The following is a 56,035-nucleotide window of genomic DNA, read 5'->3' on the forward strand; positions in this document are numbered from 1 at the left end:
GCCGTGTGCTCCAGCGTGTCGCTCTCGGAAAGATCGACGCAATTGACGCCGCGATAGATCGCGCCCTCCTCGGTGACGGTCGAGATCTCCGTGTCCATCACCGGCAGGTCGGCGTCGAAGCTGCGCAGCCCGCGCGGCTCCGGCGACGGCACGCGGCGCTCCTTCAGCGCCCGGACATCCTCGGCGCGGTAGCGGTTCTTGCGCGAATCCGGCGTCGGCTCGGAGCGGATCAGGCCGCGGCTGACATAGGCGTAGAGGGTGGCCGGGGAGATTGCGAGCTCGGCGGCCGCCTCCCGGGCGGAGAGGTACAGCCCATCGGAATTTTTCATATTGATTTACGTAATCAAGATTGATCAATCTGTCGAGAGGGTCAACCTTGCTCCCGTGAAAAGGAGACAGGCCATGAACATCCACCTCACCAAGAGCCAGATCGGGCTGGACGGCGTCCCCGCGGCTGAGACCGTGCTGAGCCATGTCGACGGCGAGCGCGGCGAGCTGATCATCGCCGGCGAACATGTCGGCCGGCTGGCTGGCCGGTCGAGCTTCGAGGGCGTCACCGCGCGGCTCTGGAACGGCGCGAGCAGGACCGGCTTGAGCGAAGCCAATGTGCGGGCGAGCCTCGGCGCGGCGCGCGAGCGCGCCTTTGCGCGGCTGCCCGACCTCCTGCCCGCGACGCGCGGCATGGGCATCGTCGACGGGTTCCGAGCGGCGGTCGCCGGGCTTCGCGCCGAGAACGGGCTCGAACACGAGGCGACGATCGTCGGCGCCTTTCCGGTGATCGCAGGTGCGCTGGTCCGGCGCGCCAGAGGGCTCGACCCAATCGCACCCGACCCGAATGCGAGCCATGCCGCCGACACGCTGCGGATGCTGCGCGGCGCCTCGCCGGAGCCGCGCGAGGTCACGGCACTGGATGCCTATTTCGTCACGGTCTGCGATCACGGCATGAACGCCTCGACCTTCACCACGCGTGTGGTGGCCTCGACCCAGGCCGACCTGTTCGCCGCTGTCACCGCCGGTTATTGCGCACTGACCGGCCCCCTGCATGGCGGCGCGCCGGAGCCGGTGCTGGAAATGCTCGATGCGATCGGCTGCAGCGAGCGCATCCGGCCATGGGTGGATGCGGCGCTGGCGCGCGGCGAACGGCTGATGGGCTTTGGCCATCGCGTCTACCGCGTGCGCGATCCGCGCGCCGACGTGCTCAAGGCCGCAATCGAGCGGCTTTCGGCTGACGGCGCCGACCTGCCCTTTGCCGGCGAGGTCGAGGCCTATATCCGCAGCGCGCTGCGCAAGAAGAATCCGGATCGGCCGCTGGAGACCAATGTCGAGTTCTTCACCGCGATCCTGCTCGATGCGCTGGCGATTCCGCGCCAGGCCTTCACGCCGATCTTTGCCGTCGCGCGGGCCGCCGGCTGGACCGCGCATGCGCGCGAGCAGCAGCGCACGGGACGGCTGATCCGGCCGAGCTCGTCCTATGTCGGGGCGATGCCGAAGGCGTGAGGCGCGACGACAGCGCGGCATAATGTCGTCCCGGCGAAGGCCGGGACCTATGCCGCGTGATCTATCGATAGTGGGAGGTGAGAGTACCGCGGCAAGACTTCTTCACTACCAGTCTTCTTCACTGCCAGTCTTCGCCAAACTACTCCCTGACACTATAGATCCCGGATCTGCGCGCCGCTTCGCTGCGCTTGTCCAGGACGACACCGGGTGTGGGGCGCGAAGACCTTACGCCTCCCGCACCACCGTTTTCAGATAATTGTACGCCTTGATGATCTCGATCAGGCGATCCTCGGTCGAGCGGTCGCCGCCATTGGCGTCGGGGTGGTGCTGCTTCACCAGCGCCTTGTACTTGGTCTTGACGTCGGCGAGCGTGGCGCTGGGGCCGAGGCCCATGACCTGGAGCGCCTTGCGCTCGGCGTTCATCACCTTGCGGGTCTCGGCCTTGGGCGCAGCTTCCGGACCCTTCCGCCAGCTGGCGCGGCCGTTGATCTCGCTGAACATGCTGAACGGATCGGACGCCATGTCGATCTCGGCTTCCGATCCCTTCTTGCCGCCATTGGCGCCCATCTTCCAGGTCGGGCGGTGGCCGGTCAGCGCATCCTTCTGGTAGCGCGCGACCGCGTCGGCATTCATGCCGGAGAAGAAATTGTAGTTCTGGTTGTACTCGCGCACATGGTCGAGGCAGAAGTGCCAGTATTCGCGCTGGTTCTCGCGGCCCTTCGGAGCGCGGTGCGCGCCCTTGTTGGCGCAGCCCGCCCACTCGCAATTGACCACGGTGTCGCGCGGCTTCACGTCCGGCTGCTTGCCCCGCGGCTTCACGCGGATGGAGTCGAAGAACTTCGATGAATCGATCGGCATGGCTGACTTTGACTACGCAATGCGAAAACCTTCAAGTCTTGACATTGCAATTCGCTGAGCACCCGGTCGCGGCGACCTTGCACGTCCGGGTATTGACGGGGTGCGATCGCGCACCTTAATGGCACACATGGCTATGAAGGACACTATCGGCAACAAGTTGCGGCAAGCTTTCACGCCCGAAAGCCTGCAAGTCGACGACGAGTCACATTTGCATGAGGGCCACGCCGGCCATCGGCCGGGCGGCGAGACGCACTTCCGTGTGTATATCGTGTCTGCCGCCTTCAAAGGGAAGAGCCGGGTCGAGCGCCACCGCATGATAAATTCGGCGCTGGCCGCGGAACTCTCCGGCGGCGTGCACGCGCTGGCAATCCGGGCGCAGGCGCCGGGGGAAGGGTGATGATCTTCACCCTCCCCTGGAGGGGGAGGGTCGGCACGCAATCGAGCGAAGCGAGATGCGTGACGGGGTGGGGTGATCTCTCACCACGGGCGGTATGCAATGTGGAGAGATCACCCCACCCCGCTCGCGCTGCGCGCGATCGACCCTCCCCCTCCAGGGGAGGGTAAGAGAAAATCAAAACGACGTCCCGGCCCTTCTCGGCTTGGCCTCTTCCAGCTCGGCCTCGCGCGGCACCGGTGAAATACGGAGCGCGGTGATGCGGTTGCGCTCGCGGCGGAGGACGCGAAAGCGGAAGCCGTGGAAGGTGAAGCTCTGGCCGCGGTCGGGAATCGAGCGCGCCTCGTGGATGACGAGGCCGGCGACCGTGGTCGCCTCTTCATCGGGCAGACGCCAGTCCAGGGCGCGATTGAGGTCGCGGATCGGCACCGAGCCGTCGACCACGACGGAGCCGTCGGGCTGGCGGCGCACGCCGGCGACCACCACGTCGTGCTCGTCGGAGATGTCGCCGACGATCTCCTCCAGAATGTCCTCCAGCGTCACGAGGCCTTCGACCTCGCCATACTCGTCGACGACCAGCGCGAAATGGGTCTTGCGACGGCGGAACGCCTTGAGCTGCTGGGATATCGGCCGCATTTCCGGCACGAACCAGGGCGGCAGCATGATGGTGGTGACGTCGATGCGAGAGGTATCTCCCTCCGACGCCCGGATGGCCCGCAACAGATCCTTGGCGTGAAGAATGCCGATGATGTTCTCCGACTTGTCGCGCCACAGCGGAATGCGGGTGTATTCGGTGGCCAGCACCTCCCGCACCAGCTCCTCCGGCGGCAGGTCGGCATTGATCATCACCATGGCGGTGCGGTGGACCATCACGTCGGACACCGTCAGCTCGCCGAGCCGGAAGACATTGTGAATGTACTCGGCCTCGCCGCTCTCGATCTTGCCGTGCACGGCCGATTCCTCGACCAGGCCCTCGATCTCGGTATCCGTCAGGATGTCGTGCTGCGAAAACTCCTGGACCCCGATCAGACGCAGGATCGCGCTCGACGCAGTGTTGAGACACCAGCTCAGCGGATAGAACACGAGGTAGGAGGCATGAAGCGGATACGCGATCCACTGCGACACCGGCATCGGCTCCCTGATCGCGAGCGTCTTCGGCACCTGCTCGCCGATGATGATGTGCAACGAGGAGAAGACCAGGAAACCCGCCACGAACGAGGTGAAGTGCAGCGTGGCCTCCGACAGACCGAGCGGTTGGAGGACCGGACTCAGCAGCGCAGACACGGTCGGCTCGCCGATCCAGCCAAGACCGAGGGAAGCCATGGTGATGCCGAGCTGGCAGCAGGCGAGGTAGGATTCGATATTCCCCATCATCGTCTGCAGCAGGCGAGCGCCGAAGCGATTTTGCTCGACCATGGCCTTGACGCGAAAGCCGCGGCTTTTCACCAGCGCGAATTCCGCAGCCACGTAAAACGCGTTGGCGGCGAGCAGGAGGACCGCAAGCAGAAGATTGATCGAGATCGAACTCATGTTTGCCTCGCGGCCGCCCCGGCATTCCCCGCCATTTCGCGGGCAGCCGATCCGAACGGTCCCGCCATCACTGCGACAGTTTCGACTGCAGGAAGTCGCGCACCGGCGCCGGCTCGACGTCCTTCGCGATCACGGCGCGTCCCACGGCCTCCAGCAGGATGAAGGTGAGCTTGCCGCGCTTGACCTTCTTGTCCTGGGCCATCAGCGCCATCAGCGCATCGGCATCCGCAAGCCCTTCCTGGGCAAAGCCCGCGATGTCCTGCAGGCGCGTGGGCAGACCCGCATCGATCAGGTGACGCTCGACGCGCAGCGCATCGGCCGCGCCGATCATGCCGAGCTCGGCCGAGAACTGCGCCGCCAGCGTCATGCCGATGGCGACGCCCTCGCCGTGGAACAGGCGATCGGAGAAGCCGGTCGCCGCTTCCAGCGCATGGCCGAAGGTATGGCCGAGATTGAGCAGCGCGCGCTCGCCGGTCTCGCGCTCGTCGCGCGAGACGATTCCGGCCTTGGCGCGGCAGGAGGTCGCGATCGCGTGCTCGCGGGCCGAGCCGCCCTTGAAGATGTCGGAATGGTTCTTCTCCAGCCAGCTGAAGAAGGCCTCGTCGCCGAGCACGCCGTATTTGGCGACCTCGGCATAGCCGGCGCGGAACTGGCGCGGCGACAGCGTGTCGAGCACGGCGGTGTCGGCGATGACAAGCACCGGCTGGTGGAAGGCGCCGAGCAGATTCTTGCCCTGCGGCGAGTTGATGCCGGTCTTGCCGCCGACGGAGGAATCGACCTGCGCCAGAAGCGAGGTCGGCACCTGCACGAAGTCGACGCCGCGGCGCAGGATCGCCGCGGCAAAGCCGGCGAGATCGCCGACCACGCCGCCGCCGAGCGCGATGACGAGATCGTTGCGCTCGATCCTGGCGGCGATCAGGGCTTCGCTGACCTTTTCGAGGCCGGCATAGGTTTTCGAGATCTCGCCTTCCTCGACGACGATGCGCGAGGTCGGAATGCCGCTTGCTGCGAGCGAGGCCTCCGCGGGCTCGAGCCAATGTTTCGCGACGGTCCGGTCGGTGACGACAGCCGCGCGCACGCCCGGCCGCAACGCGGCGACCCGTTCGCCGAGCGAGGACAGCACGCCGCGGCCGATGACGATGTCATAGGCGCGATTCTCCAGCTCGACGTCGACCTTGACGGGTTCGGAATGTTTCAACGGCGCAGTCATCGCAGGGCACTCGCAACGTCGGCAGGTGGTTGGGCGGCCTGTCCGCCGCAGAGATGGGCGTGCAGCGCCTCGATGCATTCCTCGACGATTCTGTCGTGCGGCACGTCGCGCGAGGCGATCGTGAGGTCGGCATTGGCATAGACCGGCTCGCGCTCGGTAAGGAGGCGCGTCACCGTCCCTTCCGGATCGGCGGTCTGGAGCAACGGACGGTCGGCGCGGCGGCGCACGCGGCGCATGATGACGTCGTGGTCCGCTCTCAGCCAGATCGAGACTGCCTTCGCCGCGATGCGCGCGCGCGTCTCCTCGCGCATGAAGGCGCCGCCGCCAGTCGCCAGCACCACGGGACCACCATCGAGCAGGCGGGCGATCACACGGGCCTCGCCATCCCGGAAATGCGGCTCGCCATGGCGCTCGAAGATTTCCGGTATGGTCATGCCCGCCGCCGCCTCGATCTCGGTATCGGCATCGACGAAGGGCAGCTTGAGGCGGGCCGCCATGCGCCGCCCGACGGTGGATTTGCCCACCCCCATCATGCCGACGAGCACGATCGAGCGCGCACCGAGCGCCGACAGGATGTCGGCCTCAGGCGAAGCAGGAAGCGGCAATGCGGCGTCGGACATTGTTTCGCTCGATTGGATCTCGCTCGATCTGCCGCCGGAGGCGGCTGCCTGGCCACCTATACGATCCCATGGGGGCCCTCGCCAGAGGACTCTTGCCACGAAACGGCGAACATGTTGGATGATTTCATTGACTAATTTGGCCCAGAACCCGCCCCGAGACGAGACGCCAGAACGATGCCCAGCCTGTTCCGCTTCCTGACGGTCGTCGCCGTGATCGCCGGCATCGTCTATGGCGTGGTTTTCGCGCTGGCGAATTTCGTCGATCCAAAGCCGCGGGAAATGACCGTGACGATCCCGCCGGATAAATTTCTCAAGAAATAGGAGCTAGCCTCCTGGGCATGCCTACCCAGCCCTCAGACGCCAGGCTCACCGGCCTGTTCCTCGACATGCTCGCGGCGGAACAGGGCGCCGGGCCCAATACGCTCGACGCCTATCGCCGCGACCTCACCGATGTCTCGGAGTTCCTGGGCCGCGCCGGCCACAGTCTTGCGGATGCGCCGACGCAAGTCCTGCGCGACTATCTCGCCGATCTCGACAGCCGCGGCTTCAAATCCACCAGCGTCGCGCGGCGGTTGTCGGCGATGCGACACCTCTACCGCTTCCTCCTCAATGAGCGGATCCGGACCGACGATCCCGCCGCGATCCTGTCCGGCCCCAAGCGCGGCCGCGGCCTGCCGAAGGTGCTGTCGATCGCCGACGTCGACCGCATGCTCCGCCGCGCCAGGGAATTGAGCGAGGCGGCGGATGCCTTGCCGTCGAAACGGCTGCGGAGCTTGCGGCTCTATTGCCTGCTCGAGGTGCTCTACGCCACCGGCCTGCGCGTCTCCGAGCTGGTGGCGCTGCCGCGCTCGGCGGCCAAGCGCGACGCCCGCATGATCGTGGTGCGCGGCAAGGGCAACAAGGAACGGCTGGTGCCGCTCAACGATGCCTCGCGCCAGGCGATGGCGGACTACCTCGCCGCGACGGAGGCCGCGAAGACCGAGAAGAAGAAAGACAGCCTCGCCGCCTCGAAATGGCTGTTTCCGTCCTTCGGCGAGAGCGGACATCTGACGCGGCAGCATTTCGCCCGCGACTTGAAAGAGCTCGCAATTGCCTCCGGCCTCCAGGCCCGGCTGGTCTCCCCGCACGTGCTGCGCCACGCCTTTGCCAGCCACCTGCTGCACAATGGTGCCGATCTGCGCATCGTGCAGACCCTGCTCGGCCACACCGACATCTCGACCACGCAGATCTACACCCATGTGGTCGAGGAGCGGCTGAAGAGCCTGGTGCGCGACCTGCACCCGCTGGCGGAGAAGTAGAAGACTGTCGTCCCTGCGAACGCATTGCAAAAGCAGGGCCGACAGCAACCCATGAAACCGCCTTGACTTCGGCCGCATCTCCGCGGAAAGAGCCGGGGCCTCACGACTGATTTGGCTGGCGCCACACCAGCGCACAAGCCAAATCATTGAAGACGCTACACTTCTTTCCGCGGCCCTAACCTCGCTTCGCTCCGAGGCCCCGTCCTCCTATATTGAGTTGATGCAAGACCAGATGCGCAGCTATCTCGACTTCGAAAAGCCCGTCGCCGAGCTCGACTCCAAGGTCGACGAATTGCGGGCGCTCGCTGCCTCCGGCACCGACATCAGCGATGAGATCGGGCGGATCGAGGACAAGGCGGCGCAGGCGCTGGCCGACCTCTATCAGAACCTGACGCCGTGGCAGAAGACGCTGGTGGCGCGGCATCCGCAGCGGCCGCATTTCAACGACTTCATCAAGGGCCTGATCACCGAGTTCACCCCGCTCGCCGGCGACCGCAAGTTCGGCGAGGACGAGGCGCTGGTCGCCGGCTTCGGCCGCTTCCGCGGCGAGCCAATCTGCGTGATGGGCCAGGAGAAGGGCGATTCCACCGAGAGCCGGATCCGGCACAATTTCGGCATGGCGCGGCCCGAAGGCTATCGCAAATGCGTGCGGCTGATGGAGATGGCGGAGCGGTTCGGCCTGCCGGTGCTGTCGCTCGCCGATTCCGCGGGCGCCTATCCCGGCATCGGCGCCGAGGAGCGCGGACAGGCCGAGGCGATCGCGCGCTCGACCGACGCGTGCCTGGCGCTGACCGTGCCGAACGTCGCCATCGTCACCGGCGAGGGCATGTCGGGCGGCGCCATCGCCATCACCACCGCCAACAAGGTGTTGATGCTGGAGCACGCGATCTACAGCGTGATCTCGCCGGAGGCGGCCTCCTCCATCCTCTGGCGCGACGGCACCAAGGCGCAGGAAGCCGCCAACAACATGAAGATCACCGCCCAGGACATGCTCCGCTTCGGGGTGATCGATCAGATCCTGAAGGAGCCGGTCGGCGGCGCCCACCGCGACCCCGCCGCCATGATCGCCACCACGGGCGAGGCCATCGCCAAGGCCTTCGACGAGCTCCAGGGCCTCGATGGGGATGCCATCCGCAAGCAGCGGCGGCAGAAATTCCTCGATATCGGCCGGAAACTGGGCTGATTCGGGCGGTTTCCGTGTCCCGGACGCGCTGCAGCGTGAAACGCTGCTGCGCAGAGCCGGGATCTCCCAGCCTGGGCCCCGGCTCTGCGTCGCATCGCTGACGCGCTGCGCCGCCTCCGGGGCACGAGACCACCCCCGGTAACCCCGCGTTAACCCTTTTTTTGCCCAAATCGGCGATCTCAGTGGCGGTTCGGCCACAAGGCCCAAGTTACGGCCCAGTTCCGGGTTACGGCCTGTTTAAGTCTCTGTTGACCACACCTCTGGGCCAACGCCCTCGTGATCCCCGCTCGGGTTGCGACCGCATGACCCAGAGGTTAGAATTTTAATCAATGGCTTCAGGGCACAAGCGCTGGGGCGTGAGCTGAAAAAGCCCGTCCATCGGGTCCGGTTCGCCGGTCGGATCATGCTCCGGAAGAATTGGGGTTCGCGCTTCATAGCCCGGCACGGTGTGGGGTCCATCTTGATTTCTCGTTCGCTTGCTCGCGCGCTCTTGGCTTCGGTTGCGCTGATGACGGCCAGCGTTCTGCTCGCCGGCTGCGACACCGACCAGGTCTCGCTCGCGAGCAATGCCAAGGCCAATCAGCCGGTGCCGCCGAAGCTGATCGCCGCGATGGCCGAGAAGAACATGGACCTGCAATCCCCGATCCTGGTCCGCCTGTTCAAGCAGGAGGCCGAGCTCGAGGTCTGGAAGCAGACCCGCTCGGGCCAGTTCGCGCTGCTCAAGACCTACCCGATCTGCCGCTGGTCGGGCGATCTCGGCCCGAAGGTGCGCGAAGGCGACCGTCAGGCGCCGGAGGGATTCTACTCGATCAACCCGGGCCAGATGAATCCGCAATCGGCCTACTACCTCTCCTTCAACACCGGCTATCCGAACGCGTTCGACAAGGCGCTGGGCCGCACCGGCTCGCAGCTGATGGTGCACGGCGACTGCTCCTCGCGCGGCTGCTACGCGATGACGGACGAGCAGATCGCGGAGATCTATTCGCTCGGGCGCGAATCCTTCTTCGGCGGCCAGAAGGCGTTCCAACTGCAGGCCTATCCGTTCAGGATGACGCCGGTGAACATGGCCAAGCACCGCAACAATCCGAACATGCCGTTCTGGAAGATGATCAAGGAAGGCAATGATCATTTCGAAGTGACGCGTCAGGAGCCGAAGGTCGATTTCTGCGAGAAGAAGTACGTCTTCGACGCGGCGAAGCCGGCCGATGCCAAGCGCGACCCGGTGTTCGACGCCTCCGCCAAGTGTCCGGCCTATGTGATCCCCGAGGAGATCGCCAGCGCCGTCCGCGAGAAGGAAACGCGCGACCAGGCCGAATACGCCAGGCTCGTCGCCAAGGGCACGCCGGTGGCGCGCATGAACACCGGCATCGACGGCGGCATGAACAAGGTGTTCGCCGCGAAGATTCCGGAAGGCTCGACCGGCCTGTCCGAAAGCGCCGAAGGCACCACGCTGCAGATGCTGGCGATGGCCAAGGCGCCCGGCACGATCCCCGGCCACGTCAATCCGCCCAAGCCGAATCTCGACGCGGTGGCAGCCGCGCCGGCGCCGCAGGAAGAACCGGTGGTCGCCGTGCCCGCGACCAGCACCCGCGTCGCCTCGGCCCAGCCGGCCGAGAGATCCCAGGACAAATCTGGCGAAAAATCCGGCGGCTTCTTCTCCAATCTCGGCCGCAAGATGGGCCTCGGCACCGCCGACACCACGGCGACCACCCCGCCGCCGCAGGCGACTGCGTCCGTGGCGCCGGCCCACACGACCCCGACGCCCCCGACCGCAGCGTCGCGGCTCAAGGCCGCCGTGACGCGGTTCGTGCCGGGGCACGACAAGTCCAGAGATGCGACAAAGGATGCCGCGAAGGAGGCGCCGAAGCCGGCTGTTGCGGCCAGGCCCGCCGAGCCGGCCAAACCCGACACCCGCCTCGCCCAGACGCGCCCGGCGCTGAAGCCGTCGGTGAGCGATGGCGCAGGTGAAGCGACCCAGATCATGGGCGCCGCGCCGGTGATCTCGTCGAACTCGTTCGACAGCCGCTTCGGGGCGATGAAGTAAGCGCGGCGATGCCGCGCCGTCCGGAGTAAACCAAACTCAGCGTGCTGATTGCCCTTCCCTGCGGATGGGCCCATCGCGGCAATGGCCGCGTGCGATCCGCCAGCTTGCCGGGAGGCTTGATCTCGCAGAGCAGGACGCAGCACATCGCGACTTGGGAAAGGCAGGGATCTGCCGGATTGCGGCGCCCGGTTACCCAACTATAATTATGCTGTTGGCTCTTTCGCGCTGCACATGAGTGGATTTGGGCATCTCGATCATCTGATTGACCGCATCTACGAGGCCGGGCTCATCCCGTCGTTGTGGCCCGAGGTGCTCGATGAAATCGGTAACGCTGTCGGCGGCAACGGCGGACTGCTTTTCGCGGTACGCGACGGCTATGTCAGCGGGATCAATTCCGTCAATCACGACCAGACAATGTCCCGTTTCCTGCAAGAGGGATGGAGTGAGCGCGATCCGCTGCTGCCGCGTGCCGCCGCTCTCAACCACGCCGGCTTCCTCAATGATGGAGACCTTGTCTCGGAGGAGGAGATCGCGACCAATGACGTGTACCGCAATTTCTACCGCAGGCACGGAATCGGCTACAGGGCCGGGACCATCATTCCAATTCCGAGCGGCGATTCGATTGCGATCGTCATGCCGCGACACCAGGACAACGGACCGGTGCCGCGCGAGGTCGTCTCGTTTCTCGATGGCCTGAGGCCTCATCTGGCTCGGGCGTCGCTGACTGCGAACCGCCTTGGCTTCGAGCGTGCGCGCGCGCAAGCCGAAGCATTGCAGGCCATTGGGCTGCCCGGAGCGATCTTGCGCGAACGAGGCAGGTTGCTCGCGGCGAACGGCCTGTTCGAAGCGCTGATGCCGATGCTATTCCAAGATCGCGCAGAGCGGTTGACCCTGGCCGATGGCACAGCGGATCAATTGTTCTTGGCGGCGTTGGGGACCTCGTTCGTCGGCAACAGCCCGGCCGTCAAGTCCATCGCCATCGCAGCGGCGATGGATCGCGTACCGATGGTCCTGCATGTCGTGCCGGTGCGCGGATCGGCACGCGATATCTTCACGCTGGCCACCTTCATGCTCATCGTAACGCCTGTTGATCGCGGCGCGGTCCCGAGTGCGGAAGTCCTGCAAGGGCTGTTCGACCTGACGCCGGCAGAGGCCCAGGTCGCACGTGGCGTTGCACAGGCCGGATCGATCGATGCGCTCGCAGCCAAAATCGGCGTGACGCGAGAGACGGTGCGCACGCAGCTCAAAGCCGTGCTTTCGAAGACCGGCCTTTCCCGTCAGCAGGAGCTCGTCAGCTTGCTCGCTGGCAAGGCATTGCGCGGCGGTTAGACCGTTTATCCATCTGCAGCCACATCCCTCATCGCTCTCGGCCCGACGGCCTGGATTCGACTTTTTGGCAAACACTCTTTCACCCGAATGGGTGAAGACAGGGGTCGGACCCCCGGGTTCAGCTTGTCCGGCTGGATGCAGGGCGAGAAGCGGTGACAATGGTCGATCCGGAGTTTCCAACATTCGAAGTGAATTTGGTGCCGCGCAGGCGAAAAAGATGGGCCTGGAGCATCTGCAATAGCCATGGAGCGGTCGTGGCGCAGGGGCGGGAATCGAGTCGATCTGCCGCCAGGTACCAGGCCGAAAGAGCGCTTTTCCTGCTGCTTCTGACCGCGCCCTATCGGTCGCGACTTCCGGCATAACAAGCTCTCATTGAGGTTGCTCCTGGACTTGACTTGAGCACCAAGCGTGGCCGCCCGGAGGAGCGTCCGACGGGCTTCTGCTACCGTAAAGACGTAGTCGGATGAGGCCCGCTATGGGCCAAAAGGCGACATCATTCGATTACCTCGTCCGCGCGAGCCAGCAATGCAGGGGGTATATCGATTCCAAGCGTCTTTGCGGTCTTGAGATTGATGAATAGTTCATAGTTCGTTGGTTGCTCGACCGGCAGATCGGCCGGCTTAGCGCCTTTGAGGATTTTGTCGACGTAACCAGCACATAGCCGGTTCAAGTCAATAATATCCGCGCCATAGGACACGAGCGCGCCAAGTTGAACAAATTCCTTTCCGATTGCAAATAGTGGCAACCGAAGCTCTGCGGCGAGCTCAACGATGCGCCCGCGTGCAACAAAGAACATCGGGCTAGGAAATAAGAAAACTGCATGCTCTCCTGCAATCGTGGAAAACGCCTGGTTCAGCTCGTCGGGACTTTGGACAGCAACAAGTTGCAATCGCAGGTTCAAGCGTTTTGCTGCTGACTCCGCCTCGTTGATCATGTTTTGCGTTGTAACTTTGCTGTACGCAGCGGGGTGCCAAAGCGCTGCTACCTGAGAAGCCATAGGCAGAGCTTCCTTCAGTTGCGCGAGCCGCTTGGGAACGAGCTGCGGGCCGATGAAGGTTAATCCCGTAATGTTACCTCCCGGTCGCGCGAGACTGGCTACCAGCCCGTCTTCGACTGGGTCTCCCATGACTGGTACAATAATGGGAATCGATTTAGTCGATTGCTGCACCGCGCGCGCGGCAAGCGAATTCTGTGCGATTATAAGAGCAGGATTGAGACCGACGAGATCACTTGCCAATGTTGGGAGCCGTTCGACCTTTGAATCGGCGGCCCGAAACTCAACGATCACGTTCTTTCCATCGACATAACCGTATTCGCCTAGTCCTTTATAAAAGGCGGCCATAGAAGTGCGGGTCTGCTCGACCGAACCAGTAGTTAAGAACCCGATTCGAGGAACCCTTGGCTGTTGTGCCCAAACAAGTGGCGACCAAGTCGCCGCGAGACCGGCGAGTGCGAGAAATTTGCGCCGCTGCATGACAGCTCCTCTCATTGAGGTTCAGCTACAATACCGACAACGCGACCCCCGACCAACGGCTAATTGCCCAACACTCACGGACTTTCCGAAATGGGTCACAAGCCGACATAGCCAATTATAAACACACGCGATGGTGCGTCCCCAAAAGCACCGGACAATGCGACACTTTAACATCCCAATTCTGATTTTTGAAATTTCTCTTTACCCGAACCGCGACACACCCTATACTCCCGTGCCATCTCATCCCGCCGGAAGGGGCGGGTCGCGATCGTCACGGTTCGTGGGGTGAGTTGCGGTGGACGCGGGCGGTATGGCGCCAAGTGCGGTCGCAGGGCGGGGCTTCCCCGTGAGCGATCAGCGAGCGCGGTACGACAGGCCGGCCGCGTACGGCAAAATCGTGTGGTCCTGGCGCCCGCAGGCTGGCGCCAAGCCTTGTGGTGATGCGGCGGCCCGACCGGGTGCGCGCATCAGCGATCGGCAAGGCGACGGGGGCAAGAGTGCATCGCTCCCCGGGGAGAGCGCGACATAAGCCGTCAAACCATCGCGCAGGGAAGGCCGGTTATCGGGCTGCACCTGTGTCTCCCCTGTGAGCGTTGACTAACGCATCATTGCACAGGGGCTCGTGGGTGCCAGCCGGTACCCGGCCTTCCCTGCGCCCTTCCGATTTGAAGGGGGCCAGAAGCGAAGCAAAACCCGGGCGCTTGGCGCCGCGGGATCGCGATGGCTTGTGGGCTGTTTGACAGTTGAATCGAGGAAGAGAGCATGCAGCGCGTAGCCCGGATGAGCGCAGCGACATCCGGGACTGTCGCCAGCGACCCGCATGTCGCTGCGCTCATGCGGGCTACGGCAGCTCCTGTTAAGGCGCCAGATACCGCATCAGCTCCGGATTGCCCTTGACCTCGCCTGCCTCGCCTTGCAGCGCGACGCGGCCGCGGTCGAGCACGTAGGCGTAGTCGGCGACGCGGAGCGCGAGGTCGAGGTGCTGCTCGACGATGATGACGGCGATCTCCTTCGCAAGCACGATCAGGCGCTCGGTGATCTCCTCGATGACGCCGATCCAGACGCCCTCGGTCGGCTCGTCCAGCAGCAGCAGCTTCGGGTCGCCCAGCATGGCGCGGCCGATGGCGAGCATCTTGCGCTCGCCGCCGGAGAGCGTGCCGGCGGGCTGGTCGAGGCGCTGGCCGAGCTTCGGGAAGATGGTCAGCACGCGGTCGACGGCGGAGGCATCCTTGGCTGCGAGCGAGCCGACCGCGAGATTGTCGCGCACCGACAGGCGGGCGAACACCGAATGCTCCTGCGGCACGTAACCGATGCCGGCGCGCACGCGCTCCTGGGTGGCGCGGCGGCTGATGTCGCGGCCGTCGAAGGCGATCTCGCCCTTCCACGCCGGCAACTCGCCGACGATGGTCTTCATCAGCGTGGTCTTGCCGGCGCCATTGCGGCCGAGCACGGCGACGCCGCCGCGCCAGGGAATGCCGAGGCTGACGTCGAACAGGACCTGGCTGCGGCCATAGCCGGCGTCGAGATGCTTGATGTCCAGGAATTCAGGCACGGCGCAGATAGATCTCCTGGACGGATGTGTTGGCCTGGATCTCGGACACCGTGCCCGACGCCAGCACCTTGCCCTGGTCGAGCACGGTGAGGCGATCGCAGATGTCGCGGATGAAATCGAGATCGTGCTCGACAATGACGAGCGAGCAATGCTGCTTGATCGGCTGCAGCAGTTCGCCGGTGACGCGGCGCTCCTCCAGGCTCATGCCGCCGGTGGGCTCGTCCAGCAGCAGAAGCTTCGGCTTGCCGGCGAGCGCCATCGCGATCTCCAGCCATTGCTGCTGGCCGTGCGACAGCGCCGCCGCGGCATCGAAGGCGCGGTCGGCGAGGCGGAACTGCGTCAGCATGGTCATGACCTGGTCGTGCAGGAGACCGCGCGTGCGCGAGAACACGAGGTCGAGCAGCGAGCACTGCGCCTGCAGCGCGAGCAGGATGTTGTCGTAGAGCGTCAGCGTCGGCAGCACGCTGGTGATCTGGAATTTCAGGCTCATTCCGGCGCGCGCCCGCTCGGTCGGCGTGAATGCGGTGATGTCGGTGTTGACGAACGACACCTTGCCTTGCGTCGGCACTTCGGCGCCGGCGATGCATTTCATCAGCGTGCTCTTGCCGGAGCCGTTCGGGCCGATCAGGCCGTGAAACTCGTTCGCGCCGACGGCGAGCGCGGCGCCGTCGAGCGCGGTGAGCTTGCCGAAGACCTTCGTGATGCCGGCGGCCTCAAGGAGCATTGCGCTTCTCCTTTCCGGTCCTGTCGGGGCTGGCACCGAAGCTGCCGACCCGCTCGCGCTCGCCGAGCACGAAGCTGATCAGGCCGAGCGGCCGGAACAGGATCACGAGCAGCAGCAACAGGCCCAGAATGATCGGCCAGACCTCACGGTAATTGTCCGACAGCCAGAAGCTGACGCCCTCGACGATGACCGCTCCGATGACGGCGCCGATCAGCGTGCCGGAGCCGCCGAACAGCACGTAGAGCACGACCTGGGTCGAGACCACGACGCCGACCATGTTGGGCCAGACGAAGCCTTCGTGGAAGGCGTAGAGGCTGCCGGCGAGCCCGGCGACGGCGCCGCCGATCGTGAAGATGATGGCCTTCAGATGCTGTGCCTTGTAGCCGAAGAAGGCGATACGCTGCTCGTTCTCGCGCAGGCCCGCGAGCGCGAGGCCGAATTGCGAACGCACCAGGAAGCGGCAGAGCAGGTAGACCACGACGAGGATGCCGAGCACGAGATAATAGAAGGCCGGACCTTCCGTGAACTCGTAGCCGCCGAGCGACATCGGCGCGATGGAAGGGATGCCGTTCTGGCCGCCGAGATAGTACCAGCCGCGCGCGAGGCGATCGGCGGCGTAGGAACCCGTGAGCGTGCCCAGCGACACGAAGATCACGCTGGAGGGGTGCCGTCCCAGCAGCAGGAAGCCGCCGAGCAGGAGCGCGAAGGCGAGGCCGATCAGCGTGCCGGCGGGCAGCACCAGGAAGATGTTGGTGACATCGAGATCGCGCGCGAGCAGCGCCACGCCATAGCCGGCCGAACCGAAGAACAGGGCCTGGCCGAAGCTCATGATGCCGGCATAGCCCCAGACCAGGTCGAACGACAGCGCGAACAGCGCGAGGATGATCACGCGCGTCGCGAACACGGTGAGGTAATCCTGCAGCACCAGCGGCGCGAGCAACGCCGCGACCAGCACGACGCCCTCGACGATCGGCAGGATTTTTCGTCCCGCCTTGACGCGGTCCTTGGCCTGTTCCGCCGCTGCGCCTTCAGCCATCGCACCGTCCGCTTCGTCGCCCATGTCGGTGACGATGGCCTCTCTTACCACACTCATCGGCTTCAGCATTCCGCCTCAGCATTCCTTGGGATCGACGAGGCCGTTGCTGCGGGCGACGATCTCGTAGTTCCCGCCCTTGGCGACGGCGGTGTACATCTTCATCTTGCAGTGCCGCTTGCCCGGCACCATCTCGGCGGGTCCGCCGGGACCTTCCGCGATCTTGGCATGGTCGAGCGCGGCCGCGACCGACTCGCGATCTATCTTGCCGGCTTCCTTCACCGCGGCTTCCCACAGCTTCAGGCCGCGATAGGTGCCGGTGGCGGCGCTGCCGGCGGCGAACAGGAAGTTGCCCGGGAAATCCTTCTCGTACGCGGCCTGGATCTTCGCGTCGAACGGGTTTTCCTTGGTCAGCACCTTGAAATAGTCGAGGCAGCTTGCGAGGCCCTCGATCTCGGCGGCCTGGTTGATGTTGAGCGTGTTCTCGTCGTAATAGACGCAGGCGAGCCGTCCGCCGTTCTTGAGGAAGCCGGCTTCATAGAGCTGCTTGAAGAACGGCCCGACGCCCGGCGGGATGACGGTGTTGAAGACGACGTCGACCTTGTTCGAGATGATGCGGTTGACGGTCGCGGAGAAGTCGACCTGGTCGAGCGGATAGTATTCCTCGAACACGACCTCGCCGCCATTGGATTCGATCACCTTGCGCGCATAGACGTTGAGCGTGTGCGGCCAGACATAGTTGGCGCTCGGCAGCGCGAACTTCTTGCCGCCGTTCTTGATCAGCCAGGGGATGAACTCGTCGCACTGCTGCGCCGGCGTCGGGCCGGTGCAGAACAGGTAGGGCGTGCACTCCTTGCCCTCGTAGAGCTGCGGATAGATGTAGAGCGTCTTGCCGCGCGCCACGATCGGGTCCTTGATCGCGTTGCGCATCGACGAGGTGATGCCGCCCAGCACCATGTCGACCTTGTCGCGCTGGATCAGCTTTCGCACGTTGCCGACGGCGACGGATTCGTTGGAGGCGGTGTCCTCGATGTAGAGCTCGAGCGGACGGCCCAGCAGGCCGCCGGCCGCGTTGATTTCCTTGATCACCATTTTCGCCACGTTGGCGTCGGCGTTGCCGGCATAGGCGATCGGGCCGGTGAGGTCGGTGGCGATGCCGACCTTGATCGGGCCTTCGGCCGCATTGGCCCAGGGCGCCGGGATCACCCAGCTGCCGACGCCGGTTGCGACCGCGCCGGACGCAAAGGCGAAATTGGAGAGGAAGCGGCGGCGTGAGAGCCGAGTGCGATCGAACATGACTAAACCCCTTTTCCAGCGATGAGGCCCTGCGGGCGGAATTTGATGAAGACGATGGCGAGCACGAAGACGAGGACGTCGGCGACGACGGGCGCCATCACCCAGGGCAGCGCGGCGCTGAGCGTGCCGATAACGCCGGCGCCGGCGACCGGCCCGATGAATGAGCCGACGCCGCCGACCATGACCGCGACGAAGCCCTGGATCAGGAAGCGCAGCCCGAGATCGGCGTAGAGGCTGAACACCGGCACGATCAGCGCGCCGGCGAGGCCGGCGAGCGCGGAGCCGAACGCGAAGGTGGCGCCGTACATCAAGGGCGTGGAGATGCCGGAGGCGCGCGCCAGCGACGGGTTCTCCAGCGTGGCGCGCATGCGCAGGCCGAAGCTGGTGCGCGAGAGCAGCAGGTAGCAGCCGGCCATCACCAGCAGCGTGACGACGATGATGGTGAAGCGCCAGGCCGAGATGTGGATGGAGCCGATGTCGATCGAGCCGCCGATCGGCTCCGGCACGGTGAGATAGAAGCCGCCGATCAGGCCACGCACGGATTCGCGGATGATCAGGCCGAGCGCATAGGTGCCGAGCATGGCGACGATCGGCGCGGCGTAGAAGCGGCGGATGATCAGCGCCTCCAGCACGAAGCCGAGCGCGCCGACCACGAAGGGCGCCGCGACCATGCCGGCCCAGATCGGCAGGCCCTTGGCATGAGCGAGATAGGTGATGTAGGCACCGAGCAGGACGAACTCGCCCTGCGCGAAGTTGAAGATGCCCATCATGCTGGCAATGATCCCGAGCCCCAGCACGATCAGGACGATGATCGCGCCGAAGCTCAGGATCTCGAACGCCGCGACGAACGCGTTAGCCATGCGTTGGATTCTTGTTTGGACGCGTTTTCTTGACGCGAACCGGTATCCACTTCGCTCGAAAACGCTCTTGTCTTCCGTCGACCTGCATCAGTGCTCCGCTCACATCTTCTTCCAGTCGCCGATCTGCTCGAAGGCATGGGCGGCACGGTAGATCGTGGTTTCCTCGAACATGCGGCCGACCAGCATCAGTCCGACCGGCAGGCCGTCGACCATGCCGCAAGGCAGCGACATCGCGGGATGATGGGTGATGTCGAACGGCGCAGTGTTCGAGATCATCTCGAGCGCGCGGGCGACGTATTCCTCGCGGCTGGCGGTGGGCTCCGGCAGCTTCGTCGCCTTCATCGGCGTGGTCGGCATCAGCAGCAGATCGTAATCCCCAAACGCCTTGTCGTAGGCGGCGGTCAGCCGGCGGGAGATGTTGAGCGCCTTGCCGTAGAAGCGTGGACCGAAATTGTTGTTGATGTAGGTGCCGAGCATCATGAACAATTTCGTGGTCTCGGACAGCGAGTCGGCCTGCCGGCGCCAGCCGCGATGAAAATCCATCAGCGAGGTCGAATAGAGATCGCCGCGGCTGAGGCCGTAGCCGTCGCCGAACATCATGGTCTGGGTCAGGCCTTCGGTGCCGATCGGGGTCCAGATCGCGCCGCCCAGGAGGTGCATCGGAATCGAGACGGTCTCTACGGTGGCGCCGAGATCCTTGAAGCGCTTTGCGGCCTCGCGCACGCTTTCATTCACCGCAGCCTCTGCGACCGGCTGCTCGAAGCCTTCCTTGAGGATGCCGATCTTCATGCCCTTGACGCCCTGGCCGAGCGCCTTGGTGTATTCCTCGACTTTGGGCGACTTGATGCGCGGATCGTAGCCGTCGTCGCCGGCGATCACTTCGAGCAGCAGCGCGTTGTCGGCGACCGTTGCGGTCATCGGACCGGTATGGTCGACATAGATCTCGATCGGCATGATCCCGGTATAGGGCACGAGGCCCCAGGTCGGCTTCATGCCGTAGATGCCGCAGAACGATGACGGCATACGGATCGAGCCGCCCTGGTCGCCGCCGATCGCCATGTCGACCTCGCCGAGCGCGACCACGACGCCCGAGCCTGACGACGAGCCGCCGGCCGAGTAGCCCATCTTGTGCGGATTGTGCACCGGCCCGTAGGAGCCGGTGTGGCTGCCGCCGGACAGGCAGAAGTGCTCGCAATGGGTCTTGCCGGCGATCTCTGCGCCGGCATCCAGCATGCGCGTGACGATGGTGGCGTCGAAATCGGGCACATAGCCTTCCAGCGTCGACGAGCCGTTGGTCATGGGCACGCCGGCCAGCATGATGTTGTCCTTCAGCGCAACGGTCTTTCCCTTCAGCTTGCCGCTGGCGGCGCCCTTCACGGTCGACTTGCGATACCAGGCATTGCGCGGGTTCTCCTCGGCCGAGGGCCGATGGCCCGGCGTGCGCGGATATTTCACCTCCGGCACCTCGTCCGGCATCGCCGCAACGAGGTTGTAGGCCTCGATCGAGCCCTGCATCAGGCCGCGGAACGAGGCGACGTCATCGTCGGTCAGCGAGAGACCGCACTGCTCGGCGACGCTGCGAAGTTGGGCTGGCGTGGGAAGGACAACTGTCACGGCGCTCTCCTGAAGTTTCTTGATCCCTGGCGTTGAACGGAAGCCTTGCGCTCGCGCCTGCACGGCGCGGGCCAACCGGCTTCGCGTCGATATTACAGACGGAAATATTTTCCTTTTCAAGTATTATTTCGCAAACCGGCTGCGACGCATCGGCAGGTGCCTCTCAGAGCGTCTTGATGATCCTGAAGTCGAGACCGTCGGCTTCGGCGAGATACATCGGCATCTCGGCGCGACCATCGCGAAGAGTCACGGGACCGCGGCCGGCCGTATAGACCGTGTTGCGCGCGGCCTCGAGCAGCGGACGAAAGGCGAGCGAACCGGCGCGGTTGGCCACGGATTCCAGGAAGCGCAGCCCCTCATAGTTCGACTGGCCGACCGAGCCGACCGGCGGCGCGTGCGGACCGAACATCGCCTGATAGCCACCGAGGAACTCGTCATTCGCGCGCGAGACCATGCAGTTGAAGTAGCCGGAGGCGCAGAACAGGTTCTCGGTGTTGTCGGCGCCGATGCCGAGCACCACGGTCTCGTCCATCGCGCCCCCAAGCCGCAGCGTCGAGGTCGCAAGGCCCGCCTCCGCAAAGGCGCGGTTGAAGGTGATGCTGTCGGTGCCGATCAGCGAGATCAGCACCACATCGGGCCTGGCGGCGCGGATGCGCGCCAGATGCGGCTCGTGATTGTCCTCGCCGACAGGCACGAACTCCTCGCCGACGACCTGGCCGCCGGCCTCCTTGATATAGCGCTTGACCGAGCGATGCGACTGCCAGGGCCAGACGTAATCGCTGCCGATCAGGTACCAGCGCGCCGCCTTCTTGACGTCGGCGAGCCAGTGGATCGCCGGGCGGCTCTGCCAGCGCGGCGTCTCGCCGATCGCCATCACGCCCGGCGTGCGCTCGCCGCCTTCATAGACCGGGGTGTAGATGTAGGGGATGCGGTTGCCGGTGACCTTGCGCAGCGCGACGCGGACCGCGCTGATATGCGAGCCCATGATGAGATCGACCTCGTCGAAGGCGATCGCCTGCTCGGCGCGGCGCACCACTTCGTCGATCGGGCCGCCGGAATCGTAGATCGACAGCTCGAGCTCGCGGCCCAGAATGCCGCCGCGCTTGTTGATCTCGGCGACCGCCAGCATCGCGCTGTTGGTGGAGGTCGGCCCCCAGATCCCGGGCGAGCCGGTGAAGGTGAGGAAATTGCCGATGCGCAGCTTGTTGCGCGCGCCGCGGCGCTTCATGAAATGCGCGTCGAGCGGGGACAGGTCGAAGTCGGCCGCCGATGACGACAGATTCCTGAACAGCATGGACGGCGGCAACGCCGGGCCGCCGGGAGCCGGGAAGTTTACCGTCGCGCGCACGCCAACTCCTGTCTGACACCAGACCTGAAAGCACATTCTTCGGGCGACCGCGGCTTCCGCCCTTTTGTTGGGCAATGATCCTATTTTGAAAATATTGAATGTTCAACAATTGAAGTGCATATAGATGCAGCATTGATTGCAAGACATTCACTCATTCGGGTCAAGACGAAGTCTTAGCCGTGGCAAAACCGTCGAAAGAAAACTCCCCGATCACCGAACATCTCGCCTACCTGCTCGCGCAAGCCAACCGGGAGATCAACCGGCAGCTCGAGCTGCGGTTGAGCAAGGAGGGCGTGCCGGTCGAGCAATGGCGCATCCTGAAGGTGCTGTCGGATGGCAACGGCCATTCGATGGGCGAGCTTGCGGATGCCGTGCTGCTCAACCACCCGACATTGACCAAGATGATCGACCGCATGGTCTCCGACACGCTGGTCTATCGCGTGCAGGATCCGAACGACCGCCGCAAGGTGCTGATGTTCATCTCCGACCGCGGCAAGGTGCTGTGCAAGAAGCTCAACTCGCTCGCGGTGGACCAGGAGGAGCACATCCTGGAGAGCTACGGCGACAAGTCGACCAGCGAGCTCAAGCGGCTCTTGGAGAGCTTGATCGACAGCTCGAATTGAGCCGGGGCGTGAATTGAAACGTCAGCTTGGCGAGCTCTCAACGCTCGTCGTCCCGGACAAGTGCAGCGAAGCGGAGCGCAGATCCGGGATCCATGGCCACAGGCCGTGATTGTTTCAAAGATTCACAACTGTCATCGTCCGCGAAGGCGGGCGATCCAGTATTCCAGAGACGGTTGTGATTGAATCGAGAGGCCGCGGCGTACTGGGTCGCCCGGTCGAGCCGGACGACGACGGCGGAGCGTGAGGCACGACTTCGCGCCTCACTCGGGCTCAAGCCTTACGCATACCGCCCGTGGCAGTGCTTGTACTTCTTGCCGGAGCCGCAGGGGCAATCCTCGTTGCGGCCGACCTTGCCCCAGCTTGTCGGGTTCTTCGGATCGCGCAGCGCCGCGTCGGTGGCCTGGGCGCCGAGCGTGACGCTGGCGAGGGCCATCTCGTCCTCGCCGGTGTTCGGATCGAACTTGTGCGCTTCCATCGCCGGCAGGATGGGAGCTTCCTGCTCCGGCGGGACGATCTCGACCCGCATCAGCTGCGCGGTGACGGCCTCGCGCAAGTGAGCGCTCATCTCCTGGAAGAGGTTGAAAGCCTCCGTCTTGTACTCCTGCAAGGGATCGCGCTGGCCGTAGCCGCGCAGGCCGATGACCTGGCGCAGATGGTCGAGCATGATCAGGTGCTCGCGCCAGAGATGGTCGAGCGTCTGGAGCAGGATGGTCTTCTCGACGTAGCGCATCACGTCGGGACCCCATTGCGCGACCTTGGCCGCCATGTGCTCGTCGGCCTTGGTCTCGATGCGGCTCAGCAGTTCCTCGTCGGCGATGCCCTCTTCCTTGGCCCATTCGTCGACCGGCAGGTCGAGATCGAGCACGCGCTTCAATTCGTCCTTGAGCCCCGCGACGTCCCACTGCTCGGCATAGGCATGCTCGGGCACGTGCTTGGCGACGAGGTCGTCGATGAAGGCGTGGCGCATGTCGGCGACGGTCTCGGCGACGCTCTCGTCCCTCATCAGTTCGACGCGCTGATCGAAGATCACCTTGCGCTGGTCGTTCTGGACGTTGTCGAACTTGAGGAGGTTCTTGCGGATGTCGAAGTTGCGCGCCTCGACCTTCTGCTGCGCCTTCTCCAGCGCCTTGTTGATCCAGGGATGGATGATGGCCTCGCCCTCTTGCAGGCCGAGCCGCTGGAGCATGCTGTCGAGGCGGTCCGAGCCGAAGATACGCATCAGATCGTCTTCCAGCGACAGGAAGAATTTCGACCGGCCGGGATCGCCCTGACGACCGGAACGGCCGCGCAGCTGGTTGTCGATGCGCCGGGATTCGTGGCGCTCGGAGCCGATGATGTAGAGGCCGCCGGGCTTCTTCACGGTCTTGGCGGGCTTGGACCCCTTCGCCGGCTCGATCTCGACAGTCTCCTCGGCCTTCAGCACGATATCGCGGAAGTGCTCGATGTCGGCCTTGATCTGCTCGATCTTCCTGGCCTTCTCGGCCTCGTCGGCGATGCCGGCGGTCTCCTGCTGGATGCGCATCTCCAGCGAGCCACCGAGCTTGATGTCGGTGCCGCGGCCGGCCATGTTGGTGGCGATCGTGATCGCGCCGGGCACGCCGGCTTCCGCGACGATATAGGCTTCCTGCTCGTGAAAGCGCGCGTTCAGCACCGCGAACAGTTTCGCCTGCTTGCCGGCGCGGGCGGCGGCATAGAGCTTGTCGAGCGCGCCTTCCTTGCCGAAATCGATCTGCTTGTAGCCGTGCGACTTCAGGAATTCGGCGAGCACTTCCGATTTCTCGATCGAGGCCGTGCCGACCAGCACCGGCTGCAGCCGCGAATTGGCGCGCTCGATCTCGGCGAGGATGGCGCCGTATTTTTCCTTCTGGGTGCGATAGACCTCGTCGTCCTCGTCGAGGCGGGCGATCGACAGATTGGTCGGGATCTCCACGACCTCGAGCTTGTAGATGTCGAACAGTTCGTCCGCTTCGGTCGCGGCCGTGCCGGTCATGCCCGCCAGCTTCTCGTACATGCGGAAGTAGTTCTGGAAGGTGATCGAGGCCAGCGTCTGGTTCTCGGGCTGGACCTGGACGTGCTCCTTGGCCTCCAGCGCCTGGTGCAGGCCTTCCGAATAGCGGCGGCCCGGCATCATGCGTCCGGTGAACTCGTCGATGATGACGACCTCGTTGTCGCGGACGATGTAGTCCTTGTCGCGGGTGAACAGGGTGTGGGCGCGCAGGGCCTGGTTGATGTGGTGCACGACGGAGACGTTCTCGACGTCGTAGAGCGACTCGCCCTTGAGCTGGCCGGCATCGCGCAGCAGCGTCTCGATCTTCTCCATGCCGGCTTCGGTCAGCGTCACCGTGCGCTGCTTCTCGTCGACCTCGTAATCGGTCTTGTCGAGCTTGGGCAGGAAGCCGTCGATGGTGTTGTAGAAGTCGGAGCGGTCGTCAAGCGGGCCGGAGATGATCAACGGCGTGCGCGCTTCGTCGATCAGGATGGAGTCGACCTCGTCGACGATGGCGAAGAAGTGCGGCCGCTGGACCATGTCCTCGAGCCGGTACTTCATGTTGTCGCGAAGATAGTCGAAGCCGTATTCGTTGTTGGTGCCGTAGGTGATGTCGCAGGCGTAGGCGGCCTTGCGCTCGGCGTCGTCGAGGCCGTGGACGATCACGCCCGTGGTCATGCCGAGGAAGCCGTAGATCTGGCCCATCCAGCCGGAGTCGCGGCGGGCGAGATAGTCGTTGACGGTGACGACGTGGACGCCCTTGCCGGCGAGCGCATTGAGATAGACCGCAAGCGTTGCGACCAGCGTCTTGCCTTCGCCGGTCTTCATCTCGGCGATGTCGCCCTCGTGCAGCACCATGCCGCCGATCAGCTGGACGTCGAAATGGCGCTGGCCGAGCGTGCGCTTGGCGGCCTCGCGCACGGTGGCGAAGGCCGGCACCAGGAGGTCGTCGAGCGTCTTGCCCTCGGCGAGCTGCTTCTTGAATTCGGCGGTGCGGGCCTTGAGCGCCTCGTCGGAGAGTTTCGAGACTTCGGGCTCCAGCGCGTTGATCGCGTTGACGCGGGACTGATATCCCTTTACCCGCCGGTCGTTGGCGGAGCCGAAAAACTTGCGGGCGAGCGCGCCGATCATGCTGAGTTCCTGTGTTCGCGATTTAACCGCGTTGCAGCCAAGAAGTTGTCACCCCCCTGCCTATCAACTCACCGTGACGCCTGGTGGCGTCAGAGCCCGGACTGCGGGAGGTCATCCGCCATATGGGTGGGAATTGGGCAAGTCTGGGTTCAACGGCCAAAAACGCAGCAAAATAAACGCCATCGCCATGGTCGCGACCGCGCAGAGATATGGCCCGGTCAGGGCCTTGTCAACGGCGGGCGCATTGCGGCTAATTCATCATTTTGACAGACTTTTCGCGTTGCCAAGCCCCCCTGAATTGGGCGAGTGTCCGCCCCGCTCGAGCAGCCCCCTGCTTCAACATAAGGATTTTCCATGACCACCTCGTTCCCGGTAACCACCGGCCAGCGTTTCCGCCATGCGTCGGCCCTGGCCGGCAGCCTCGGCTTGACAGCCTGCTTGGCGCTGTCCCTGGCGTTCGCGGGCCCGCTCCGGGCCGCCGATGATCCGGTGCTGGCGAAGGTCAATGGCGCGGAAATCAAGAAGAGCGACGTCACCATGGCCGAGGAGGAACTCGGGCCGAGCCTTGCCCAGATGGACCCGGCGACCAAGGACGAGAACGTCCTGTCCTTCCTGATCGACATGAAGATCGTCAGCAAGGCTGCCGAAGACAAGAAGATCGCCGACAGCGACGAGTTCAAGAAGCGCCTGGCATTCGCCCGCAACCGGCTTCTGATGGACAGCCTGCTCGCCAATGAGGGCAAGGCCGCCACCACGCCGGACGCGATGAAGAAGGTCTATGAGGAGGCCTCCAAGCAGATCACCGGCGAGCAGGAGGTGCGCGCCCGCCACATCCTGGTCGAGACCGAGGACGAGGCCAAGGCGGTGAAGGCCGAGCTCGACAAGGGCGCCGATTTCGCCGAGCTCGCCAAGAAGAAGTCCAAGGATCCGGGCTCCGCCGATGGCGGCGACCTCGGCTTCTTCACCAAGGAGCAGATGGTGCCGGAGTTCTCCGCCGTGGCCTTCGCACTGGAGCCGGGCAAGATCTCCGATCCGGTGAAGTCGCAGTTCGGCTGGCACATCATCAAGGTCGAGGAAAAGCGCAACCGCAAGGCGCCGGACTTCGAGCAGGTCAAGGCCCAGATCGAGCAGTACGTGACCCGCAAGGCCCAGGCCGAGTACGTCGCCAAGCTGCGCACCGAAGCCAAGGTCGAGCGGCTCGATCAGCCGGCTGCGGATGCGTCCAAGGACGCCAAGTCCGATGCGAAGCCGGCGGACGCTGCCAAGCCGTCCGACAGCAAGATGGCGCCGCCGGCGAAGAAGTAAGAATTCGCTGTCACTTCGCTGACGCCGAGAGTATCTAAGCATAGCAATGGCCGGGCATCCCCCGGCCATCTGCATGTCCAGACCTACCAAGGCGCCCCACGATGTCCTCTGCCGTCTCTCCGCTCGCCCCCAAAACCGTCCCTGATATGCCTGTGATCGCGGGCATCCGTCTTGCGACGGCCGAAGCCGGCATCCGCTACAAGAACCGCACCGACGTGCTGCTGGCGGTGATGGACAAGGGCACCGCCGTCGCCGGCGTCTTCACCAAGTCGAAGTGCCCCTCTGCCCCCGTGGAATGGTGCCGCGCCAAGCTGAAGGGCGGCAAGGCCCGCGCGCTCGTGGTCAATTCCGGCAATGCCAATGCCTTCACCGGCAAGACCGGCCGCGCCTCCACCGCGCTGACCGCGAAGATCGCCGCCAAGGCGGTCGGGTGCAGCGAGGGTGAGATATTCCTCGCCTCGACCGGCGTGATCGGCGAGCCGCTGGACGCGACCAAGTTTGACGGCGTGCTGGGCCGCCTCGCCGAGACCGCCGAGCCCGGCGACTATCTCGCCGCAGCCAAGGCGATCATGACCACCGACACATTCCCGAAGGTCGCGACCGCGACCGTCAAGCTCGGCAAGGCCAAGGTCACCATCAACGGCATGGCCAAGGGCGCCGGCATGATCGCGCCCGACATGGCGACCATGCTGTCCTTCATCTTCACCGACGCGCCGATCGCGCCCGCGGCCCTGCAGGCGCTGCTCAGGAGCGGCGTCGAGGACACTTTCAATGCGGTGACGATCGACGGCGACACCTCGACCTCGGACACGCTGCTGGCTTTTGCGACCGGCGCCGCCGCCGAGCACGGCGCACCGAAGATCGGCCGCGCCAGCGATCCGCGCCTGAAGGCTTTCGTCAAGGCCTTCAACCAGGTGCTCGCCAACCTCGCCGAGCAGGTGGCGCGCGACGGCGAAGGCGCCCGCAAGCTGGTCGAGATCACGGTCGAGGGCGCCAAGACCAAGGCCTCGGCGCGCAAGATCGCGATGTCGATCGCCAACTCGCCGCTGGTGAAGACCGCAATCGCGGGCGAGGATGCCAATTGGGGCCGCGTGGTGATGGCGGTCGGCAAGGCCGGCGAGCCGGCCGATCGCGACAAGCTCTCGATCTCGTTCAACGGCATCCGCGTCGCCAAGAGCGGCGCGCGCGATCCCGACTACGACGAAGCGCAGGTGTCCGAGGCGATGAAGGCGCCGGAGATCGCGATCAAGGTGTCGCTCGGGCTCGGCAAGGGCCGCGACCGCGTGCTGACCTGCGACCTCACCAAGGAATACGTCGCGATCAACGGGGATTACAGGTCGTAAGGCAGCATGGCCGATCTCAAGCTCACACTGGTGGTGGCCTGCGCGCTGGTCGATGCCGACAAGCGCGTCCTGATCGCGCAACGCCCCGAGGGCAAGGCGCTGGCCGGCCTCTGGGAATTTCCGGGCGGCAAGCTCGAGGTGGGCGAGCGGCCGGAGCAGAGCCTGATCCGCGAGCTCCACGAGGAGCTCGGCATCACGGTCGCCGAACCATGCCTGGCGCCGCTGACCTTCGCCAGCTACGGCTACGAGACCTTTCACCTGTTGATGCCGCTCTACATCTGCCGGCGCTGGGAGGGGCAGGTGACGGCGCGCGAAGGCCAGGCTCTTGCCTGGGTCCGCGCCAACAAGCTGCGCGACTATCCGATGCCGCCGGCGGACATTCCGCTGATTCCGCATTTGATCGATCTGCTGATGTGAGTTGCACCGTGCCCCGGACGCAGCGCAACGCTCCCGGCGATGCGAAGCATCGTCCGGTGCGGTGCGCTGCAGAGCCGGGGCCCCTACTTGCGGCGGACTGGGTCCCGGCTCTGCGCAGCAGCGTAAGAACGCTGCAGCGCGTCCGGGACACGCGTCACTCCTTCCCCACCTTCTTCACCGCCTCGGCCAGGCTCGCCCTGGCCGAGCCGGGCTTGAGCGGCTGCTGCTGGCTCGCATGCGGGGCCCAGCCTGAGAGCCAGATGATGTCGAACGTTGCGCGAATGCGGCCGTCGGCATCGGCAAAGCGCGCGGCATAGATCTCGGCCATGCGCAGCAGCGTCGCGCGCCGGCTCGGCGTGCGACGGCGCTCGATCAGCACATTGGCCGCACCCATGCGGCGGAGATCCTGCATCAGCGCGAACGCATTGCCATAGCGCACCACCACGCGGTCGACATCGGTGACCGGCAGCGCGAAGCCCGCCCGCTGCAACAGCGCGCCGATGTCGCGCAGATCGGCGAACGGCGCCACGCGCGGCGACATGCCGCCCTCGCATTCCGCTTCCGCCGCGGCAAAGGCCTGGCGCAGCTCGGTCAGGCTGTCGCCGCCGATCATCGCGGCGAGCAGCAGGCCGTCCGGCCTCAGCGCCCGGCGAACCTGCGCAAGCACACCCGGCAGGTCGTTGACGAATTGCAGCGCCAGCGCCGAGACGACGAGGTCGAGGCTTTCCGGCGCGAAGGGCAGTGTCTCCGCACCCGTCGCGTCGGGCTCAATCCGCGCGATTGTCGGAAGCCGTGAGCGCAACGCCGTGAGCCCGTCGCCGGGCGTCCAGAGATCAGCCGGTGCGTGAAACTCGCGCATCACCGCCGCCAGCCGGTCGGACATGTCCTCGGCAACACGATCGAGCAGGAATGTCACCTCGCCCTGCGCCCGAGCACGCCGCTGCCGTGCGTGCAGCAAGGCACGATCGAACAGGACGGGCGGAATCTGGGAGTTTCGAGCCATGCCGCTGGTTACGCCGATCTCCACGGTTCTGGCAACGCTCTCGTGTCCCGGACGCGCTGCAGCCCTCTTGCGCTGCTGCGCAGAGCCAGGACCCAGAACGCAACACGGTATAATGCCGCGACATGGGCCCCGGCTCTGCAGCGCACCGCCGAAGTGGCGCTGCGCTGCGTCCGGGGCACGAGACCGGTACAGCCGCTTGAGCCCACGCAAACGGAGCGCTAGCCTCCCCTCATGGAAGCCGACACTGCCCCTCCCCGTTCCATCGCCGCACCGCTGCGGGCCGCGTGGACGGCTGGCCGCCACGTGCTGTCGCGCGCAGCACGGCTCGCGCTCGACATCGCGCTGCCGACGCAGTGCGTATCCTGTCACGAGCCGGTCGACGGCGAGGGCGTTTGCGCTTCGTGCTGGGCGCGGCTGTCGTTCATCGAGCGGCCCTATTGCCCGCGGCTCGGCATTCCCTTCGTCTATGACCCCGGCCCCGACATGCTGTCGATGGAGGCGATCGCCAGCCCGCCGGCCTACCAGCGCGCCCGCGCGGCGGTACGTTACGACGATGTGGCACGCACATTGGTTCACGCGCTGAAATACCAGGACCGCACCGATCTCGCGCCCGCCATGGGCCGCTGGATGGCGCGGGCGGGCGGCGAGTTGCTCGCCGGCGCCGACATGCTGGTGCCCGTTCCCCTGCATTGGCGGCGGGCCTGGCGACGCCGCTACAACCAGTCCGGAGCGCTGGCGCGCATCATCGAACGGCAGAGCGGCGTCAAGGTGCAGAGCGAGGTGCTGCGCCGGGTGCGTGCCACAGAGCAGCAGATCGGCCTGTCGCGCGCCCAGCGCGCCACCAACGTGCAGGGCGCATTTCAGGTATCCCCCGACCGTCAGGCCGAGGTCCAGGGTCGCCGCATTGTCCTGGTCGACGATGTCCTGACGTCAGGGGCGACGCTGGACGCCTGCGCGCGGGTCCTGCTCCGCGCCAGGGCGGCCCAGGTCGACGTGCTGGTCTTCGCCCGGGTTGTGGAGATCAGATGAAGTCCCATATAATTCAATGAATTCATGACATGAGAGCGCCAGACGAGATGACTGCTGCTGTCGAGATCTACACCAGGCCGGGCTGCGGCTATTGTTCCGCCGCCAAGTCGCTGCTGACCCGCAAGAAGGCGACCTTCACCGAATTCGATGTCGCCAAGAACCCGTCCTGGCGCCAGGAAATGTACGGCCGCGCCGGCCAGGGTTCGACGTTCCCGCAGATCTGGATCGGCGGCACCCATGTCGGCGGCTGCGACGACCTCTATGCGCTCGACCGCGAAGGCAAGCTCGACGGCATGCTCGAGAGCGTGAAGGCCGCGACATGAGCGAGAATCGCACCTTCACCGCCGCCATGGTGCAGATGCGCACCGGCCTGATGCCGGGGCCAAGCCTCGAACAGGCAACGAGGCTGATCCGGCAGGCTGCGGCCAACGGCGCCGACTACGTGCAGACGCCCGAAGTCAGCAACATGATGCAGCTGAACCGCAAGGTGTTGTTCGAGCATCTGCAGAGCGAAGAGGACGACAGCTCGCTGAAGGCCTACCGGGCGCTCGCGGCGGAATTGAAGATTCATCTCCATGTCGGCTCGCTGGCGCTGCGCTTCTCGCCCGAGAAGGCGGTCAACCGCTCCTTCCTGATCGGGCCCGAGGGCAATGTGCTCGCGAGCTACGACAAGATCCACATGTTCGACATCGAGCTGCCGGACGGCGAGAGCTATCGCGAATCCGCCAATTACCAGCCCGGCGAGACCGCCGTGATCTCGGATCTGCCCTGGGGCCGCGTGGGCTTGACGATCTGCTACGACGTGCGCTTCCCCGCGCTTTACCGTGCCCTTGCCGAGAGCGGCGCCTATTTCATCACGGTGCCGTCGGCCTTCACCCGCAAGACCGGCGAAGCGCATTGGCACGTGCTGCTGCGCGCACGCGCGATCGAGACCGGCTGCTTCGTCTTCGCCGCGGCGCAGGCAGGCACCCACGAGAACAAGCGCGAGACTTACGGCCATTCGCTGATCATCGATCCCTGGGGCGAGATCCTCGCCGAGGGCGATGTCGAGCCGGGCATCATCATGGCCAGGATCGATCCGGCCAAGGTCGAGACCGCCCGCCGGGCGATTCCCTCGCTCCAGCATGGCCGCCGCTTCGGCGTCTCCGATCCCAAGGCGGGACCGGACCATTTGCACCTCGTGCGGGGATCGGCATGATCCGCTACGCCCTTCGCTGCGACCGGGACCACGACTTCGAGAGCTGGTTTCAGAGCTCGTCGGCCTATGATTCGCAGGTGAAGCGGAAGCTCGTGACCTGCCCGATCTGCGGCTCGGCCAAGGTCGAGAAGGCCATCATGGCGCCGCGCATCGTCGGCAAGAAGGGCCGCGGCCGCGCGGCTCCGCCGGAGCCGGTCAGCCCGGCCACGACGCCCGACGCCGCACCGTCAGGACCGACCTCGCTGCTGATGGCGCAGGAGCGCGAGCTTCGCGCCAAGCTCAAGGAGCTGCGCGATCACATCGTCAAGAACGCCGACAATGTCGGCGAGCGGTTTGCCAACGAAGCCCGCGCAATGCATTACGGCGACAAGGAGCACCGTCCGATCTATGGCGAGGCCTCTCCGGAGGAAGCGAAGTCGCTGATCGACGAAGGCATCGAGGTGTCGCCGCTGCCGACCCTGCCGGAAGACCGGAATTAAGCTCCTACCAGAACAGCCACGCCGACGACGATCAACGCGATGCCTGCAAGCTCGCGCGGCGCGATTGGCTGCTTGAACGAGTAGTAGGCTACGGCTTGCGCGAACAGCACCTCGATCAAGGCGAGCGTGCGGACATTGGCGGCGGCCGTCAGTGCGAAGGCCAGGAACCAGAATTGCGAGGCGAAGGCGCCCGTGAAGCCCGCGAGCATCGACGGCCGCCATAGTCCGAGGATTCCCCGCAACACGTCCGGCGCGCGCCAGAGCAGATAGATCGTCAAGACCAGCGTCTGCACGAACAGGCCGAGCACCAGAGTGAACGATGCTGAGGTCACGAAAGATACGCCCGGCACGTTGATGATGGCACCGCGAAAACCGACCGCGGACAGCGCGAAGGCCGCGGCCGCAACAAGGCCGGTGATGGTCGGTTTCAGCTCGGCAAAGCTCTTCTCGCCGCCCGGTCGGAGCGCGGTGATGACGACGCCGACGGTGGCGATCACGATCGCGAGGACCTTCAGCCAGGTGAGGTGATCGCCGAGGAAGACGAAGCCGAAGATCGCGGTCTGGATCGCTTCGGTCTTCAGGTAAGCCGTCGTCACGACAAAGGAGCGGTCGTTCATGGCGAGCAGCATCAGGCCAGTGGCAACGATCTGGCTGAGTGCGCCCAATAGCAGCCACGGCCAGAACACGGTCGGCGGCATGCTCAGATGATCGCCGGTCGCGAACAGCACCAACCCCAGGAACAGCAGCGAGAACGGGAAGCCGAACAGGAAGCGGATATTGGTCGCGCCCCAGGTCCCCAGCGGCTTCGTCAACGACCGCTGCATCGCATTGCGCGCGACCTGCCCGAGCGCGGCGATGACGGTGAAGGGAATCCAGAGGCTGGCGACGGTGAGCATGGGAGTGGGGGCGAGGGAGCTAAGTGGCTAGAAAGGTAGGTTGACTAGCGTGACGGGAAGCGACTCACTGGTCAACCACATGGGCGTCATGGGTGCGATGCTCTCGCAACAAGTTCGGTGTCATCCCTGCGAACGCAGGGACCCATAACCCCAGGGAGAAGTTTGGCGAAGACTGCCGACCCGTGCATCTCGCACCGAACCCCATCGACAGATTCCGCGGTATGGGTCCCTGCTTTCGCACTAGTGCGTTCGCAGGGACGACACCGTGCTCGGAGTAACAGCTCGTACCTCACCCACGGTAGTTCACACCATGGCTTCCGCGACCACCATGTAGTTCACGTCCATGTCGGACGAGAGGGTCCATTTGTCGGCGAAGGGTGAGTAGACCACGCCGGTCTGCTCGGTGATGACGAGACGGTTGTCGAGCAGGTATTTTGTCAGTTCGTCGGGGGTGACGAACTTGTTCCATTCGTGAGTGCCGCGCGGCAGCCAGCGCAGCACGTATTCGGCGCCGACGATGGCGAGCGCGAAGCTCTTCCAGTTGCGGTTCAGCGTCGAGACCACCATCAGCCCGTTCGGCTTCAGCATCGAGGCGCAACGCTTGAGGAAAACGCCGACATCGACGACGTGCTCGACCACCTCCATCGCCAGCACGATGTCGAAGCGCTCGCGCGGGTCGATCTCCTCCACCGTGGTGCAGCGATAGTCGATCGCGAGATGGCTCCTGTCGGCATGGAGCTTCGCCGCGGCGATGTTGCTGGCCGAGGGATCGATGCCGATGACCTGTGCGCCCAGCCGCGACAGCGGCTCGCACAGCAAGCCGGCACCGCAGCCGATGTCGAGCACGCGCAAGCCGCCGAGACAGTTCAGGCTGCGCACGTTGCGCTCGAACTTGCGACAGGCGGCGTCGCGGATGTAGCCGAGCCGCAGCGGGTTGATCCGGTGCAACGGCGCCATCTTGCCGTTGGGGTCCCACCACTCGGCCGAGAGCTTGGAAAATTTTGCGATCTCGGCGGCGTCGACGGTCGAGCCCGGCTGGGCGGCGGCTGAAGTATTTTGCTGCATGCTCATGGTTACGCGCGGTCCTACCGCGTGGTGATCGAACTACGGAAGGCGAGCGGCGAGGCGATGGTCTTGATCGTCTCGATTCCCTCGCCGACGCCGCGAATCGTCACGTCGCCGTAGTTGAGAATACGTCCAAGAATGGTCTGGTCGACATCGACGCTCTCGACCTTGTCCAGCGCCATCTCGAAGGTCCGGCGCTTGATGAAACCGGTCTTGTGCACGACCCTGAGGTTGGTGACGTCGGTCTCGGTGGTGAAGCGATGGAACCAGCCCTTGATGGTCCAATACAGGGCCGCCAGCGCCACGAGAGCGGAGGCTCCGAGGCAAAGCAGAACGAGCCAGTCGACGGTCGCCTGCCGCGACAGGATGAGCAGGGCCAGCGCCACGATCCAGGCCACGATGGCCGGAAAGTAGAAGATCCAGTGCGCATTGGTCGAATACAGCACCCGCTCGCCCGGTTGCAGGATCTCGTCGATATAGCGCGCCATGACCTCGGTTAACCCACTTCCCCCGCGCCCTGCCCCCGCAGGAACCCGCTTGCCCCCGGCCCCGCCGCTCTGTATACGCGCGGTCGGTGTCCGCGAGGCGCCCGTCCAGTGCGGGTCACCATACTGATCCTTATGAAGGAATGCACGCGTCGTCATGAGCCGCCTCGTGATGAAATTCGGCGGCACGTCCGTCGCCAACATCGAACGTATCCGCAACGTCGCACGCCATGTGAAGCGTGAGGTCGATGCCGGCCATGAAGTGGCCGTGGTCGTCTCGGCGATGGCCGGCAAGACCAACGAGCTGGTCGCCTGGTGCACCGAGGCCTCGCCGATGCACGATGCGCGCGAATACGACGCCGTGGTCGCCTCGGGCGAACAGGTGACCTCAGGCCTCCTTGCCATCGTGCTCCAGGGCATGGGCATCCAGGCCCGCTCCTGGCAGGGCTGGCAGATCCCGATCAAGACCAGCGACGCCCATGCCTCGGCCCGGATCGAGGACATCGACGGCGGCGAGATCATCAAGCGGTTTCGGGAGCGCAAGGAGGTCGCGGTCATCGCCGGCTTCCAGGGCGTCAACTCCGAGACCAGCCGCATCACCACGCTCGGCCGCGGCGGCTCCGACACCTCGGCGGTGGCGATCGCCGCCGCCGTCAAGGCGGACCGCTGCGACATCTACACCGACGTCGACGGTGTCTACACCACCGATCCGCGAATCGTGCCGAAGGCCCGCCGCCTCGACAAGATGGCGTTCGAAGACATGCTGGAACTGGCCTCGCAGGGCGCAAAAGTGCTCCAGGTCCGCTCGGTGGAACTCGGCATGGTCCACAACATGCCGATCTTCGTCCGCTCGAGCTTCGACAAGCCCGAGGATATCGACCCGCATGCCAACCAGCCGCCCGGCACGCTGATCTGCAGCGAGGAGGAGATCATGGAAAGCCACGTCGTCACCGGCATCGCCTTTTCGAAGGACGAGGCCCAGATCTCGGTGCGCCAGATCGAGGACAAGCCCGGCGTTGCGGCCTCGATCTTCGGCCCGCTGGCGGATGCCAACATCAACGTCGACATGATCGTGCAGAATGTTTCCGAGGACGGCAAGACCACCGACCTCACCTTCACGGTGCCGGCCGCCGACTACACCCGCGCCAAGGATACGATTACCGCGGCCAAGACCAGGATCGGCTATGCGCGGCTCGATACCGCCACGGACGTCGCCAAGATCTCGGTCATCGGCAGCGGCATGCGCAGCCATGCCGGCGTCGCCGCCCAGGCGTTCTCGGCCCTCGCCGGGCGGAACATCAACATCCGGGCCATTACAACCTCCGAGATCAAATTCTCGGTTCTGATCGACGCCGCCTATACCGAGCTGGCGGTGCGCACCCTGCATACGCTCTACGGGCTCGATCAGGCCTGAAGCGCGCCCCCGTCGTCGCGCTTCAGATTGTCGTTCAAGCATGGTCTTTCCGGAAAACCACTTCGCACTTTTCGGACCATGCCTAGGCTAATTTTCTCTTAGCGGTCGCAGCAAACGCGAAGGTGTACACACCTTCGCGTTTGGCAGGCGTTTTGCTTGGCAAAACAAGCCTCAATTCGCTATACGGCGAACAGGGTGGGCTGCCGCAGACTGTGTCCCAGTTCGGGCGGCGCTGATTCGGTACAAGCGCTAAATCTCGGGTAGATTTTGGGCTTGTGCCTGCGCCGGACAAACAATTTGGTTGTTTTTCTGGATTTTTGGGCCAGCCGCCGGCCGATACCGCCGGGCCCGGCAGACGGAGGAGATTGACGGTTCATGCGGAGCGCGTCGGGAGGTCCCCGCGTCTTGTTGAGACGGCTCCGCGAAACCATGGCGGAGCAGGTCTCGGCCCAGGAGCGGCTGGACAAGATCGTGGTGCTGATCGCCGCCAACATGGTGGCCGAAGTGTGCTCGGTCTATGTGCTGCGCATCGACAACACGCTCGAGCTCTACGCCACCGAAGGTCTCAACCGCGAGGCGGTGCACCACACCGTGCTCAGCGCCCATGAAGGCCTGGTCGGCCTCGTCGCCAGCGAGGCGACGCCGCTCAACCTCAGCGATGCGCAGAGCCACCCGGCTTTCTCGTTCCGTCCCGAGACCGGCGAAGAGATCTACCACTCCTTCCTCGGCGTGCCGATCCTGCGCGCCGGCAACACGCTCGGCGTGCTGGTGGTGCAGAACCGCGCCAAGCGCAACTATGTCGAGGAGGAGCTCGAGGCGCTGCAGACCACCGCGATGGTGCTGGCCGAGCTGATCGCCTCGGGCGAGCTGTCCGCACTGGCCCAGCCGGGCCAGGAGCCGGCGGCGCGCCATTCCGCGCAGAAGGTCGGCGCGATCCTGTCCGAGGGCATCGCACTGGGCCATGTCGTGCTGCACGAGCCGCGCGTCGTCATCAAGGACTACATCGCCGAGGACCTGCCGAAGGAGATCAAGCGGCTGGACACCGCACTAGCCAAGCTGCGCGCCGACCTCGACCGCATGCTGGAGCGCGGCGACGTCGCCGACGGCGGCGAGCATCGCGAGGTGCTGGAAGCCTACCGCATGTTCGCCAACGACCAGGGCTGGTCGCACAAGCTGCACGAGGCGGTCGCCACCGGCCTCACCGCGGAAGCCGCCGTCGAGCGCGTGCAATCCGACACCCGCGCGCGCATGCTGCGCTCGACCGATCCCTATTTGCGCGACCGGCTGCACGACCTCGAAGATCTCGGCTATCGCCTGATGCGGCAGCTGGTCGGCCAGGACCACGCGCCTTCACGCGAACAACTGCCCGACAACGCCATCGTCATCGCCCGCGCGATGGGTCCCGCGGCGCTGCTCGATTACGACCGCAAGCGCCTGCGCGGCATCGTGCTGGAGGAAGGCACCGCCAATTCGCACGTCTCGATCGTGGCGCGCGCGCTCGGCATTCCCGCGGTCGGCGAAGTGCCGAACGCGCCCGGCATCGCCGATCCCGGCGACGCCATCATCGTCGACGGCACCTCGGGCTCGATCTATGTGCGCCCGTCGCAGGAGATCGAGGCCGCCTTCGCCGAGCGCGTGCGCTTCCGCGCCCGCCGCCAGGCACAGTATCTGGCGCTGCGCGACCGGCCCTGCGTCACCAGGGACGGCCAGACGGTCGAGCTGATGATCAACGCAGGGTTGGCCATCGATCTGCCCCACATCGAGGACACCGGCAGCGCCGGCATCGGCCTGTTCCGCACCGAGCTGCAATTCATGGTCGGCCAGAGCCTGCCGCGCACCAGCGACCAGCTCGCGCTCTATCGCACCGTGCTGGATGCCGCCGGCAGCAAGCCCGTCACTTTCCGCACCCTCGACATCGGCGGCGACAAGGCGCTGCCCTATATGGAAGCGGTGATCGAGGAAAATCCCGCGCTCGGCTGGCGTGCGATCCGGCTCGGGCTCGATCGTCCCGGCCTGTTGCGCGGCCAGATCCGCGCGCTGCTGCGCGCCGGCGGCGGCCGCGCGCTGCGCATCATGTTCCCGATGATCTCGGAGGTCGCCGAATTCGACTCGGCGAAGGCGCTGGTCGAGCGCGAGCTCACATATTTGCGCCAGCACGGCCACACGCTGCCCGAAAGAATCGACATCGGCACCATGGTCGAGGTGCCGGCCCTGCTCTACCAGCTCGACGAGCTCCTGAAGAAGGTCGACTTCATCTCGGTCGGCTCCAACGACCTGTTCCAGTTCCTGTTCGCGGTCGATCGCGGCAATGCCAAGGTGTCCGAACGCTTCGATACCATGTCGGCGCCGATCCTGCGCGCGCTGCGCGACATCGCGCGCAAGTCCCACGCGGCGAAGAAGTCGCTCTCGCTGTGCGGCGAGATGGCGTCCAAGCCGATCGGCGCGCTGGCGCTGATCGCGCTGGGCTATCGCTCGCTGTCGCTCTCGGCGACTGCGCTCGGCCCGGTCAAGGCGATGGTGCTCGACCTCGACGCCAAGAAGGCCGAGGCGACGCTCGGTCCGCTGCTGGACGCGCCAGCGGGCAGCGTCTCGATCCGGCAGAAGCTGACGGAATTTGCCGAGGCCGAAGGCTTGGCCTTGTAGCGAGCCGGCCGCCCCCGCCCTGCCGCCTCGCCTCTTGCCGCTATTGAGACTGAACCGATGTCGTCACTCCCTGAAGCCAAACTGGACGTCCTGCTCGCGCATCACGCCTCGCTCGAGGCCGAATCGCTCGGGCAGCTCACTTCCGAGCGTTATGTGCAGATCACGCGCGAGCTCGCCGAGATCGCCCCGCTGATCGAGGCGGTGAAATCCTATCGCTCCGCCGTCAAGGAGCTCGCCGACACCAACGCGCTGATCGCCGATCCCGCCACCGATGCCGAGATGCGGAGCATGGCGGAAGCCGAACGCGACGAGCTGACGCCAAAAATCGAGGAGCTGGTGCAGAAGATCCGCGTCGCGCTCCTGCCCAAGGACGCCATGGACGACCGCAACGTGGTGCTGGAAATCCGCGCCGGCACCGGCGGCGACGAGGCTTCGCTGTTCGCCGGCGACTTGTTCCGGATGTACGAGCGCTTCGCCAGCCTTCAGGGCTGGAAGGTCGAGGTGATCTCGGCCAGCGAAGGCACGGTCGGCGGCTACAAGGAGATCATCGCGGAGGTGCAGGGGCGCGGCGCGTTTTCCAAGCTGAAATTCGAATCCGGCGTGCACCGCGTGCAGCGCGTGCCCGATACCGAGACGCAGGGACGCATCCACACCTCGGCAGCGACGGTGGCGGTGCTGCCGGAGGTCGAGGACGTCGACGTCGACATCAAGAACGAGGACTTGCGGATCGAGACCATGCGCGCACAAGGAGCGGGCGGCCAGCACGTCAACAAGACCGAATCGGCGATCCGCATCACGCATATCCCGACCGGCATCGTGGTGATGATGCAGGACAGCCGCTCGCAGCACAAGAACCGCGCCTCCGCCATGAACATCCTGCGCTCGCGCATCTATGACGCCGAGCGGCAACGGGTCGACGCCGCGCGCTCCGCCGAGCGCAAGGAGAAGGTCGGCTCCGGCGACCGCTCCGAGCGCATCCGCACCTATAATTTTCCGCAGGGGCGCGTCACCGACCATCGCATCAATCTGACCCTCTACAAGCTGCCGCAGGTGATCGCGGGTGAAGCGCTGGGCGAATTGATCGACGCGCTGACCACCGAGCACCAGGCCGCACAGCTCGCTGCGCAAGGCGCGGCGGCCTGACGGACGCGCCGCTCAAGCCTCGCGGGACTCTTCGAACGATGTCAATAGGCGGCTCAGCGCCGGGCTCGCAGCACGGCGGAGTTCCTCGAGATTCTTGCGCGAAAGCGCCTGAAGCTTCTGCTCGCCTCTCTTGGTCAGCTTGAGATGGACGCGCCTGGCATCGTCCGGATCCGTCACGCGGCTGACCAACCCAAGCTTGGCCAATCGATCGATCAGCTCGACCGCGGAATGATGCCGGATCAGCAGGAACCGCGCCACGTCGCCGACGGTCGCGGGGCCGGGACGGACGAAGCCCTTGATCCCAAGCAGGGCCTGGTGCTGCGTCGGGGTAAGTCCCTGTTCGGCGGCGGCCGCCTCGCTGAAGGCGAGGAAGCTCCGAATCTGGTAGCGAAACTGCGCGAGCGCCGCATAGTCGGACTCCCGCATGGCGCCGGCCCCGCGCCTGCCCGACCTCGCCACCCTGGACCGCTGCGCCTTCTTCGCCTGAACCATGCCAACCTCGACCATGCCGCCCGGCGGCGTGGGAAAGATAGTCCTAAAGTAGCAAGCGGCCACGGCCGAACCAACCGGCCGGTGTCACGGATGCACAGCCATCCGACGGCCTATTCGAAGCTGGACAGCAGGATCTTCACCAGGATGACCTGAAAGGCGATCGGAATGCGGACGCTCTTGCGCCGGATCGAGCGCTGCAGCGCGCCGACGATCTCGGCGCTGGTCAGGCTGCCGGTCGACGCATTGGCAATCAACTCGCCCCACATCTGCGACAGCGAGCCCCCGGGCGGAATCACCGGCCGAATGGTCACGCCGCAGCCCTGCGCCCAGTCGACGATCTCCCTCATGGTATGAGGGCCGCAATTGCGTGCAGTGGCGAGGCGCTCGGCGGTCAGCGCCCGCAGCAGCTCACGCGAGGGCGACCATGTTCCCTTCGGAGGCTGCTCGCCGGTCAGTTCGACCGCGAGCTCTTTCAGGACGTTCTGGGCGCGCATGCTCACCTTCTGCATCGGTCCGGGAGCGCGCTCGGCCTGAACGGAACCGATCGCCGGCCTTCGCTGGCCCGCAGATCGTTTGCGCTTCTTCGACGTGCGGGGTGCGTCGCCGGACTGCGGGGCCGCGCGCGCGTCGTCGTCTTCTCCCGCCGGCCATGCCGCCTCCCCCCGCTCCGCTTGTTGCGGCCAAGGGCGCCGCTTCCGGGCACCAATCGCTGTCATCTGCCGCGCCATTTCTCCCGCCGAACCCGACAACCCCGTACTCACAAAGACTAATATATATCGTGATCCGATATGTTTTCACGTGACAATTTCGGCCGTTCGACCAATGGCCAAATTGACAGAAGGTCTTCACAAGCAATGTTTACATTCAAGAGCCACACGCTGATGTGACGTGCTCGGCACGAAGACCCGCAAGGTCGGTCGCCGGACAAGTCGCGTTTTGCCTGCAAACAAGAACGACATTCGGAGGAACGATCATGACTGACGATCTCATCCGCCGCGGCCTCTCGCGCCGTGGCCTGCTCCAGACCACCGCCGGGCTCATCGGCGGCTCGATGCTGCCGGCCATGCCGGCCTTCGCCGAGGACAAGCCGATCGGCACCTATCCCGCGGGCGTCTCGGGTTCCACGGCCTTCATCGGAATTTCGGTGCCGCGCACCGGCACCTATGCCGTCCAGGGTGAAGACGAGCTCAAGGGCTATCAGCTCGCGATCGAGCACATCAACAGCGGTCACGAGTTGATAAAGAAGATCTCGCCGAAGACCAGCAAGGGCGTGCTCGGCAAGGAGCTGAAGTTCGGCGTCGCGGATTCCGCGGCTAAGCCGAACGAGGCGGTGCAGGCGCAGCAGCGTTTCATCAGCGAGAACAAGGCGATCATGATCACCGGCGGCACCTCGAGCGCGGTCGCGGTCGCGCTCAACAAGCTCGCCCAGCGCGAGAATGTGATCTTCGTGTGCGGCATCTCCGGCTCGAACGACACCACCGGCAAGGACTGCGTCCGCTACGGTTTCCGCCAGTGTTTCTATGGCCAGACCGCCGCCGCGGCGATCGGCCCCGTGCTGGTCAAGCAATTCGGCAAGGGCAAGAAGGTTGCGTACCTCACGCCGGACTACACCTACGGCCACACCGTCACCAAGTCGATGCAGGACTTCCTCGCGACCGCCGGCTGGACCACCGCCACCAACCAGGTCGCCCCGCTCGGCGCGCCCGACTATTCTTCCTACCTGCTGAACGTCGCGAACTCCGGCGCCGAGATCCTGATCAACGTCAATTGGGGTCACGACGCGGTGCTGTCGACCCAGCAGGCCAAGCAGTTCGGCGTGCTCGACAAGATGAAGCTGGTGGTGCCGTATCAGGTGCCGTTCATCGCGCGCGAGACCGGTGGACTGATGCAGGGCGTCTACGCCGCCACCGACTATTGGTGGACGCTCGAGGACAAGTTCCCGCTCGCCAAGATGTTCAACGAGACGTTCGAAAAGAAGTACGGCTACAAGCCGGAGTGGGGCGCGGAGAACGCCTATATCAGCTTCGCACATTGGGCCCGCATGTGCGAGGAAGCCGGCAGCTTCAACCCGCCCGACGTCATCAAGACCTACGAGAAGGGAGAGCCCCTGCCTTCCTTCGTCGGCGACGTTCACTATCGGGCCGAAGACCATCAGTGCGTACGTCCGGTCGTCATCGTGCGCGGCAAGATGACCAAGGATATGAAGAACAAGGAAGACTATTGGGAAGTCGTCGAGGTCGTCCCCGGTGAAGGCCTGATGCAGAAGCCCGACGCGTTCGGCTGCCATCTCGGCGACTACACCTAGGGCTGCCCAGCGAACCTCTGTGGCGCCGCGGGCTGCCCTCTGCTCCTGCGGCGTCACCTTTTTTTTCGCGGCCCGGCCGCGCGTCACATCAACGATTGTCGCATGATCAGTTGGCCCAATCTCGTTTCGCAACTCTTCAACGGGCTGGCGCTCGGCGCGCTGCTCGCGCTCATCAGCTCCGGTTTGACCATCATCTACGGCACGCTCGGCGTGCTCAACCTCGCCCATGGCGCGATGTTCATGGTCGGAGGTTATGCCGGATTCGTCACCTACCAGTATACGGAATCGTTCATCCTCGCCGTCATCGCGGGGTCGCTGTTCGTGATGCTGCTCGGCGTCGCAATGGAACGCGTCATCATCCGCCACTTCTACCACCGCCCGCACGAGGATCAGCTGCTGGTGACCTTCGGGCTCGGCATCTGCTTCGTGGAGCTCGTGCGCCTGATCTTCTCGAGCCAGTCGCAACTGGTCCCTCCGCCGGCGCTGTTCCGGGGCATCACCAATATCGGCTTCATGTTCTATCCGACCTACCGCCTTGCCGTCGTCGGCATCGTCGCCGTCGCGCTCGGGGCGCTGTTCATCGTTCTCTACCGGACCCGGCTCGGCATGATCGTGCGGGCCGGCATCGAGGATTCGGTGATGGTCGATTCGCTCGGCATCAACGTCTACCGCGTCTTCATGATCGTGTTCGGCATCGGCGCCATGGCCGCTGGCTTTGCCGGCATCGTCAACGCGCCGGTGGTGTCGCTGACGCCGGGCATCGGCGACGACATCCTGGTCCAGACCTTCGTGGTGGTGGTGATCGGCGGCGTCGGCTCGTTTCCCGGCGCGATCCTCGGCGGCCTGATCGCCGGCGAGATCATCAGCGTCACCTCCATGTTCAACCCCGGCTATGCCTATGTAATGCTGTTTGCCGTGATGACGCTCGTGCTCGTGGTGCGACCGCACGGCCTGCTCGGCGTGCAAGGCCGAGAATAGGCGATCTCCCCGATGCTCAAGCAACGTCCTTTCCTGATCGAGACCCTGACCGCGATCGGGTTGATCGCAGCGCCCTTCGTGCTGCCCCATCTCGGCTTCGCCCCCAACACCGTGAACCGGATCCTGGTCTGGGGCCTGTTCGGCCTCGGCTTCGACATCCTTTTCGGCTTCACTGGACTGCTGTCGTTCGGCCAGTCCGCCTTCTATGGCACCGGCGGCTTCGTCGCGGCCTATCTCCTGACCCGTGCCGGTTTCGGCAATGTGCTCGGCGCGCTGATCATCGGGATGATCGCCGCCGCCGCGACCGGCTACCTGATCGGCCTGATCGCGCTGCGCCGCACCGGCATCTATTTTGCGATGATCACCGTGGCGATCGCGGAGGTGTTCTTCTTCGTGGAGTTCAATCCGCTCTCGGCTTTCACCGGCGGCGAAAACGGCCTGCCGGGCGTGCCGGAGCCGAGTTTCGATCTCGGTTTCACCACGCTGCATTTCACCAATGGCTGGTCGCTCTATCAATTCATCGCACTGTGCTACTTCGTCGGGGTCGTCATCGCGCTCAGGATCGTGCGCTCGCCGGTGGGCGTCATCTTCAGCGCGATCCGCGACAATCCGTTGCGCGCCACCGCGGTCGGCCACAACATCCACGGCTACAAGCTGACCGCCTTCGTGATCGCCGCCGCGTATGCCGGTTTCGCCGGCGGCCTGCTCGGCGTGCTGCAGGCTTTCATGCCGCCTGATGCCTTCACCTTCGAGACCTCCGGCCAGCTGGTGATGCAGACGGCCATCGGCGGAAGGGGTACACTGTTCGGCCCGCTGGTCGGCGCAACCGTCTGGCTGTTCCTGCAGGATTTCCTGCAGTCCGCGCTTGGGCTGGGAGCTGCCTGGAAGCTGGTGCTGGGTCTCGTCTTCGTGCTGCTGGTCTGCTTCCTGCGCGGCGGCATCATCGGAGGGATTGCGGATCTCTACCGCTTCGCCTCGGGCAGGCGCAGGTGGGTCGAGGCCGAGACCGACCACGACGCTATGGACGCCGAGACGACACGACAGCCCGCGCCAGCGCCGATCCAGGCCAAGCAAGTCGAGCATCCCGCCTATTCCGGACCGATCCTGAGAGCCACCGGGCTCACCAAGCGCTATGGCGGCCTCGTCGCCAACAGCGACATCGATTTCAGCGTCAATCAGGGCGAGCTGCGCGGCATCATCGGCCCCAACGGCGCGGGCAAGTCGACCTTCTTCAAGATGCTGACCTGCGAGATCGCGCCGACATCGGGCCAGATCGTGTTCGAAGGCCGCGACATTACGGGGTTGAAGGTCACCGAGGTTTGCCAGCTCGGGCTCACCAAGAGCTATCAGGTCAACCAGCTCTTCACCGGCCTCACCGTTCGTCAGAACCTGACGATCGCCGCGCTTGCCGAGCTGCGCGGAAAATTCCGGCTTGATCTGTTCCGCAAGCTCTCGGCCGTCAAGGGCCTGACGGAGCTGGTCGAGCACACGCTGGCACAGATCGATCTGACCCGCCGCGCCGATGTGCCCGTGTCCGAACTCGCCTATGGCGAGAAACGCAGGCTGGAGATCGGGCTCGCGCTCGCGACCGCGCCGCGCCTGCTGCTGCTCGACGAGCCGCTCGCCGGCATGAGCCCGCGCGAGCGCGTCGAGACCGTCAGTCTGCTGAAGACGATCGCGCGCGGCCGCACCATGATCATCATCGACCACGACATGGATTCCCTGTTCGAGCTGGTCGAGCGCGTCACCGTGCTGCAGGAAGGCCGCGTGCTGGTGTCCGGCACGCCCGAAGAAATCAAGACCAACGCCACCGTGCAGGAAGCCTATCTCGGCGGCGTTCACGGAGAGATCGCCGCATGAGCCTGATCGAGGTCAACGGCCTGAACAGCTATTACGGGGACTCCCACATCCTGTTCGACGTCGCCATGCACGTCGAGCGTCACGAGGTGGTGGCGCTGCTCGGCCGCAACGGTGCCGGCAAGAGCACCACGCTGAAGAGCCTGATGGGCGTCGTGACGCCGCGCAGCGGCAGCGTGAAGTTCGACGGTATCGACATCGCCGGACGCAGGAGCCACAAGATCGCGCAGGCAGGCATGCAGCTCGTGCACGAGGAGCGCCGGATCTTCGGCAGCCTGTCGGTGGAGGAGAACATCACCCTGGCGGGAATCACCGCGCCGAAACGCTGGCCGCTCGGCCGCATCTACGAAATGTTTCCCCGGCTGAAGGAGCGCCGCAGCAACCGCGGCACCGAGCTTTCCGGCGGCGAGCAGCAGATGCTCGCGATCGCGCGGGCGCTGGTTCGCGATCCCAAGATCGTGCTGCTGGACGAGCCGTTCGAGGGTCTTGCGCCCGTGATCGTCCACGATCTCGTCAAGGCGTGCCGCGAGCTCGCGGCCGCCGGCCAGACCATCGTGCTGGTCGAGCAGAACCTCGCGGCGACACTGGCGCTGGCGAGCCGGATCTACATCATCAACAACGGGCACATCGTGCACGAAGGTCCGGCGCAGGAGCTGAAAGCGAAGCCGGAACTGCTGCAGCGCTATCTCGGCGTCTAATCAGCCGGCGAGCGCCGTAACCAGGCGTTTGGCGTGATCGGCGAGCACGGCCATGTCCTCCTTGCGCGTCTGGGCCGGCAACAGCGCGACACCGGACCTGACCGGCATGACGTGCATGTGCAGGTGGAAAACCACCTGGCCGCTGGCCGGCTCGCTGAACTGCTGCAGGATGATGCCCTCGGCGTCGAACGCCCGCATCGCCGCAATCGCGATCCGCTTGGCGGTTCTCGCGACTGCGGCGAGGTCGTCGTCGGCAATGTCGAGGAGACCGCGCGCCGGTCCGCGGGGAATGACCAGCGTGTGTCCCGGCGAGCGCGGCATGATGTCGAGGAAGGCGAAGCTGCGCTCGTCCTTGAAGACCTCGAAGCAGGGAATCTCGCCGCGCAGGATCTTTGCGAAGACATTCTGATCGTCATAAGCCGCCATGCAATTCCCTCCGACGCGCGATCAAACGCGCTCCTTTCCGTTGACGTAAGCAAGCCTGCCGATCTATCCACGATGCCGGGCAGGATGGTTCCATTGACGACAGGCTTCGAGTCCGGAAACAGCATAGAGCGTGCGCGTCGCGCCCTCACCGCGCGGCTGCGATCGGCCGGCATCGAGGAGCCCGCCCTCGACGCCCGCCTGCTCGTGGGCGCGGCCCTCGAGCTTGATCTGACCGGCATGGTGACGCAGGCGTCACGACAACTCACGCCCGAGGAGACGGCGCGCCTCGAGCGATATGCGCAGCGCCGGCTCGCGCACGAGCCGGTCGCCCGCATCCTCGGCGTGCGGGAGTTCTGGGGCATGCCGCTGCGGCTGTCCGAGGCGACGCTGGTGCCGCGGCCGGACACCGAGACCGTGGTCGAACTGGCGCTCGAGGTCTTCCGCGGACTCGCGATCTCGGCGCGTCCGCCGCGCATCGCCGACATCGGCACCGGATCCGGCGCGATCCTGCTCGCTCTGTTGCACGAAATTCCCGATGCGTTCGGCATCGGCACGGATGTCAGCCTGGCGGCGCTCGACACGGCACGTGACAACGCCGCTGCGCTCGGCCTCGCCGACCGCGCCGCTTTCGTCGCCTGTTCCTATGCGTCCGCGCTCCGCGGCCCGTTCGACCTCGTGGTGTCGAACCCACCTTATATCCCCTCGGCGGAAATTCCGACATTGAGCATCGAGGTGCGCGAGCACGACCCGCATCTGGCCCTCGACGGCGGCAATGACGGATATGACGCCTATCGCGCCCTGATCCCGCAGGCGAGCGAGCGCCTCGCCCCCGGCGGAGCGCTGATCGTCGAGGCCGGACAGGGCCAGGCTCAAAATATTGAAACCTTGATGAGGGGTGCTGCGTTATCGGTGGACAGACCACCCAAGGCCGACCTGGCAGGTATTCCACGGGCCGTTTCGGCCCGAAAAATGCCTCCATAAAAGCCGGATTGGCTTGCAAAAACCTCTTGGAATATCGCCTGGGAACGACTACGTTCCGTCCAACACATCGGTGCCGGCCCCGTACACCTACGGGCGAAAGCCGGGCTCTCGGGCGAGAGCTTTACTGATTTAAAGGTTCCAAGCCGCAGGTCCTGTTGAGCGCGATGGCCAGTGGAGCTGCGCTGCTCTCCGACCGCAACGTGAACGAAAGCCTGATATTGCGCTTGAAGACTTACGCAAGAAAGCTGGGCTTGTTTCGGCAGGCGAAATGAATGGGTTCGCTGGCAATGAATGCTGGCGGGTGGGGAACGCGTCTTTGTTGAACGCGACGGTCGACGAACATCGGCAGGGTTCGATCCGCCCTTGCGCGCGGTGCGCGCGAGCGATGTGAACCGCTGTCCCAGGTCACTCCGAGCAATCAGTAATGCGTGCAACCTTTAGGGCTGGAATTGAAGGCAGGACATGAGAAACGGTCAAAACAAGCAGCGGATGCGCAACCGCAACAACAATAACAACAACAACCGGCGCGGCCAGAACCCGATGACCCGGGTCTACGAGTCCAACGGACCCGATATTAAGATTCGCGGCACCGCTTCGCACATCGCTGAAAAGTATCTCCAGCTTGCGCGTGACGCGCGCTCCTCCGGCGACCCCGTTGCAGCCGAGAACTATTACCAGCACGCCGAGCATTATTTCCGCCTGATCGCGGCGGCCCAGGAGCAGTTCCGCCAGAGCCAGCAGCCCCGCGGCGATGAGCCCGTCAGCACCAGCAGCGACGACGGCGACGACGACGGCGAGAATTTCTCGGCCTTCGGCCAGGAGCCGGGCTTCGTTCCGCAGCCCCCGCAGCAGCCCTTCATGCGCGACCGCGATGGCCAGCGCGATCACCACCAGCGTGATCATCAGCAACGCGACAACCAGCAGCCGCGCGAGCACCGCGAACGCGATCATCGTCCGCAGCCGCAATATCAGCCGCAGCCGCAACCCGCGAACCAGCCGCAACCCGTCATCGCCGATGCCGGCGGGGTCGACCGCCTGCCCTCCTTCATCACCGGCGCGCAGCCGCAAGTGAATGTCGGCGCGAATGGCGGCCAGGGCGGATTCGAGGGCGCTGGCGGCGGCGGAGAGCGCTATCCGCGGCGGCGGCGCCGGCCGCATGGTCCGCGCCACGAGCGCGAAGCCGCCCCAGCCGCCTCCAGCGACGATCTCGCGCCGGGCGAGTAAGTCTCTTCTGATTTTCTGACCGAATCGTCCCGGCCTGGCCGGAACGATTTGTTTTTGACGACCATCGATGGCGACGTTGCACCTCTCCCGCAAGCAAAGCGGGAGAAGGAGCGCACCGTCTTCGCGGCAACGCCAGTGCCTCAGCTGCGCGTCACCGTCGTCGAGGACGGCACCAGCACCGGCTTCGCGAGCGAGGGGATGAGCCGCGCGCGCTCTCGCTTGGCAGGGATCGCGCGGTAGACCTGCTTGGTCGCCTCCACGATATGGACACCGGCAAAGGGCAGCGACAGCGCCGCGCCGGCGCTCTCCCACATCTGCGCCGATTTCAGCACCCAGCCACCGGCATAGGGCGGCATGAACAGCGCCTCGCCCCAGGCGGTCGGCGTGAACCAGGTCTGGCGCAACAGCTCGGTGATCTGCGAGCGCGAATAGGGGCGGCCGTGACCGAAGGGTGTGCTGTCGGTGCGGGTCCATACCCCGCGCCGGTTCGGGATCACGGCGATCACGCGCCCGGACGGCGACAGCACGCGCCACACCTCGCGCAGCAGCGCGGCCGGATCGTCCGACATCTCCAGCGCGTGGACCAGGAGGATGCGATCGACAGCGGCGTCGGGAAGCGGCAGCGAGAATTCGTCGACCAGCGAGGCCAGCGCCGGCCGTCCCGTCGGCCATTTCAGGACGCCCTGGGCCGCCGGCATGAAGGCGATGCAGCGCTCGGCGTCCTCGCGGAACAATCCCAGATAGGGCGTCGGATAGCCGATGCCGAGCACGCGCTGGCCCGCGGCGCCGGGCCAGCGCTCCCTGATCCCGCGATTGATCATTTGCCGCGCGACGATCCCGAGGCGGCGGGAATAGAACTCGCGGAGGTCGACGACGTCGATGGTCATGACGGCAATGTAACATGCGTCAGGCCGCCGCCGCGCGCGGAATATTGCATTGCCTGCGCAACGTTAACGCCATATTTGTCTGGCGGGGCTGAGCGCGATGGAGATGACATGGCCGCCGAAATTCGTACTTTCGCCTGTTTAAACGACAATTTCGGTTATCTGATCCACGATGTGGAAACCAAGGCGACGGCGTCGATCGACGCGCCGGAGGGCGGCCCTATCCTCGCCGCCCTGGAGCGCGAGGGCTGGCAACTGACCGACATCCTGATCACCCACCATCATGGCGATCATGTCGGCGGCGTTGCCGAGCTCAAGCAGAAATACAATTGCCGCGTCGTCGCGCCGCATGACAAGACGACGAAGATCGCGAACGTCGATCTGCGCGTCGCCAATGCCGACGTGGTCAAGATCGGCAAGTTGCTGGCGCGCGTCGTGGAGACGCCCGGCCACACGCTCGACCACATCTCCTATGTGTTCGACACGGAGAAGGCGGTGTTCGCCGCCGACACACTGTTCTCGATCGGCTGCGGCCGCGTCTTTGAGGGCACCTACCCGATGATGTGGGATTCACTATTGAAGCTGCGCGCCCTGCCCGACGACTTCAAGCTCTATTGCGGCCACGAATACACGGCCTCCAACGTCAAGTTCGCGCTCACCATCGAGCCGGACAATGCGGCGCTGCAGGCGCGCGCCGCCGAAGTGACGAAGCTGCGGGCCGAGAACAAGCCGACCATTCCCACACTGCTTGGTGACGAGAAGCGCGCAAACGTGTTCCTGCGCGCCGATGAGCCGGCGGTCGCGGCCAGGCTGCACATGAAGGGCGCCGACGCCGCCGCGGTGTTCGGCGAATTGCGCGAGCGCAAGAACAAATCCTGAAGAACAAATCCTGACGGGATCGATGCCGACTGCAGCCGAGATCATCGCGCGCCTCGAACTCCGCCCGCACCCCGAAGGTGGGCATTATCGCGAAACGTTTCGCGATCAAGCCACGGACGCCAACGGGCGTTCGCGCTCGACCCTGATCTACTTCCTGCTCGCACGCGGCGAGCGTTCGCACTGGCATCGCGTCGATGCGGTCGAGACTTGGCACTATTACGCAGGCAGCCCCTTGATGCTGCGCATCGCCCATGACGGCTGCTCGCAGCACGAGGTACGCCTGGGCACCGACCTCGTCGGCGGCGAGCGGCCGCAGGCCATCGTGCCGGCGCATGCCTGGCAGATGGCGGAGACGACGGGCGAGTGGACGTTGGTCGGCTGTACCGTCGCGCCTGCATTCGAATTCGCGAAGTTCGAACTCGCGCCAAAAGGCTGGGAGCCGTAGGGCAATCGTCATTCCGAGTTCGCGCTCGGCGCGCCCCGGAATGACAATCATCGCTTCCGCAGCACCATATCCTTCGCCGCGATCAGGCCGCCGCCGGCGATCAGGATCGCGGCGATGGCGATGCTGGCGCTGGCCTTGGCAAAGCCGGCGGCGATCAGGAAGCCGGTCGAGAGCAGCGGCGTCGCGTAGGAGGCGGCGCCGAGCACGCGGATGTCGCCGCGCTTCATGCCGATGTCCCAGGCGTAGAAGGCGGCGCCGACGGGGCCGATGCCGAGCGCGATCACCGAGAGCCATTGCAGCATGGTCTCCGGCCAGACCGTGGTTTCAAGCAGACCATGCATCAGCGCGGCCAGTGCGGCCGTGGCAAGGCAGAAGCCGGCGACGGCATCGGTCGGCACCGCCTTCAATCGACGTGACAGCACCGAATAGGTTGCCCAGACGAAAGCGGCGATGAAGGCCGCGATCAGTCCCGGCACGGCGCCAGGCGCGAAGCCGGAAGTGTTCCCGGCAAACAGCAGCACGGTGCCGACGAGGCCGAGCATCGCGCCGATGATGTGATGCGGGGCCAGCCGCTCGCCGGGCAGGAATGACGAGAACAGCACGATCAGCAGCGGCCACAGGTAATTCAGAAGGCCGGCTTCGGCCGGCGGCGCGAAGCGCAGCGCGAGAAAATACAGCGCGTGATAGCCGAACAGACCGCCGACGCCGACGACCCAGACGACGGGCGGTTGACGCAGGGTTTTCGCCGCCTCGCTCCGCCCGATCCAGGTGAGCAGCCCGACGACACCGCCGATCGCGAAGGTCATCGCAGCGAGCTGAAACGCCGGTATCTTTCCGGTCGCCACCGTCATCACCGACAGCAGCGACCACATCAGGATCGCGGTCAATCCGATCAGCGTCGCGGTACGGGGAGTCATTGCAGAAGGCCTCGTCATTCCGGGATGGCTCGAAGAGCCGAACCCGGAACCTCGAGATTCTCAGATGCGCAATTGCGCACCATAGTTCGCCGCGATCGCGACGCCCCGGAATGACAGTGCATAGACGAGTGCCCGCGACAAGCCCGGGCAGGACGATATTGCCGGTATCAGCCGGCGTGATGCGATCGCATCACACCATGTACTGACCGCCGTTGACGGTCAACGTCGAGCCGGTGATGAAGCCGGCCTCCTCGGCCGCGAGGAACAGGACAGCCCGCGCAATCTCCTCGGGCTCGCCGAGCCGGCTCGCCGGGATCTGTGGGATCACGTTCTTCTCCAGAACGTCCTTCGGCACCGCCTGCACCATTTCGGTGTTGATGTAGCCCGGGCAGATCGCATTGACGGTGATGCCGCCCTTGGCGTTCTCGAGCGCGAGCGCCTTGGTGAAGCCGATGTCGCCGGCTTTCGCCGCGGAATAGTTGACCTGGCCGAACTGCCCCTTCTGGCCGTTGATCGACGAGATCGAGATGATGCGGCCGAACTTGCGCGCGCGCATGCCCTCGATGACCTGGCGCGTCATGTTGAACAGCGAGCCGAGATTGGTATTGATGACGGCGGTCCACTGCTCGAGCGTCATCTTGTGGAAGGCGGTGTCGCGGGTGATGCCGGCATTGTTGACGAGCACCTCGATCGGCCCGAGATCGGCTTCGACTTGCTTCACGCCGGCCGCGCAGGCGTCGAAACTGCTGACGTCCCATTTGTAGACGGCGATGCCGGTCTCGGCCTTGAACTTCTCCGCCGCCGCATCGTTGCCGGCATAGTTCGCCGCGACCTTGTAGCCGGCCGCCTTCAGCGCCTTGCTGATCGCCGCGCCGATGCCCCGCGTACCACCCGTCACCAGTGCAACACGTGCCATATCGTATTCCTTCCCTTGGACTCTTCGGACGCTTGAGAGTGACTGTTTTTAGCTGCGGATTATGCGGGACGTTTGACGGACATCAAGAACAAAACGCCCGGCGTGAGCCGGGCGTTTCTCTTTAGTCGAGGCTTGCGTGGTTGCGAAGAATATTTGATTTGCAACCGCCGCCTTTTTAGCCGCGTGCAACGCAGCGCTGACGTGTGCGGCGCACGCGTCAGCTGCGTGTAAGGTCGTCGTCAGTCGCGCGCCAAACACATGGCGATGCCCATGCCGCCGCCGATGCACAGCGTGGCCAGGCCCTTCTTCGCATCGCGCTTCTGCATTTCGTGCAGCAGCGTCACCAGTACGCGCGCGCCGGACGCGCCGATCGGATGACCGATCGCGATGGCGCCGCCGTTGACGTTGACCTTGGAGGTGTCCCAGCCGAGATCCTTGTTGACGGCGCAGGCCTGCGCCGCGAAGGCTTCGTTGGCCTCGATCAGGTCGAGATCACCGACGCTCCAGCCGGCCTTCTTCAGCGCGGCGCGCGAGGCCGGGATCGGGCCCGAGCCCATGATCTTCGGATCGACGCCGGCCTGAGCCCACGACACGATCCGCGCGAGCGGCTTCTTGCCTTCCTTGGCCGCCTGCTTGGCGGTCATCAGCACCACGGCGGCAGCGCCGTCGTTGATGCCGGAGGCCGAGCCCGCGGTTACCGTGCCGTCCTTCTCGAAGGCGGGCTTCAGCTTGGCCATCCCGTCGAGCGTTGCACCATGACGCGGATATTCGTCGGCGCTGACGACGACGTCGCCCTTACGGGTCTTGATGGTGACGGGGACGATCTCGTCGTTGAACTTGCCGGCCTTCTGTGCGGCCTCCGCCTTCTGCTGCGAGGCGACGGCGAACTCATCCTGCTGAGCGCGGGTGATCTGCCACTGCCGCGCGACGTTCTCGGCGGTGTTGCCCATGTGGTAGCCGTTGAAGGCATCCCACAGGCCGTCCTTGATCATGGTGTCGACCAGCTCGAGACCGCCCATCTTGACGCCGCCGCGCAGGTGCTGGGCGTGCGGGGCCATGCTCATGGACTCCTGTCCGCCGGCAACCACGATCTCGGAATCACCGTTGAGCAGCGCCTGGTAGCCGAGCGCGACCGTGCGCAGGCCCGAGCCGCAGAGCTGGTTCACGCCCCAGGCCGGGCTCTCCACCGGGATGCCGGCGGCAATCGAAGCCTGGCGGGCCGGGTTCTGGCCCTGGGCCGCGGTCAGGATCTGACCCATGATGACCTCGGAAACCCGGCCGGGCTCGATGCCGCCGCGCTCCAGCGCGGCCTTGATGGCGATGGCGCCGAGATCGTGGGCGGGAAGGGTCGCGAACGCTCCGTTGAAGCTTCCGACCGGGGTGCGGGCGGCGCTGACGATGACGACATCGTCTGACATGGGCATCTCCTGGGTTTGAAAGGGGGCAGACGGGGCTGGGGAAACGGCTCGCCAGTCTCGAATGGCATCCTGTTAACGTCGTTGAGGCATGTCAATCGGACGCTCTCCGAATTCATGCCGCAGCGCATTCAAAATAGCGTTCTTGGCGCTTTCGCAAGCAAGATTTTGCTCTGCAATTAACCGTGCCGCACAAAACGGTAGCGTGAGCCCTTTGAAAATGCTTATTTTGTTGCGTTGCGTACTCTTCCCGCCCTGCGGCATTGCCCGGCAGGTTCCCGTTCTCCCGCGTTAGCAAGTGAGAGCCCATGGCGAAATCAGACCAACCCACCACCATCAAGAAATACGCGAACCGCCGGCTCTATAACACCGGAACGAGCACCTACGTGACGCTGGAAGACCTCGCCGCCATGGTCAAGGACGGCGAGGATTTCCTGGTCTATGATGCCAAGACCGGCGACGACATCACCCGCTCCGTGCTCGCCCAGATCATCTTCGAGCAGGAGAACAAGGCCGGCCAGAACCTGCTGCCGACCACCTTCCTCCGCCAGTTGATCCGCTTCTATGGCGACAGCATGCAGATGGTGGTGCCGAAATATCTGGAGCAGTCGATCGCGACCCTGACCCAGGAGCAAGAGAAGTTCCGCAAGCAGATCGCCAATACGCTGTCCGGCACTCCTTTTGCTCCGCTGGAGGAGCAAGTCCGCCGCAACATGGAGCTGTTCCAGCAGACCTTCTCGATGTTCAAGCCGTTCGCGGCGCCTCGTCCGGCCGCCACGCCCGAGCCCGATGCGAATACCGAGGCACCGAAGGACGGCAATATCGACGATCTGCGCCAGCAGATGAAGGAAATGCAGGAACGCCTCGAGCGGATGTCGAAGAAGGACGAATAGCCTTTCATTCGCGCCGTCCCATGTGCGGAAGGGCGAGCCATGTCTGACCGAAGCGCCCATTGGGACCATGTCTACGCCACCAAGGGTGAGGCCGAGGTCAGCTGGTATCAGGACAGCCCGGCGATCTCGCTCGAGATGATCCGCGCTGCCAGCCCCAATCATGACGCAGCCATCATCGATATCGGCGGCGGAGCATCACGGCTGGTCGATGCGCTGTTGCAGGACGGATATCGCGACGTCAGCGTGCTGGATCTTTCGGTGAATGCGCTTGACGCGGCGAAGAAGCGAATCGGGGCAGGCGCTTCGATGGTCGACTGGATCGTTGCCGACGCCACGAGCTGGCGGCCGGCGAAAAGCTATGATGTCTGGCACGACCGCGCGGCGTTTCACTTCCTGACCGACCCGCGCGACAGGGCGGCTTACGTCGAGCGGCTGCGGTCGGCGGTTGCATCTGGCGGACAGGTCATCATCGGTACGTTCGCGCCCGATGGTCCGGAGAAATGCAGCGGCCTGCCGGTGCAGCGACATGACGCTGCGAGTCTCTCGGCGGAGCTTGGTCGAGAGTTCGAGCTGGTCGAGACGCAGAGCGAGACGCATCACACGCCGTGGGGGTCGACGCAGGCGTTTCAGTTCAGCCGGTTTCGGAGACAGAAGTAGCTCTCGTCATGGCCGGGCTTGTCCCGGCCAACCACGTGCAACG

The 56,035-nt window shown here is 65.0% G+C and carries 53 protein-coding genes (1 of these 53 running past the window's edge); 28 read left to right on the forward strand and 25 right to left on the reverse strand.

All coding sequences use genetic code 11. The annotated features are described in order from the left end of the window. Positions 1 to 329, reverse strand: the 5' end (the start) of a protein-coding gene (locus tag XH87_RS27900; RefSeq protein WP_271589686.1) for a citrate synthase family protein. 892 nt of this gene lie to the left of the window's left edge; only the first 329 of its 1,221 coding nucleotides appear in the window; it begins with the start codon at positions 327 to 329; the stop codon falls past the left edge of the window. A gap of 73 nt (positions 330 to 402) precedes the next feature. Between XH87_RS27900 and XH87_RS27905 the strand changes: the two genes are divergently transcribed. Beyond that, positions 403 to 1,497 carry a citrate synthase/methylcitrate synthase gene (locus XH87_RS27905; protein WP_271589687.1) on the forward strand — a complete coding sequence of 365 codons (1,095 nt, stop codon included), beginning with the start codon at positions 403 to 405 and terminating at the stop codon, positions 1,495 to 1,497. Between the two features lie 225 nt (positions 1,498 to 1,722). On the opposite strand, the gene XH87_RS27910 is transcribed toward XH87_RS27905, so the two are convergent. Then, entirely contained in the window at positions 1,723 to 2,355 is a 633-nt protein-coding gene (locus tag XH87_RS27910) for a J domain-containing protein (protein ID WP_271589688.1), read from the reverse strand. A 127-nt stretch (positions 2,356 to 2,482) separates the two neighbouring features. Here XH87_RS27910 and XH87_RS27915 point away from each other — a divergent pair, with 127 nt between their 5' ends. Next, positions 2,483 to 2,752: a BolA family protein gene (locus XH87_RS27915; RefSeq protein ID WP_271589689.1), complete on the forward strand. Its 270-nt coding sequence runs from the start codon at positions 2,483 to 2,485 to the stop codon at positions 2,750 to 2,752. 174 nt (positions 2,753 to 2,926) lie between these two features. On the opposite strand, the gene XH87_RS27920 is transcribed toward XH87_RS27915, so the two are convergent. From XH87_RS27920 to XH87_RS27930, 3 genes are all read right to left on the reverse strand, one after another. Next, the gene (locus XH87_RS27920; RefSeq protein WP_271589690.1) at positions 2,927 to 4,279 is read right to left on the reverse strand and encodes a hemolysin family protein; all 1,353 of its coding nucleotides are present in this window, start codon (positions 4,277 to 4,279) and stop codon (positions 2,927 to 2,929) included. Positions 4,280 to 4,346: 67 nt separating this feature from the next. Further along, a complete protein-coding gene (gene aroB / locus XH87_RS27925) occupies positions 4,347 to 5,489 on the reverse strand; it encodes a 3-dehydroquinate synthase (RefSeq protein ID WP_271589691.1) in 1,143 nt (380 codons plus the stop codon). Then, positions 5,486 to 6,109 carry a shikimate kinase gene (locus XH87_RS27930; protein WP_271589692.1) on the reverse strand — a complete coding sequence of 208 codons (624 nt, stop codon included), beginning with the start codon at positions 6,107 to 6,109 and terminating at the stop codon, positions 5,486 to 5,488. The genes aroB and XH87_RS27930 overlap by 4 nt, the downstream gene beginning before the upstream one ends. Before the next feature lie 174 nt (positions 6,110 to 6,283). On the opposite strand from XH87_RS27930, the gene XH87_RS27935 reads away from it, so the two are divergent. The 5 genes from XH87_RS27935 (at position 6,284) to XH87_RS27955 (ending at position 11,963) form a co-directional block, all read left to right on the forward strand. Then, positions 6,284 to 6,430, forward strand: coding sequence for a histidine kinase (locus XH87_RS27935; protein ID WP_158668969.1), 147 nt, complete (start codon positions 6,284 to 6,286; stop codon positions 6,428 to 6,430). A gap of 17 nt (positions 6,431 to 6,447) precedes the next feature. Continuing rightward, complete coding sequence (xerD, locus tag XH87_RS27940; protein ID WP_271589693.1) at positions 6,448 to 7,407, forward strand: site-specific tyrosine recombinase XerD; 960 nt, start codon at positions 6,448 to 6,450, stop codon at positions 7,405 to 7,407. 220 nt (positions 7,408 to 7,627) lie between these two features. Beyond that, entirely contained in the window at positions 7,628 to 8,590 is a 963-nt protein-coding gene (locus XH87_RS27945) for an acetyl-CoA carboxylase carboxyltransferase subunit alpha (RefSeq protein ID WP_271589694.1), read from the forward strand. Positions 8,591 to 9,098: 508 nt separating this feature from the next. Continuing rightward, entirely contained in the window at positions 9,099 to 10,634 is a 1,536-nt protein-coding gene (locus XH87_RS27950) for a L,D-transpeptidase family protein (RefSeq protein WP_271589695.1), read from the forward strand. A gap of 231 nt (positions 10,635 to 10,865) precedes the next feature. Beyond that, a complete protein-coding gene (locus tag XH87_RS27955; RefSeq protein ID WP_035710068.1) occupies positions 10,866 to 11,963 on the forward strand; it encodes a helix-turn-helix transcriptional regulator in 1,098 nt (365 codons plus the stop codon). A 493-nt stretch (positions 11,964 to 12,456) separates the two neighbouring features. Here the strand turns inward: XH87_RS27955 and XH87_RS27960 are convergent, their stop codons facing one another. The 8 genes from XH87_RS27960 to XH87_RS27995 form a co-directional block, all read right to left on the reverse strand. Continuing rightward, positions 12,457 to 13,437, reverse strand: coding sequence for an ABC transporter substrate-binding protein (locus XH87_RS27960; RefSeq protein WP_271589696.1), 981 nt, complete (start codon positions 13,435 to 13,437; stop codon positions 12,457 to 12,459). 856 nt (positions 13,438 to 14,293) lie between these two features. Next, a complete protein-coding gene (locus tag XH87_RS27965; protein ID WP_271589697.1) occupies positions 14,294 to 14,989 on the reverse strand; it encodes an ABC transporter ATP-binding protein in 696 nt (231 codons plus the stop codon). Then, positions 14,982 to 15,713: an ABC transporter ATP-binding protein gene (locus tag XH87_RS27970; protein WP_271589698.1), complete on the reverse strand. Its 732-nt coding sequence runs from the start codon at positions 15,711 to 15,713 to the stop codon at positions 14,982 to 14,984. The genes XH87_RS27965 and XH87_RS27970 overlap by 8 nt, the downstream gene beginning before the upstream one ends. Continuing rightward, positions 15,703 to 16,818 carry a branched-chain amino acid ABC transporter permease gene (locus XH87_RS27975; protein WP_271589699.1) on the reverse strand — a complete coding sequence of 372 codons (1,116 nt, stop codon included), beginning with the start codon at positions 16,816 to 16,818 and terminating at the stop codon, positions 15,703 to 15,705. The genes XH87_RS27970 and XH87_RS27975 overlap by 11 nt, the downstream gene beginning before the upstream one ends. A gap of 6 nt (positions 16,819 to 16,824) precedes the next feature. Next, positions 16,825 to 18,042 carry a substrate-binding protein gene (locus XH87_RS27980; protein ID WP_035710079.1) on the reverse strand — a complete coding sequence of 406 codons (1,218 nt, stop codon included), beginning with the start codon at positions 18,040 to 18,042 and terminating at the stop codon, positions 16,825 to 16,827. A 2-nt stretch (positions 18,043 to 18,044) separates the two neighbouring features. After that, complete coding sequence (locus XH87_RS27985; RefSeq protein WP_271589700.1) at positions 18,045 to 18,902, reverse strand: branched-chain amino acid ABC transporter permease; 858 nt, start codon at positions 18,900 to 18,902, stop codon at positions 18,045 to 18,047. A 99-nt stretch (positions 18,903 to 19,001) separates the two neighbouring features. Continuing rightward, complete coding sequence (locus XH87_RS27990; protein WP_035710129.1) at positions 19,002 to 20,516, reverse strand: amidase; 1,515 nt, start codon at positions 20,514 to 20,516, stop codon at positions 19,002 to 19,004. A gap of 163 nt (positions 20,517 to 20,679) precedes the next feature. Next, the gene (locus XH87_RS27995; RefSeq protein WP_271589701.1) at positions 20,680 to 21,864 is read right to left on the reverse strand and encodes a substrate-binding domain-containing protein; all 1,185 of its coding nucleotides are present in this window, start codon (positions 21,862 to 21,864) and stop codon (positions 20,680 to 20,682) included. Between the two features lie 179 nt (positions 21,865 to 22,043). Here XH87_RS27995 and XH87_RS28000 point away from each other — a divergent pair, with 179 nt between their 5' ends. Then, positions 22,044 to 22,487 (forward strand): MarR family winged helix-turn-helix transcriptional regulator, encoded by a 444-nt coding sequence (locus XH87_RS28000; protein WP_025576502.1) that lies wholly within the window; start codon positions 22,044 to 22,046, stop codon positions 22,485 to 22,487. A 277-nt stretch (positions 22,488 to 22,764) separates the two neighbouring features. Here XH87_RS28000 and secA read toward each other — a convergent pair whose 3' ends face one another. Next, positions 22,765 to 25,605, reverse strand: a complete 2,841-nt coding sequence (gene secA / locus XH87_RS28005) for a preprotein translocase subunit SecA (protein WP_271589702.1) — start codon at positions 25,603 to 25,605, stop codon at positions 22,765 to 22,767. 354 nt (positions 25,606 to 25,959) lie between these two features. Between secA and XH87_RS28010 the strand changes: the two genes are divergently transcribed. The 3 genes from XH87_RS28010 to mutT all read left to right on the forward strand — a co-directional run bounded on the left by XH87_RS28010 (position 25,960) and on the right by mutT (position 28,670). Beyond that, a complete protein-coding gene (locus tag XH87_RS28010) occupies positions 25,960 to 26,910 on the forward strand; it encodes a peptidylprolyl isomerase (protein WP_271589703.1) in 951 nt (316 codons plus the stop codon). Positions 26,911 to 27,011: 101 nt separating this feature from the next. Beyond that, positions 27,012 to 28,253: a bifunctional glutamate N-acetyltransferase/amino-acid acetyltransferase ArgJ gene (gene argJ, locus XH87_RS28015; RefSeq protein WP_035710098.1), complete on the forward strand. Its 1,242-nt coding sequence runs from the start codon at positions 27,012 to 27,014 to the stop codon at positions 28,251 to 28,253. Positions 28,254 to 28,259: 6 nt separating this feature from the next. After that, positions 28,260 to 28,670 (forward strand): 8-oxo-dGTP diphosphatase MutT, encoded by a 411-nt coding sequence (gene mutT / locus XH87_RS28020; protein ID WP_035710103.1) that lies wholly within the window; start codon positions 28,260 to 28,262, stop codon positions 28,668 to 28,670. Between the two features lie 154 nt (positions 28,671 to 28,824). Here mutT and XH87_RS28025 read toward each other — a convergent pair whose 3' ends face one another. Further along, positions 28,825 to 29,673: a methyltransferase domain-containing protein gene (locus XH87_RS28025; protein WP_271589764.1), complete on the reverse strand. Its 849-nt coding sequence runs from the start codon at positions 29,671 to 29,673 to the stop codon at positions 28,825 to 28,827. 231 nt (positions 29,674 to 29,904) lie between these two features. Between XH87_RS28025 and XH87_RS28030 the strand changes: the two genes are divergently transcribed. From XH87_RS28030 to XH87_RS28045, 4 genes are read left to right on the forward strand one after another with little or no spacing between them, the layout of a single operon-like run. Next, on the forward strand, positions 29,905 to 30,702 hold the full coding sequence (locus tag XH87_RS28030; protein WP_271589704.1) for a ComF family protein: 798 nt from the start codon (positions 29,905 to 29,907) through the stop codon (positions 30,700 to 30,702). 47 nt (positions 30,703 to 30,749) lie between these two features. Beyond that, on the forward strand, positions 30,750 to 31,025 hold the full coding sequence (gene grxC / locus XH87_RS28035; protein WP_035710112.1) for a glutaredoxin 3: 276 nt from the start codon (positions 30,750 to 30,752) through the stop codon (positions 31,023 to 31,025). Further along, complete coding sequence (locus XH87_RS28040; protein ID WP_271589705.1) at positions 31,022 to 31,900, forward strand: carbon-nitrogen hydrolase family protein; 879 nt, start codon at positions 31,022 to 31,024, stop codon at positions 31,898 to 31,900. The genes grxC and XH87_RS28040 overlap by 4 nt, the downstream gene beginning before the upstream one ends. Further along, on the forward strand, positions 31,897 to 32,379 hold the full coding sequence (locus XH87_RS28045; RefSeq protein WP_158670926.1) for a DUF1178 family protein: 483 nt from the start codon (positions 31,897 to 31,899) through the stop codon (positions 32,377 to 32,379). Before XH87_RS28040 ends, XH87_RS28045 begins: the two co-directional genes overlap by 4 nt. On the opposite strand, the gene XH87_RS28050 is transcribed toward XH87_RS28045, so the two are convergent. The 3 genes from XH87_RS28050 to XH87_RS28060 form a co-directional block, all read right to left on the reverse strand. Further along, a complete protein-coding gene (locus tag XH87_RS28050; protein ID WP_271589706.1) occupies positions 32,376 to 33,275 on the reverse strand; it encodes an EamA family transporter in 900 nt (299 codons plus the stop codon). The two genes, XH87_RS28045 and XH87_RS28050, sit on opposite strands and share 4 nt — an antisense overlap. 303 nt (positions 33,276 to 33,578) lie before the next feature. Next, positions 33,579 to 34,346, reverse strand: a complete 768-nt coding sequence (ubiG, locus tag XH87_RS28055) for a bifunctional 2-polyprenyl-6-hydroxyphenol methylase/3-demethylubiquinol 3-O-methyltransferase UbiG (RefSeq protein WP_271522395.1) — start codon at positions 34,344 to 34,346, stop codon at positions 33,579 to 33,581. Positions 34,347 to 34,360: 14 nt separating this feature from the next. Beyond that, positions 34,361 to 34,828 carry a PH domain-containing protein gene (locus XH87_RS28060; RefSeq protein WP_158670928.1) on the reverse strand — a complete coding sequence of 156 codons (468 nt, stop codon included), beginning with the start codon at positions 34,826 to 34,828 and terminating at the stop codon, positions 34,361 to 34,363. A gap of 154 nt (positions 34,829 to 34,982) precedes the next feature. On the opposite strand from XH87_RS28060, the gene XH87_RS28065 reads away from it, so the two are divergent. From XH87_RS28065 to prfA, 3 genes are all read left to right on the forward strand, one after another. Then, a complete protein-coding gene (locus tag XH87_RS28065; protein ID WP_271589707.1) occupies positions 34,983 to 36,239 on the forward strand; it encodes an aspartate kinase in 1,257 nt (418 codons plus the stop codon). A 375-nt stretch (positions 36,240 to 36,614) separates the two neighbouring features. Beyond that, entirely contained in the window at positions 36,615 to 38,882 is a 2,268-nt protein-coding gene (gene ptsP, locus XH87_RS28070; RefSeq protein WP_158670929.1) for a phosphoenolpyruvate--protein phosphotransferase, read from the forward strand. Positions 38,883 to 38,939: 57 nt separating this feature from the next. Then, positions 38,940 to 40,025, forward strand: a complete 1,086-nt coding sequence (gene prfA, locus XH87_RS28075) for a peptide chain release factor 1 (protein ID WP_271589708.1) — start codon at positions 38,940 to 38,942, stop codon at positions 40,023 to 40,025. Between the two features lie 12 nt (positions 40,026 to 40,037). On the opposite strand, the gene XH87_RS28080 is transcribed toward prfA, so the two are convergent. Further along, positions 40,038 to 40,517, reverse strand: coding sequence for a MarR family winged helix-turn-helix transcriptional regulator (locus XH87_RS28080; RefSeq protein ID WP_271589709.1), 480 nt, complete (start codon positions 40,515 to 40,517; stop codon positions 40,038 to 40,040). A 110-nt stretch (positions 40,518 to 40,627) separates the two neighbouring features. Further along, positions 40,628 to 41,245 carry a hypothetical protein gene (locus tag XH87_RS28085; RefSeq protein WP_271589710.1) on the reverse strand — a complete coding sequence of 206 codons (618 nt, stop codon included), beginning with the start codon at positions 41,243 to 41,245 and terminating at the stop codon, positions 40,628 to 40,630. Between the two features lie 245 nt (positions 41,246 to 41,490). Between XH87_RS28085 and XH87_RS28090 the strand changes: the two genes are divergently transcribed. The 4 genes from XH87_RS28090 to XH87_RS28105 all read left to right on the forward strand — a co-directional run bounded on the left by XH87_RS28090 (position 41,491) and on the right by XH87_RS28105 (position 46,355). Continuing rightward, positions 41,491 to 42,822, forward strand: a complete 1,332-nt coding sequence (locus XH87_RS28090) for a substrate-binding protein (RefSeq protein ID WP_271589711.1) — start codon at positions 41,491 to 41,493, stop codon at positions 42,820 to 42,822. Between the two features lie 102 nt (positions 42,823 to 42,924). After that, on the forward strand, positions 42,925 to 43,800 hold the full coding sequence (locus XH87_RS28095; RefSeq protein WP_271589712.1) for a branched-chain amino acid ABC transporter permease: 876 nt from the start codon (positions 42,925 to 42,927) through the stop codon (positions 43,798 to 43,800). A 12-nt stretch (positions 43,801 to 43,812) separates the two neighbouring features. Next, positions 43,813 to 45,660 (forward strand): branched-chain amino acid ABC transporter ATP-binding protein/permease, encoded by a 1,848-nt coding sequence (locus XH87_RS28100; RefSeq protein ID WP_271589713.1) that lies wholly within the window; start codon positions 43,813 to 43,815, stop codon positions 45,658 to 45,660. Then, complete coding sequence (locus XH87_RS28105; RefSeq protein WP_271589714.1) at positions 45,657 to 46,355, forward strand: ABC transporter ATP-binding protein; 699 nt, start codon at positions 45,657 to 45,659, stop codon at positions 46,353 to 46,355. The genes XH87_RS28100 and XH87_RS28105 overlap by 4 nt, the downstream gene beginning before the upstream one ends. Here XH87_RS28105 and XH87_RS28110 read toward each other — a convergent pair whose 3' ends face one another. Then, complete coding sequence (locus XH87_RS28110; protein WP_271589715.1) at positions 46,356 to 46,781, reverse strand: HIT family protein; 426 nt, start codon at positions 46,779 to 46,781, stop codon at positions 46,356 to 46,358. A gap of 84 nt (positions 46,782 to 46,865) precedes the next feature. Between XH87_RS28110 and prmC the strand changes: the two genes are divergently transcribed. Together prmC and XH87_RS28120 are read left to right on the forward strand one after the other, a co-directional pair. Continuing rightward, positions 46,866 to 47,762 (forward strand): peptide chain release factor N(5)-glutamine methyltransferase, encoded by an 897-nt coding sequence (gene prmC, locus XH87_RS28115; RefSeq protein ID WP_271589716.1) that lies wholly within the window; start codon positions 46,866 to 46,868, stop codon positions 47,760 to 47,762. 462 nt (positions 47,763 to 48,224) lie between these two features. Beyond that, the gene (locus tag XH87_RS28120) at positions 48,225 to 48,986 is read left to right on the forward strand and encodes a DUF4167 domain-containing protein (RefSeq protein WP_271589717.1); all 762 of its coding nucleotides are present in this window, start codon (positions 48,225 to 48,227) and stop codon (positions 48,984 to 48,986) included. Positions 48,987 to 49,126: 140 nt separating this feature from the next. Here the strand turns inward: XH87_RS28120 and XH87_RS28125 are convergent, their stop codons facing one another. Further along, positions 49,127 to 49,873 (reverse strand): methyltransferase domain-containing protein, encoded by a 747-nt coding sequence (locus XH87_RS28125; protein ID WP_035710174.1) that lies wholly within the window; start codon positions 49,871 to 49,873, stop codon positions 49,127 to 49,129. Between the two features lie 108 nt (positions 49,874 to 49,981). Between XH87_RS28125 and gloB the strand changes: the two genes are divergently transcribed. Together gloB and XH87_RS28135 are read left to right on the forward strand one after the other, a co-directional pair. Beyond that, positions 49,982 to 50,749: a hydroxyacylglutathione hydrolase gene (gene gloB, locus XH87_RS28130; RefSeq protein WP_271589718.1), complete on the forward strand. Its 768-nt coding sequence runs from the start codon at positions 49,982 to 49,984 to the stop codon at positions 50,747 to 50,749. Between the two features lie 22 nt (positions 50,750 to 50,771). Further along, the gene (locus XH87_RS28135; protein WP_035710179.1) at positions 50,772 to 51,194 is read left to right on the forward strand and encodes a cupin domain-containing protein; all 423 of its coding nucleotides are present in this window, start codon (positions 50,772 to 50,774) and stop codon (positions 51,192 to 51,194) included. Between the two features lie 47 nt (positions 51,195 to 51,241). Here the strand turns inward: XH87_RS28135 and yddG are convergent, their stop codons facing one another. The 3 genes from yddG to XH87_RS28150 all read right to left on the reverse strand — a co-directional run bounded on the left by yddG (position 51,242) and on the right by XH87_RS28150 (position 54,445). After that, on the reverse strand, positions 51,242 to 52,111 hold the full coding sequence (gene yddG, locus XH87_RS28140) for an aromatic amino acid exporter YddG (protein WP_271589719.1): 870 nt from the start codon (positions 52,109 to 52,111) through the stop codon (positions 51,242 to 51,244). Between the two features lie 190 nt (positions 52,112 to 52,301). Beyond that, positions 52,302 to 53,027, reverse strand: a complete 726-nt coding sequence (gene phbB, locus XH87_RS28145; protein ID WP_271589720.1) for an acetoacetyl-CoA reductase — start codon at positions 53,025 to 53,027, stop codon at positions 52,302 to 52,304. A gap of 239 nt (positions 53,028 to 53,266) precedes the next feature. After that, positions 53,267 to 54,445, reverse strand: coding sequence for an acetyl-CoA C-acetyltransferase (locus XH87_RS28150; protein ID WP_271522419.1), 1,179 nt, complete (start codon positions 54,443 to 54,445; stop codon positions 53,267 to 53,269). Positions 54,446 to 54,750: 305 nt separating this feature from the next. Between XH87_RS28150 and phaR the strand changes: the two genes are divergently transcribed. After that, positions 54,751 to 55,335, forward strand: a complete 585-nt coding sequence (phaR, locus tag XH87_RS28155) for a polyhydroxyalkanoate synthesis repressor PhaR (protein ID WP_035710190.1) — start codon at positions 54,751 to 54,753, stop codon at positions 55,333 to 55,335. A 39-nt stretch (positions 55,336 to 55,374) separates the two neighbouring features. Next, on the forward strand, positions 55,375 to 55,992 hold the full coding sequence (locus XH87_RS28160; protein WP_271589721.1) for a class I SAM-dependent methyltransferase: 618 nt from the start codon (positions 55,375 to 55,377) through the stop codon (positions 55,990 to 55,992). Positions 55,993 to 56,035 lie beyond the last annotated feature (43 nt).

This window comes from Bradyrhizobium sp. CCBAU 53415 (genome assembly GCF_028128735.1).
Taxonomy (GTDB): Bacteria; Pseudomonadota; Alphaproteobacteria; order Rhizobiales; family Xanthobacteraceae; genus Bradyrhizobium.

Bases quoted from the DNA above. Each gene is read 5' to 3' on its own strand.
- argJ (WP_035710098.1), top strand. From the start codon at position 27,012: ATGTCCTCTGCCGTCTCTCCGCTCGCCCCCAAAACCGTCCCTGATATG.
- XH87_RS28095 (WP_271589712.1), top strand. From the start codon at position 42,925: ATGATCAGTTGGCCCAATCTCGTTTCGCAACTCTTCAACGGGCTGGCG.
- XH87_RS28125 (WP_035710174.1), bottom strand. From the start codon at position 49,873: ATGACCATCGACGTCGTCGACCTCCGCGAGTTCTATTCCCGCCGCCTC.
- XH87_RS27945 (WP_271589694.1), top strand. From the start codon at position 7,628: ATGCAAGACCAGATGCGCAGCTATCTCGACTTCGAAAAGCCCGTCGCC.
- XH87_RS28160 (WP_271589721.1), top strand. From the start codon at position 55,375: ATGTCTGACCGAAGCGCCCATTGGGACCATGTCTACGCCACCAAGGGT.
- XH87_RS28025 (WP_271589764.1), bottom strand. From the start codon at position 29,673: ATGGCTCGAAACTCCCAGATTCCGCCCGTCCTGTTCGATCGTGCCTTG.
- ubiG (WP_271522395.1), bottom strand. From the start codon at position 34,346: ATGAGCATGCAGCAAAATACTTCAGCCGCCGCCCAGCCGGGCTCGACC.
- gloB (WP_271589718.1), top strand. From the start codon at position 49,982: ATGGCCGCCGAAATTCGTACTTTCGCCTGTTTAAACGACAATTTCGGT.
- XH87_RS28110 (WP_271589715.1), bottom strand. From the start codon at position 46,781: ATGGCGGCTTATGACGATCAGAATGTCTTCGCAAAGATCCTGCGCGGC.
- XH87_RS28040 (WP_271589705.1), top strand. From the start codon at position 31,022: ATGAGCGAGAATCGCACCTTCACCGCCGCCATGGTGCAGATGCGCACC.
- XH87_RS27930 (WP_271589692.1), bottom strand. From the start codon at position 6,109: ATGTCCGACGCCGCATTGCCGCTTCCTGCTTCGCCTGAGGCCGACATC.
- XH87_RS27905 (WP_271589687.1), top strand. From the start codon at position 403: ATGAACATCCACCTCACCAAGAGCCAGATCGGGCTGGACGGCGTCCCC.
- XH87_RS28010 (WP_271589703.1), top strand. From the start codon at position 25,960: ATGACCACCTCGTTCCCGGTAACCACCGGCCAGCGTTTCCGCCATGCG.
- aroB (WP_271589691.1), bottom strand. From the start codon at position 5,489: ATGACTGCGCCGTTGAAACATTCCGAACCCGTCAAGGTCGACGTCGAG.
- xerD (WP_271589693.1), top strand. From the start codon at position 6,448: ATGCCTACCCAGCCCTCAGACGCCAGGCTCACCGGCCTGTTCCTCGAC.
- XH87_RS28045 (WP_158670926.1), top strand. From the start codon at position 31,897: ATGATCCGCTACGCCCTTCGCTGCGACCGGGACCACGACTTCGAGAGC.
- XH87_RS27985 (WP_271589700.1), bottom strand. From the start codon at position 18,902: ATGGCTAACGCGTTCGTCGCGGCGTTCGAGATCCTGAGCTTCGGCGCG.
- secA (WP_271589702.1), bottom strand. From the start codon at position 25,605: ATGATCGGCGCGCTCGCCCGCAAGTTTTTCGGCTCCGCCAACGACCGG.
- yddG (WP_271589719.1), bottom strand. From the start codon at position 52,111: ATGACTCCCCGTACCGCGACGCTGATCGGATTGACCGCGATCCTGATG.
- XH87_RS27920 (WP_271589690.1), bottom strand. From the start codon at position 4,279: ATGAGTTCGATCTCGATCAATCTTCTGCTTGCGGTCCTCCTGCTCGCC.
- XH87_RS28030 (WP_271589704.1), top strand. From the start codon at position 29,905: ATGGAAGCCGACACTGCCCCTCCCCGTTCCATCGCCGCACCGCTGCGG.
- phbB (WP_271589720.1), bottom strand. From the start codon at position 53,027: ATGGCACGTGTTGCACTGGTGACGGGTGGTACGCGGGGCATCGGCGCG.
- XH87_RS27975 (WP_271589699.1), bottom strand. From the start codon at position 16,818: ATGCTGAAGCCGATGAGTGTGGTAAGAGAGGCCATCGTCACCGACATG.
- XH87_RS28080 (WP_271589709.1), bottom strand. From the start codon at position 40,517: ATGGTTCAGGCGAAGAAGGCGCAGCGGTCCAGGGTGGCGAGGTCGGGC.
- XH87_RS28100 (WP_271589713.1), top strand. From the start codon at position 43,813: ATGCTCAAGCAACGTCCTTTCCTGATCGAGACCCTGACCGCGATCGGG.
- XH87_RS27960 (WP_271589696.1), bottom strand. From the start codon at position 13,437: ATGCAGCGGCGCAAATTTCTCGCACTCGCCGGTCTCGCGGCGACTTGG.
- XH87_RS27980 (WP_035710079.1), bottom strand. From the start codon at position 18,042: ATGTTCGATCGCACTCGGCTCTCACGCCGCCGCTTCCTCTCCAATTTC.
- mutT (WP_035710103.1), top strand. From the start codon at position 28,260: ATGGCCGATCTCAAGCTCACACTGGTGGTGGCCTGCGCGCTGGTCGAT.
- XH87_RS28150 (WP_271522419.1), bottom strand. From the start codon at position 54,445: ATGTCAGACGATGTCGTCATCGTCAGCGCCGCCCGCACCCCGGTCGGA.
- ptsP (WP_158670929.1), top strand. From the start codon at position 36,615: ATGCGGAGCGCGTCGGGAGGTCCCCGCGTCTTGTTGAGACGGCTCCGC.
- XH87_RS28060 (WP_158670928.1), bottom strand. From the start codon at position 34,828: ATGGCGCGCTATATCGACGAGATCCTGCAACCGGGCGAGCGGGTGCTG.
- XH87_RS28135 (WP_035710179.1), top strand. From the start codon at position 50,772: ATGCCGACTGCAGCCGAGATCATCGCGCGCCTCGAACTCCGCCCGCAC.
- XH87_RS28085 (WP_271589710.1), bottom strand. From the start codon at position 41,245: ATGGCGCGGCAGATGACAGCGATTGGTGCCCGGAAGCGGCGCCCTTGG.
- XH87_RS27970 (WP_271589698.1), bottom strand. From the start codon at position 15,713: ATGCTCCTTGAGGCCGCCGGCATCACGAAGGTCTTCGGCAAGCTCACC.
- prmC (WP_271589716.1), top strand. From the start codon at position 46,866: ATGGTTCCATTGACGACAGGCTTCGAGTCCGGAAACAGCATAGAGCGT.
- phaR (WP_035710190.1), top strand. From the start codon at position 54,751: ATGGCGAAATCAGACCAACCCACCACCATCAAGAAATACGCGAACCGC.
- XH87_RS27915 (WP_271589689.1), top strand. From the start codon at position 2,483: ATGGCTATGAAGGACACTATCGGCAACAAGTTGCGGCAAGCTTTCACG.
- prfA (WP_271589708.1), top strand. From the start codon at position 38,940: ATGTCGTCACTCCCTGAAGCCAAACTGGACGTCCTGCTCGCGCATCAC.
- XH87_RS28105 (WP_271589714.1), top strand. From the start codon at position 45,657: ATGAGCCTGATCGAGGTCAACGGCCTGAACAGCTATTACGGGGACTCC.
- XH87_RS28090 (WP_271589711.1), top strand. From the start codon at position 41,491: ATGACTGACGATCTCATCCGCCGCGGCCTCTCGCGCCGTGGCCTGCTC.
- XH87_RS27950 (WP_271589695.1), top strand. From the start codon at position 9,099: ATGACGGCCAGCGTTCTGCTCGCCGGCTGCGACACCGACCAGGTCTCG.
- XH87_RS27955 (WP_035710068.1), top strand. From the start codon at position 10,866: ATGAGTGGATTTGGGCATCTCGATCATCTGATTGACCGCATCTACGAG.
- XH87_RS28120 (WP_271589717.1), top strand. From the start codon at position 48,225: ATGAGAAACGGTCAAAACAAGCAGCGGATGCGCAACCGCAACAACAAT.
- grxC (WP_035710112.1), top strand. From the start codon at position 30,750: ATGACTGCTGCTGTCGAGATCTACACCAGGCCGGGCTGCGGCTATTGT.
- XH87_RS27935 (WP_158668969.1), top strand. From the start codon at position 6,284: ATGCCCAGCCTGTTCCGCTTCCTGACGGTCGTCGCCGTGATCGCCGGC.
- XH87_RS28065 (WP_271589707.1), top strand. From the start codon at position 34,983: ATGAGCCGCCTCGTGATGAAATTCGGCGGCACGTCCGTCGCCAACATC.
- XH87_RS28050 (WP_271589706.1), bottom strand. From the start codon at position 33,275: ATGCTCACCGTCGCCAGCCTCTGGATTCCCTTCACCGTCATCGCCGCG.
- XH87_RS27910 (WP_271589688.1), bottom strand. From the start codon at position 2,355: ATGCCGATCGATTCATCGAAGTTCTTCGACTCCATCCGCGTGAAGCCG.